Raw genomic sequence first — 56,386 nt, 5'->3', positions numbered from 1 at the left:
TGAAGCAGCTGGTCACGAAACTGCGCCGGCAGGACCGCGTGGCCATCGTCACCTACGCTGGAAGCGCCGGCGTGGCCCTGCCCTCCACCCCGGGCGACCGGCACGCCACGATCGACGCGGCGATCGACCGCCTCGGCGCTGGCGGCTCGACCAACGGTGCCGCCGGCATCGACCTGGCCTACACCGAGGCCGAGCAGGGCTTCATGAAGGACGGCGTGAACCGCGTGATCCTCGCCACCGACGGCGACTTCAACGTCGGCACGGTCAGCGAACAAGCGCTGAAAACGACGATCGAGGACCACCGCCGGAGCGGGGTCGCCCTCACCACGCTGGGCTTCGGCCAGGGCAACTACAACGACGCGATGGCGGTGATGCTGGCCGACGCAGGCAACGGCAGCCACCACTACATCGACAGCCTGGCCGAAGGCCGGCGCGTGCTGGTCGACGAGATGTCCGCCACCTTGCTGACCATCGCGAAGGACGTGAAGGTGCAAGTGGAGTTCAACCCGGCGCAGGTGAAGGAGTACCGCCTCATCGGCTACGAGAAGCGCGTGCTGCGCCGGGAGGACTTCAACAACGACGCGGTGGATTCGGGCGACATCGGTGCCGGCGCCAACGTCACCGCGCTGTACGAGATCACCCCCACCGGTTCGGCTGCCGCCCGTATCGATCCGCTGCACTACGCGAAGCCGGCGGGCGACCGATCGCACCGCGGCGAACTGGCCTTCCTGCGCCTGCGCTACAAACTGCCCGGACACGACCGCAGCACGCTGATCGAACGCCCGATCGCCGCGCAGGCCGCGCACGGGGCGAGTGCACGCCTGCGCTTCGCCGCCGCAGTGGCCGCGTTTGCCGACCGGCTGCGTGGCGGGAGGTACCTGGACGGTTACGATTACGCGCAGATCTCGGCACTGGCCCGCGGCGCGCGTGGCAACGACCCGGACGGCTGCCGCGCCGGCTTCGTGCAGCTGGTGTCACTGGCTGACGGCCTGTCCACCCATGGGCCGGAAGTGGCCGACGACGCCACCGCACAGCGTTGAGGCTGACCGTGCCGTGGCGCCGTCGACGATGGCGATGGCCGGTTCCGCGCCGGCTTTCCTCCCCCGTCGCGACGACGCCACGGACGCGGTCATCTCGGCCCAATGGAGGCGCATGACGACTTATCGTGACAGCATGGATCGCGTACCCTCGCCGCCCATGGATGCGGCGGTCGATCCCGATGCCCAGCTGATGCTGGCCTACGCGCGTGGCGATCTCGCCGCGTTCGAGGCGCTGTATGCGAATCACCGCGGACCGCTGTACCGCTTCCTGCTGCGCAGCGCGCGCGACCGGGCACTGGCCGACGAGCTGTTCCAGGAGACGTGGAGCCGGGTGATCGCCGCGCGCGAACGGTACCGGCCGGAAGCCCGCTTCCAGACCTGGCTGCTGCAGATCGCGCACCACCTGGTCATCGACGGCCATCGCCGCAAGCGACCGATCGCGGTCGGCGAGGAAGCCGAGATCGCGCTGGCCAGCCACCCTACGCCCGAGCGCGAACAACCCGAGCAGGCGCTGTCGGAGTTCGAGCAGCGCCGCCGCCTGCAGCTCGCCATCGAGCAACTGCCCGACGAACAACGCAACGCCATCCTGCTGCGACTGGAAAATGAACTGAGCCTGGAGGAGATCGCCGACGTCACCGGCGTGGGCCGCGAGACCGTGAAGTCCCGCCTGCGCTATGCCATGACCAAACTGCGCGATGTACTGAGTCCATGACCACACCCCTGCCGCCCGATCCCACGCACGACGACGACCTGCCCGGCGAGGCCGAGCTGAGGGCGTTGTATGGCCGGCTGCCACCGTCCGAACCCGCTCCGGCGCTGGACGCCGCGATCCGGCAGGCGGCCGCGCAGGCCGGTCAACCCACGGTGCAGGCGCGACGCCCGCGGCGCTGGCCGATCGCGCTGGGCACCGCCGCCACGGTCGTGCTTGCGACGGGCCTGGCCTGGCGCATGCGGGAGATGCCGGCGCGCGAGACGTCGTCCCCTTCCGCGCCCGCGGCGGCGATGGAAGCCGCCCGCAACGATGCGACTCGCATGCCGCCCGGAGCCGGCCTCGCCAGTCCGCCCCCGCGCGGGACTCCAGCGATGAAGTCCGTCGCCAGCGAACCCGCGATGGCTGCCGGCCGGGCCAGCCCCGCCAACCCGCCGCCCCCGGCACTGGCACGGCGCGCACCGGCACCGGTCGCCGCTCCTCGCATGGCCGAGCGCATGGCACCGGCGTCGACTCCCCCGGCAGCACCGTCGCCGCGCGGGCAGATCCGCGCATCGGAGGCCGACGCGCTCGGGGCCGCCCGCATGGCGGCACCGGCGGCCCCCGCGCCGCCGTCGGCGCCGGCGGCCTTTGCGCCGAGGTTTGCTCCGGCCCCCGGGTCGGCCACGATCGAAACGTCGGTCGCCTCCAGCCCCGAGGTGGAGCTGGATGCGATCCGCGTGCTTTACGCAAAAGGCAAGACCGTCGAGGCCGACAAGCGGCTGCGGACCTTCCACGACAGCCATCCCGACTGGCCGCTGCCTGACGACCTTCGCCGCCACCTGGACAGGACGCCGTGAGCGACGCACTCGCCGCACTTGCGGAACGCTGTCGGCACGAGCAGGACATCAAGAAGAGCCGCTTCCTCGCCCAGGCCGCCCCGGTCGACTCGCCCGAGGAAGCGCTCGCCTTCGTGCAGGAGGTGGGCGATCCGGCGGCCACGCACAACTGCTGGGCCTACCGCATCGGCCAGGCCTACCGCTTCAACGACGACGGCGAACCGGGCGGTACCGCCGGCCGACCGATCCTGCATGCGATCGAGGGCCAGGGCATCGACCGTGCCGTGGTGGTGGTCACCCGCTGGTACGGCGGCATCAAGCTTGGCGCCGGCGGCCTGGCCCGTGCCTACGGCGGCACCGCCGCCGAATGCCTGCGGCTGGCCGAACGGGTACCGATCGTGCCCAGGGCCACCCTGGCCCTGGACTGCGAATTCGCCGACCTCGCCCTGCTCAAGGCGCGGCTGGAGGAGCTGGACGCCAGCGTGACCGACGAGCAGTTCCACGCCAGCGGCGCACGGCTGCGGCTGCAGTTGCCGGAAAGCCGTGTGGCCGAGGCGCAGGCGCGCATCGTCGACCTCACACGAGGGCGCAGCGAGGGCAAGCGGCTGGATTGACGCGCAGTCGCGGACGCTCGCCGGGGCCGACCGGGGCACGCTGCGCTCCGCTCGATGCAGGGACGCGCGCATTGAAACCCCGCCCGGCCACCCCACCTCAAGCAGCTGATGCCCCGCAAGCGACTCCCATGACCGACGACGCCGGCAAGTCCCGCTCCTCCCGTCGCCTGACCTCTCTGCGTTCTCTCTGGCCCTATCTCAGGCCGCACAAGGCCCTGGCGATCGGCTGGCTGGTGTTCCTCGGCCTGTCCTCCGGCGCCTCGCTGGTGCTGCCGATGGCGTTCCGCCACATCATCGACCAGGGCTTCGGCACCTCCAGCCTGGCGGTGATCAACGAGACCTTCCTGGCGCTGTTCGGCGTGGCGCTGGTGCTCGCCGTCGCCACGGCGGGACGCTACTTCTGCATCACCCTGCTGAGCGAACGCTCGCTCGCCTCGCTGCGCGATGCGCTTTACGCCCACGTGATCCGGCTGGACGTGGAGTTCTTCGAGAAGAGCCGCGTGGGCGAACTCACCTCGCGCCTGAGCGCCGATACCGAGGTGGTGCAAGCGCTGGTCGGCTCAGGCGTGTCGGTCGCTCTGCGCAGCGCGGTGATGCTGCTCGGCGCGGCGGTGGCGATGGTTTGGACCGCGCCCTCGCTGGCCGGGCTCACCGCGCTGGTGATTCCCGGCGTGATGCTGCCGATCCTGGTCTTCGGCCGCCGCGTGCAGAAGCTCTCGCGCGCCAGCCAGGATCGCCTTGCCGACGCCGCCGCCATCGCCAACGAAACCCTCAACGCCGCCACCGCCGTGAAGGCCTACGCCCGCGAAGGCATCGAGAGCAGCCGCTACGGCCTGGCCATCCGCCTCGCCCTGGCCACGGCACGCCGTCGCATCGGCATGCGCGCGCTGCTTACCATGTCGGTGATCGTGCTGGTGTTCGGCGCGATCACCCTGGTGCTGTGGGCCGGCGCCCGCCACGTGCTGGCCGGCACGCTGGACGCCGGCGTGCTCGGCCAGTTCGTGCTGTACGCGGTGTTCGCCGCCGGCTCGGTGGCGGGTCTTTCCGAGGTGTGGGGCGACGTGCTGCGCGCGGCCGGCGCGATGGAGCGCATCGGCGAACTGATGGCCGAGACGCCGCAGGTCACCGCCCCGGCGCAGCCCCTGGCCCTGCCCTCGCCCGCCCGCGGCGCGCTGCACTTCGACCACGTGCGTTTCCACTACCCCACCCGCCCGAATACCGCCGCGCTGGAAGACTTCAGCCTGATGGTGAACCCGGGCGAGACGGTCGCCCTGGTCGGCCCCTCCGGCGCCGGCAAAAGCACGGTGTTCGGCCTGCTGCTGCGCTTCTACGACCCGCAGTCGGGCCACATCACCTTCGACGGGGTGGACCTGCGCGCGCTCACCCTGCCGGATCTGCGCGGCGCCATCGCGCTGGTGCCGCAGGAGACGATCATCTTCAGCGGTACCGCGGCGGACAACATCCGCTTCGGCCGGCAGGACGCCAGCGACGCCGAAGTGATCGAAGCAGCCAGGGCCGCTGAGGCGCACGAGTTCATCAGCGCGCTGGACGACGGTTACCGGGCCGAGATGGGCGAGCGCGGCGTGCGCCTGTCCGGCGGCCAGCGCCAGCGCGTGGCGATCGCCCGCGCCATCCTGCGCGACGCCCCGCTGCTGCTGCTCGACGAGGCCACCTCGGCGCTGGACGCACAGTCCGAGGCGGCGATCCAGCAGGCGCTGGAGCGGCTGGAGAAAGGTCGCACCACGCTGGTGATCGCCCATCGGCTGGCCACCGTGCAGCGCGCCGACCGCATCGTGGTGATGGACGGCGGCCGCATCGTGGCGCAGGGCACGCACGAAAGCCTGCTGGCCGAAGGCGGCCTGTACGCGGAGCTGGCGAAGCTGCAGTTCGTCGCCTGATCGCGGCTACTTCATATAGCTGCGCAGCACCGCCAGCACGGGCGCCAGTTCCTCTTCCGGCATGCCACTGTCCTGACCGCCCACGTGCGCGGTCAGGTGGCCCTCCATCATCTGGAAGATCAGACCGTTGACGGCGCCGCGAACGGCGGCCAGCTGCTGCAGCACGGCGCCGCATTCGGCGCCCTCGGCGATGGCGCGTTCCACCGAGCCGAGCTGGCCGCCAATGCGGCGCACCCGCGCCAGCAGCTTCTTCGCATCACCTTGCACATGGGACATGTCCTGCTCCTGACCTATACTACGGGGGAGTATCCAACCGACACCCGCCCATGACCACCATCGACGTTTCCGCCCACCGGCACGACCACCGTTTTACCCACGACACCCGCCATGCGGAGCGTAATACCCGCCGCGTGGTGGTGATCACCCTGGTGATGATGGTGGTGGAGGTGGTGGGTGGCTATGCGCTCAACTCCATGGCCCTGCTCGCCGACGGCTGGCACATGAGTTCGCACGCGCTGGCGATGGGCCTGTCGCTGGGCGCCTATGTACTGGCGCGGCGCTACGCGAACGACCGTCGCTTCGCCTTCGGCACCTGGAAAATCGAGATCCTCGGCGCCTTCAGCAGCGCCCTGCTGCTGGGCGTGGTGGCCGCGCTGATGCTGTGGCAGTCGGTCGAGCGCATGTTCTCGCCGAGCCCGATCCACTACGACGAGGCGATCGCGATCGCCGTGCTGGGTCTGGCGGTGAACCTGCTGTGCGCCTGGCTGCTGCGCGACACGCCGCATGATCACGGTCACGGTCACTCGCACGAGCATCACCACGAGCATGGCCACAACCATCGCGGCCACGGCCACCACGACGTCAACCTGCGCGCGGCCTACATCCACGTGATCGCCGACGCTGCCACCTCGCTGCTGGCGATCGGCGCCCTGCTCGGCGGCCGCTTCTTCGGCGCGTCATGGCTGGATCCGATGATGGGGATCGTCGGCGCGGTGCTGGTGACACGCTGGGCGATCGGGCTGCTGCGCGAGTCCGGCGCCATCCTGCTTGATGCCGAGATGCACCACCCGGTGGTGGAAGAGGTCCGCGACGTGGTGCGCGAGCAACTGCCACGGGCGGCGATCAGTGACCTGCACGTGTGGCGCGTGGGCCGCGGCAGCTACGCCTGCGTGCTGGCCCTGGTGAGCCACGAGCCGGTGACGCCGGCGCAGGTACGCGAGCACCTGTCGGTGCATGAGGAGCTGGTCCACGTCACGGTGGAAGTGATTACCCCGGCCCAGGCCTGACGCGTTGGGCCGGGCGGGCTAAGCTGGGCGGCCGTTTCCGTCCGATCCCGCCATGTCCATCGTCCTCACCCCGTTCGCCCGCGCCCGCCTGTTTCCCCGCGAGTCCCGCCGCAACACGATCCAGGACTGCGGCCCCGAAGCCTTCGAGCAGCGCCTCAACGAGGAGGCCCCGCTGAAGGTGCTGGAGGGCTACGCGCCGTTCTGCCGCCTGCACGTGCACCGCAACTGGACCTCCACGCGCTGCATGGCCGTGCCGATCACCGACGCCAACCGCCACCTGCTGTGCTCGGCCTACGAGGCTCGCACGAAACAGGAACTGCCGGTGCTGGTGCGCTGGTTCGAGGGCGTCGAACCGCCCGTGGCGAACTACCTGCTACCGATCCTCTACAGCCGCGAACAACTGGCCAAGGAAGGCGAACCGATCGAGGCCGACTGGGGCGTGGTCGGCTGCCTCTACACGATGGAACCGGAGGAAATCCCGATGGTGCCGATCACCATGCTGCGCAACGCGCTCGGCGTGGAAGAAGGCGGCTCCGGCGTGCCGCTGGATCGTGAGGCATACCGGCGTGCGGCGGCGTTCTGGGAGGTGCATGCGAACTGGCGCGGCTGACGGCTCACATCACGTCGTCATTCCGGTCCAGCCTCGCCCGTCGCTTGCCGAGGTACATGTCCTGGTCGGCCTGGCCCAACAGCGTGGCCATGTGCCAGCTGTGCTCCGGCGCGGTGGCCAGGCCCAGGCCGATCGTCGGGCGCGTGGTGCTGCCGGCGGCTGCCGAGGCGATGGCACCGGCCATCCGCTCCCCCAGCTCGCGAGCCTGCTCGGGCGAGGTGTCCGGCAGCACGATCAGGAACTCGTCTCCGCCCAGCCGCCCCAGGTGGTCGCCCTCACGCAGCACGGCGCGCATCCGCTCGGCCACCCACACCAGCGCCTCGTCGCCCGCGGCATGGCCGTAGGTGTCGTTGATCGACTTGAAGTTGTTGAGGTCGACCATGAACACGGCCAGCGGGCGCTGCCCGCTCCGATGCACATCCAGTTCGGCCGCCAGCAGCGCGAGGATGCGACGGCGGTTCGGCAGGCCGGTGAGCGCGTCCACCGTGGCCTCGGCCATCGCCTCGCGATGGGTCTGCTCCCAATAGGCCGCCATCGCGTTGAACTGCTCGGCCAGCATGCTCAGCTCATCCCGCCCGCGCACCTTGAGCCGCGCCGACATGTCGCCTGCGGCGAAGCGGCCTGCCGAGCTTCCCAGCTCGTGGATCGGCCGCAGGATGGAGCGCAGCACGATGACGATCATGGCCGCTGCGGCGGCCAACGTGATCGCCCAGCCGAACACCAGCCACCACAGCTGCCGGTGGCGCATCGCCGCCGCCCGCTCGTAGCGTCCCTTGACGGCGGCGGCCAGGTGCTTGCGCGCATCTCGGACGTCGCTGATCGCCTTGCTCAGCTCGCGCCGCGACAGTGCAGCCGTCACGTCGCCGTCGCCGGCCTGGGAACGGGTCACCTGTTCGATCAGCCGCTGCACGGAGGGCCGAGCCTGCACCCAGGCCTGCTGCGCGGCGGTCAGGCGATCCATCGGCACGTCGGCGCCGGCACCACTCGTTTCGACCGTTGCGAACGTGTGGTCGATGTTGTCGGTCAGCGAGGCGAAATCCGGCACCGACTCGTGCGACTGCGCCTCCAGCTCGTCGACCATGGCACGCTGAAGCAGTTGCTCCAGCGTCGACAGCGGCAGCAGTGTATGCAGCGACTCTTCCACCGAATCGCGGAAAGCCATCTCCTGCCGGTTGAGCACGGCCATGCTCACGACGCTGAGCGTCGCCAGCGGAGCGAGCAGCAGCAGAATGATCGCCCCGATCCGCTGGGCGACCGAAAAGCGGCGTAGCACCCGTTCCATCGACATTCCGTTGTTTGCCTTTCATTGCCGGGCCGGCGCGCGACCATGGGGAGATTATCCACCAAGCACGCGCGACAGTTCCGGGAACCGCCAGCCGTCGCCGTGCGTATTCGCCCACAACGACGTCCGTTGCCGGGCTCGACACCATGACCGCACCTGCACGCGACGCGCGACAGACTTCCGAGCGATGCCCGACGACCTGCTCCTGCCCCGCCCCCAAGGCCTGTACTGTCCGGCTGGTGACTTTTTCATCGATCCGATGGAGCCGGTCCGACGGGCCGTGGTCACGCATGCGCACGCCGACCACGCCCGCAGCGGCAGCGGCCACTACGACGTGGCGGCTGCCGGGCTGGGGCTGATGCGCGAGCGGCTGGGCCAGGACGCATCGATCACCGCGCACGGCTATGGCGAGGCCTTCCGCCATGGGCCGGTGACCGTGTCGCTGCATCCGGCCGGGCACGTGCTCGGTTCGGCGCAGGTGCGGATGGAGCTGGACGGCCGCGTGGTGGTGGTCTCAGGCGACTACAAGCGCGACCCGGATCCCACCTGCGAGCCCTTCGAGCCGGTGCGCTGCGACGTGTTCGTTACCGAGTCCACGTTCGGATTGCCAGTATACCGCTGGCCGCCGATGGACGCGGTGATCGACGAGCTCTCGGCCTGGTGGGGCGACTGCGCGCGGCGCGGCGTGCCGGCGGTGCTGTTCTGCTACGCGCTGGGCAAGGCGCAGAGGATTCTCGCCGAACTGGCCGTGCGGACCGAGCGCACCGTGCACCTGCACGGCGCGATGCTGCGGCTGGTGGAGCAGTACCGCGAGGCGGGCGTGCGCATGGTGCCGACCGAGCCGGTGAGCGAGTCGGCGCGCGGGCGCGATTTTGCCGGCGAGCTGATCATGGCGCCGCCCTCGGCCGCGGGCTCGCCGTGGATGAAGCGTTTCGCCAAGGCCTCCACCGGCTTCGCATCGGGCTGGATGCAGATCCGCGGCAGCCGCCGCCGGCGCGGCTACGACCGCGGCTTCGTGGTGTCCGACCACGCCGACTGGCCCGGCCTGCTGCAGAGCGTGCAGCAGAGCGGCGCGAGGCGCATCTACATCACCCACGGCGACGGCGAGACGCTGATCCGCCACCTGCGCGACCTCGGTCACGACGCCCAGCCGCTGCGTCTGCTGCGCGAGCGCGACAGCGAGAGCGGCGGCTGATGCGGCGGTTTGCCAAGCTCTACGCCGAGCTCGACCGCACCGCCTCCACGCTGGCCAAGCGCGAGGCGATGGCCGCCTACCTGCGCGAGGCGCCGCCCGCCGACGCCGCTTGGGCGGTACACGTGCTGGCCGGCGGCAAACTGCGTCGCCTGGCGACCGCCACCGAGCTGCGCCAGGCGCTGGCCGAAGCCACCGGATACGCCGACTGGCTGATCGAGGACAGCTACCAGCACGTGGGCGACCTGGCCGAGACCATCGCCCTGATGCTTCCGCCCGGTGACGGCTCGCTGGGCGAGGTGCCGCTGCACGTGTGGCTGGAGCAGCACCTGCCCGCGCTGGCCAAGCTGGACAGCGCCGAACGCATCGCCACCCTGCAGAGCTGGTGGCTTGCGCTGAAGCCGGAGCAGGTGTTCCTGCTCAACAAGCTGATCACCGGCGCGCTGCGCGTGGGCGTGTCGCAGCGGCTGGTGGTGCAGGCGCTGGCGGCGTGGTCGGGCCAGCCCACCGACCTCATCGCGCATCGCCTGAGCGGCACATGGAAACCCACATCGCGGGCGCTCGCCGCACTGGCCGCACCCGTGGGCGAGGACGAGCACCTGGCCGATCGCCCCTACCCGTTCTTCCTCGCCTCGCCGCTCGAAGGCGAAGTCACCGCGCTGGGCGATCCGCGCGACTGGCTGGCCGAGTGGAAGTGGGACGGCATCCGCGCCCAGCTGATGTGGCGCGAGGGCCGAGCCGGGCTGTGGTCGCGCGGCGAGGAGCGCCTGGACGGCCGCTTCCCGGAAATCGAACAGGCAGCCGCCTCCTTGCCGATGGATGGCGTGCTCGACGGCGAGCTGCTGGCCTGGGACGTGCAGACGGCCAGACCGCTGCCGTTCACCGCGCTGCAGAAGCGCATCGGCAAGCTCAAGCCCGGCCCGAAGCTGCTGGCCGGCACGCCGGTGCGCTTCATGGCCTACGACCTGATCGAATGCGCGGGCGAGGACCTGCGCGAACGCCCGCTGCACGAACGCCGAGCCCGCCTGACCGAACTGCTTGAACCCACGGACACGGCGCTGATGCTGTCACCCGCCCTGGTGGCCGACGCGTGGGACGCACTCACCGCCGAGCGCACGCACGCGCGCGAGCGCCAGACCGAAGGCCTCATGCTCAAGCGCCTCGACTCGCCCTACCGGGTCGGCCGCAAACGCGGCGACTGGTGGAAGTGGAAGGTCGACCCGCACACGCTGGACGCCGTGCTGCTGTACGCCCAGCCCGGCCACGGCCGCCGCGCCGGCCTGTTCACCGACTACAGCTTCGGCGTGTGGGACGGCGACGAGCTGGTCACCGTGGCCAAGGCCTATTCCGGGCTGGACGACGCCGAGATCGCCCGCCTGGACCGCTGGATCCGCGCGCACACCATCGAGCGTTTCGGCCCGGTGCGCGCGGTCGAGCCGCTGCACGTGTTCGAGCTGGCGTTCGAGGCCGTGCAACTCTCTGGCCGCCACAAGTCCGGCGTCGCCGTGCGCTTTCCGCGCATCGCCCGCTGGCGCACCGACAAGCAACCTGCCGATGCCGACCACCTCGACGACCTCCGCCGCCTGGCGACGGGCTGAAGCGCGGCTGCGCGACTGGTTCGTCGCCACGCTCGGCCGCAAGCCGGCGCCGTACCAGCGCGCCGCGTGGCAGGCCTGGACGCAGGGCCAGAGCGGGCTGCTGCATGCTCCCACCGGCACGGGCAAGACGCTGGCGGCCCTGGGCGGCCCGCTGATCGACGGCCTGCTCGCGCCCGGCAGCGGCCTGCAGCTGCTGTGGATCACACCGCTGCGCTCGCTGGCGGCCGACACCACCGTGCACCTCGCCGCCGCGGTCGACGGCCTGGGCCTGCCCTGGCGCGTGCTGCGCCGCACCGGCGACAGCTCGAGCGCCGAGCGCGCCCGCCTGCGCCGCGGCGCCTGCGAGCTGCTGGTCACCACGCCGGAGAGCCTGGCCCTGCTGCTCTCCTATCCGGACGCGGCGACGCGCTTCGCGCAGCTGCGCGGCGTGGTGGTGGACGAGTGGCACGAACTGATCGGCAACAAGCGCGGCACCCTGCTGCAGCTGGGCCTGGCCCGCCTGCGCACGCTGCGTCCGGGGCTGCGCCTATGGGGGCTTTCGGCCACGCTGGGCAATCTGGACGAGGCGCTGCGCGCGCTGGCCGGTGACGGCGTGCTGATCGGCACCCGGGCGCGCAAGCCGCTGCGCATCGACACCGCCCTGCCGGAGCCCGGCGAACGTTTCCCGTGGGCCGGGCACCTGGGCCTGAGCCAGCTCGGCCGCGTGGTGCAGACGGTGCACGAGGCGCGCAGCGCGCTGGTGTTCGCCAACACCCGCGCCCAGGCCGAGCTGTGGCACGAGGCGATCGCCGCCGTGTGGCCGGATGATCCGGCCACGCTGGCGCTGCACCACGGCTCAATCGCCCCGGCACTGCGCCGCGCGGTGGAGGATGGCCTGCGCGAGGGACGGCTGCGCTGCGTGGTGGCGACCTCCAGCCTCGACCTGGGCGTGGACTTCCCGGCGGTGGAACAGGTGGTGCAGATCGGCAGCCCGAAGGGCGTGGCGCGGCTGCTGCAACGCGCCGGCCGGAGCGGCCACGCGCCGGGCGCGCCCTCGCGCGTGCTGTGCGTGCCGACCCACTTGCTGGAGCTGGCCGAGATCGCCGCGGCGCGGCGCGCGCTGGCCGCCGGCCGGCTGGAGCCGCGCCACCCGCCGCGCGGCGGCCTGGACGTGCTGGCCCAGCATCTGCTCACCCTGGCGCTGGGCGGCGGCTTCCATCCCGACGACGCCTATGTCGAGGTGTGCCGCACCCGCGCCTACGCGCAGCTGCCGCGCGCGCAGTTCGATGCCGTGCTGGACTACCTCCAACATGGCGGCAGCGCGCTGGCCGGCTATCCGGAATACCGCAAGCTGGTGCGCGACGCCGACGGCGCGTGCCGGGTGGAGAGCGCCCAGGTAGCGCGCCGCCACCGCTTCTCCATCGGCACCATCACCGCCGACGGCAGCCTGCACGTGCGCTACCTGAAAGGCGCGCGGCTGGGTTCGGTGGAGGAGAGTTTCATTGCCCGGCTGCGGCCGGGCGACCGTTTCCTGTTTGCCGGCCGGCACCTGGAGCTGGTGCGCGTACGCGACATGACCGCCTGGGTGCGCCAGGCCACGGCACGGCGCGGCGGCGTGCCGCGCTGGGCCGGCGGGCGGCTGCCGCTGTCCGGCGAGCTGGCCGACGCCATGCGTGGAGTGCTGGCCGACGGGCACGGCAGCGAGCCCGAGCTGCGCGCGCTGGCGCCGATGCGGGCGATCCAGCGCAGCCAGTCGCACCTGCCCGGCACCGGCGAGCTGCTGATCGAGCGCACCCGCACGCGCGAGGGCGAGCACCTGTTCGTCTACCCGTTCGCCGGACGCCTTGCCCACGAAGGGCTGGCCGCGGTGCTGGCCTATCGACTGTCCGCGCTGGCCCGCGGCGACTACGGCTACGCGGTGAACGATTACGGGCTGGTGCTCACCGCACACGCGCTGCCGCCGCTGGACGAGGCCGCGCTGCGCCGGCTGCTGCATCCGTGGGGGCTGCGCCGCGACATCCGCGCCAGCGTCAACCTCGCCGAGCTGGCCAGGCGCCAGTTCCGCGAGGTGGCGCGGGTGGCCGGACTGGTGTTCAACGGCTATCCCGGGCGCGACAAGAGCCTGCGCCAGCTGCAGGTGTCCAGCGGCCTCCTGTTCGACGTGCTGTCGCGGCACGACCCGGCACACCCGCTGCTGTGGCAGGCCGAGCGCGACGTACTCGACCAGGCGCTGGAATACCGCCGGCTGCGCGAGGCGCTGCTGCACGCGGCGCGCGGTCCGCTGCGTCTGTGCGACACCGAGCGGCTGACCCCGATGGCCTTCCCGCTGTGGGCCGAACGCATCCGCGGCGGCGTGCACGCCGACGACTGGAAAAGCCGCGTCGAGCGCATGGCCGCGCGGCTGGAAAAGGCGGCCGGCCGATGATCGAGCACGCGATCGAGGTTGCCGGCGAGTCGCTGGTCCTGCACGCCGAACGCGCGCTGTGGTGGCCGGCGCGGCGCTGGCTGCTGGTCGCCGATGTGCATTTCGGCAAGGGCGCCGTGCTGCGCCGGGCCGGCGTGGCGGTGCCCACCGGGCAGACCGTCGACGATCTGGCTCGCCTCGACGCGCTGATCGGCCACTACCGCCCTGCACGCCTGCTGGTGCTGGGCGACCTCGTGCACGGTCGCACGCCGGCGGATTCGCCGTGGCAGGCCGCCGTGCGCGACTGGCGTCGGCGGCACAACGAGGTCGAGATGGCGCTGGTGGCCGGCAACCATGACCGGCATGCCGACCTGCATGCGCTGGGCTTCACCGCGCTGGGCGAGCAGCTCGAGGAGGGTCCGTTTGCCTTCTGCCACGAACCGGAGGCGCGGGCCGGCCGTTACGTCGTGGCCGGCCACGTCCACCCGGCGGTGCGGGTGCGCGACGGCTGGCGCAGCCATCGACTGCCGGCCTACCGCTTTGGCGCCGCGGTAGCAACGCTGCCGGCCTTCGGCGCACTGACCGGCCTGCACGACACGCCGATGGCGCATGGCGAACGCGTGGTGGCAGTCACGCCGTCCGGCCTGCTGCCGCTGTCGCCCTCACGTCTGCGCTGAGCGGCGCACACAAAAAACCCCGCGCCAGAGCGCGGGGTTTTCCTTGCGAAACTGCCTGGACCGAGCGATCAGGCCGAGGCGAGCTCGACGCCCGATGCCTGGGCACCCTTGGGGCCCGTGGTGACTTCGAACTTCACGCGCTGGCCTTCCTGCAGGCTGCGAAAGCCCTTGGCGTTGATTGCAGAAAAGTGGACGAAAACGTCCTCCCCACCGTCCTCGGGCGCGATGAAACCGAAACCCTTGGCGTCGTTGAACCACTTGACCGTACCGAAACGCATTGCGGCAACCTCTGAAGCTTAAGGATGGATGCACCAAGGTCTCGCGCTGAACCCCTCAATCCCCTTGGTCCGCCGCCCCTGGCACCTCCGAAGTATCAGCATGTTTATGGGTCGAGCGCAATATCCTGAACAGGTTCCACGGCTAGGCCTTTTTCCGGGGTGCTAGCCGGCGAGCATCGCGCCGAGGATCTTCGGCACTTCGGCGGTCGCCGCCGCCAGGTGGGCGAAGATCTCCTCGATGCTGATCTCCTCCTCGTCGCCGCAGCCGGCGGCGAAATTGGCCACCAGCGCCAGGCAGGCGTATTCCAGCTCCAGCTCGCGGGCCAGCGCCGCCTCGGGCATGCCGGTCATGCCGACCAGGTCGCAGCCGTCGCGCTTCATGCGGGCGATCTCGGCGCGGGTCTCCAGCCGTGGGCCCTGGGTGGCGCCATAGCAGCCGCCGTCGATCGCCGGCACGCCAGCGCGTGCCGCCGCGGCGAGCAGGTCGCGCCGCAGCGACGCGGTGTAGGGCTCGCTGAAGTCGATGTGCTTCACCTCGGCCCCTTCCACGTCGCAGAAGCTGGTGAACCGGCCGTGGGTGTAGTCGATGATCTGGTCCGGCACCACGATCACCCGCGGCCCCATGTCGTCGCGGATGCCGCCGACGGCGTTGACGCCGACCACCCGGCGCGCGCCGAGCTGGTGCAGCGCCCACAGGTTGGCGCGGTAGTTCACCCGGTGCGGCGGCAGGCTGTGGCTCTCGCCATGGCGGGCGAGGAAGGCCAGTCGCTTGCCGGCAAAGTCGCCGGTGACCACGTCACCGGAGGCGGGACCGAACGGCGTATCGACCGACTGCCGCCGGGCATTTTCCAGGCCAGGGAAGTTGTACAGGCCACTGCCGCCGATGACGGCCAGATCGATGCTCACGATGTCGTTTCCGGTTCGATGGATCAGGAAGCGCGCTCAACCCGCGCGATGAAGTTCTGCAGATGGCGGGCCAGTGCCTCGCGCGTCCGCTCGTCGACCAGCTTGCCGTCGGCGATCTTGGTGTGTGCCTGGAACACCAGCACCTCGCCCTGCGGCTCGACGATGCCGCCGGCGCGACGCAGCACCAGCCGCAGCGCGTCCTGGGCGCGCACGGTGCCGGTGATGCCGGGGCTGGCCCCAATGATGCACACGCGCTTGCCGGCCAGCGGCGCCGCATCACGGGCCGTGCCCTTGCGCGACGCCCAGTCGATCGCGTTCTTCAGCACGCCGGTGATGCCGCCGTTGTACTCGGGCGAGGCCAGCAGCAACCCGTCGGCGGCGGCGATGGCGTCCTTCAGGGCGACCACCTCGGACGGATCGCCCTGGTCCTCCACGTCCTGGTCGAACAACGGCAGGCCGTGCAGATCGTGGATCGTCAGCGTGTGGCCGGCCGGCAGCAGCTCGGCCGCCGCTTGCAGCAAGGCGGTATTGAACGAGGCCCGGCGCAGGCTGCCGGAAATGCCGAGGAGCTTCATGGCGCATCCCTCCCGTGTGTGGTGGACCCGATCAGTCCTCGCGCAGGGCGTAGATGCCCGGCAGGTTGCGGCCCTGTTCGTAGTAGTCCATGCCGTAGCCGAACACATAGCGGTCCGGCAATTCGAAGCCGTTGAAATCCGAGGCGATGCCCTCGACCAGCCGGTCGTGCTTCTTGGTGCACAGGCTGGCGATCAGCACGCGGCGCGCGCCACGGCGCAGGCAGTCGTCGCGCACCGCCTTGAGCGTGTGGCCCTCGTCGAGGATGTCGTCGACCAGCAGCAGGGTGCGCCCTTCCATCGCCGCCTGCGGCTCGCGCAGCCAGCGCAGGTCGTGGCCGGTGGTGTCGCCGCGATAGCGGGTGGCGTGCACGTAGTCGAATTCCAGGTCGGTGCGGATCGCCAGCGCGAGGTGGCCGGCGAACATCAGCGCGCCGTTCATCACGGTGAGGAACAGCGCCCGCTCGCCCTCCAGCACCGCGTCGATCTCGCCGCCCATGCGGGCGACTGCGGCGTCGATGGCGGCACGGTCGACCAGCAGGTCGGACTTCTTCAGGGCATCGGCGAGCGGCGGCAGGGTCATGCGGGGGTTCCTTCGGCGTCCAGCGCCGTGATGCGCGCGATGAAGCGGTCGCGCTGCGGGTTGTCGGTGAGCGAGTCCCAGCTGGCGCCGATCGCGCCGCGCAGAGCCGCGAGGCGATGGGTGGGACCCGGCGCGCGGCCGGCCACGGCGGCGATAGCCTCGTCCACCACGTCGGGGAAGCAGGCCAGCACGAGGTCGCAGCCGGCATCGAGGTGCGCGTGCACGCGCGCAGCCACGCCGCCGGCGGCACCGGCCGCGGCCATCGAGATGTCGTCGCTGATCACCGCGCCGTCGAAGCCGAGCCGTCCACGCAGCATGTCGCCGATCCACATCGGCGAGAAACCGGCCGGACGCTCGTCGACGGCCGGATAGATCACGTGCGCCATCATCACCGCCTCGACGCGCGACTCCAGGCACTGCGCGAACGGCACCAGGTCAGCCAGCTCGATGGCGGCCAGCGGGCGCGGGTCGATTGCCTGTGCCTTGTGCGTGTCGGCAGCCACCGAACCGTGTCCCGGGAAATGCTTGAGCACGGCGGCCATCCCGGCCAGGTGCATGCCACGCACATAGGCCTGGCCCAGCTCGCTGGCCGCCGCCGGATCGGCATGGAAGGCGCGCAGGCCGATCGCTGCGTTGCCGCGGGCCAGATCCACCACCGGGGCGAAGCTGAAGTCCACGCCCATGGCGCGCAGTTCGCTGGCCATCACCCAGGCGTGCTCCTCGGCCAGCCGGATGGCGTCGACCGGATCGCGGTCGTACGCCGCTCCCACCTTCGCCAGCGCCGGCAGCCGGGTGAAGCCGTCGCGGAAGCGTTGTACCGGTCCGCCTTCCTGGTCGACCGCGATTAGCATGTCCTCGCCGCCGACCTCCCGGATCGACTCGACCAGCGCGCCCAGTTGCTCGCGCGAGGCGAAGTTGCGGGCGAACAGCAGCACGCCGGACACACCGGGCGCGACCAGCCAGTCGCGTTCGCGCGGCTCCAGGGCGAGCCCGGCCAGACCGATCATCAGCATGCGGGGGGTTCTCCGTCGAGGGCGTCGCGTTCGTCGGGCGTCCAGCGCACGTAAGGGTACGCAATGAGGTTGACGTTGTAGTAGCGCGCCAGCGTGCTGACCTCGCGACCGAGCCAGTCCGGCCGCGGGAACGGTGCATCCACGGCGGGCAGCTCGACCTCGGCCACGACCAGCCCGGCGTTGTCGCCCTCGAACTCGTCGATCTCGAACAGCACCCCGTCGACGGTCACGTAATGGCGCTGCTTGGCCAGCACGCCGTCGCACAGGGTGGCCAGCATGGCCTCGGCGTCGGCCACCGGCACCGGGTATTCGAACTCGGCGCGGGCGATGCCGAGCTGCGCCGACTTGATGTTGAGCCAGGCCCGGTCGCCGGCGATGCGCGCCCGCACCGACGACTTCGCCGTGCCATCACGCAAAGCTTGCGCACCGACCAGATAGCCCTGGGCCATGCGCTCGGTGCGATCAATGCCCGCGCGCCAGCCGTCGCCGGCGAGGAGGAATTTGCGTTCGATCTCCAGTCCCATGGCGGCCGGCCTCAGCGCTCGAACAGCGCGATGGATTCGACGTGCGCGGTGTGCGGGAACATGTCCATCACCCCCGCCGCGGCCAGCCGGAAGCCATGCTTCTCGACCAGGATGCCGGCGTCGCGGGCCAGCGAAGCCGGATGGCAGGACACGTAGACGATACGCTTCGTCGCCTTGTGCGGCAGGTACTCGAGCACCTTGTCCGCACCGGCGCGCGGCGGATCGAGCAGCAGCTTGTCCCACGGCTGGCGGGCCCACGCGGTGCCACGCTGGTCCTCGAACAGGTTGGCCACGTGGAAGCTGGCGTTGGCCAGCCCGTTGCGCCTGGCGTTCTCCGCGGCGCGCTCGACCAGCCCGTGCTCGCCCTCCACGCCGACCACTTCGGCGACCCGGCGGGCGATCGGCAGGGTGAAGTTGCCCAGTCCGCAGAACAGGTCCAGCACGCGGTCGGTCGGCTGGGGGTCGAGCAATTCCAGCGCCCGCGCCATCATTTTCGTGTTCATGCCGGCATTGACCTGCACGAAATCCAGCGGGCGGAACTCCAGCTCCACGTCCTGAACGCCCTCGCCCGCCGCGATGCGGAAGGCCAGCCGGTGATCGGCCGGCCACAGCGGGTGCACGCTGCTGACGCCGCCCGGCTGCAGGTAGATGGCGAAACCGTGCTGCTGGCCGAAGGCCACCAGGGCGGCGCAGTCGCGCTCGCTCAGCGGGTTCATGTGGCGGAACACCAGCGCCATGGTGTCGTCGCCGGCGGCGAACTCCACCTGCGGGATGTCGCGCGCGGCTTCCAGCGAACCGATCAGGTCGGCCAGTACGCCGATCTTCGGCCCCAGCGCCGGATGCACCACTTCGCAGTGACTGATGTCGGCGACGAAGCGCGGGTTGCTCTCCTCACGGAAGCCGACCAGCACGCGCTCCTTCTTCGCGACATAGCGCACCGACAGCCGGCCCTTGCGACGATAGCCCCAGGGGGCATCGGTCAGCGGTTCCAGCCAGCGTTTCGGCTCGACCTTGCCGATGCGCGCGAAGTTGTCGGCGAGCACCTGCTGCTTGGCATGGATCTGCGCCTCGGCGTCCATGTGCTGCAGCGAGCAGCCGCCGCAGGCGCCGAAATGGCGACACTTCGGTTCGACACGGTGCGGCGAGGGCGTGATCACCTCCACCACCTCGGCCTCGTCGAAATGCCGATGGCGCTTGCGGATGCGCAGGCTGACCTGCTCGTCGACCAGCGCGCCGCTGACGAAAGTGGTCTTGCCCTCGATGCGGGCGACGCCGCGGCCGTCGTGGCCCAGCGCGGTGATGGTGGCCAGGATCTCTTGCATGACGCTCCAAAAAGCAGCACGCCCGGGTCGTGGAAGACCCGGGCGCGTCGATCGGGTGGATGTTGGCGGCGCCGACGGCGCGCTTACTTGCGCTTCCAGGCGCCCGAAGCGTCCTGATAATACCAGCCGGCCGGCGCCCGCTCGATCCAGCCCTTGGCGAAGGTCGCCTGGATCTTCGACTGCCACTCGGGGTGCCCGTTGGCGTTCGCCACCTCGCGGTAAAGCGCGGCGCGGTCCCGGTTTTCCTCCGCCACGGTGGCATTGACCTGTGCACGCTGGCTCAGCGGCACCTTGGAGGCGTCGCGCACCGCGACCATGCCGTCGTGAGTAAAGCCCACCGCGCCGCTGGCGAACAGCGGGCCCAGGGTACTGTTGAAGCGCGCCTGCATGCGCTTGCGGATCGCGTCGGTCGTGGCGTTCTCGATGCGGATGTTCGGCACGTCGGCCGCATACGCTGCAGGCACCAGCAGGTCCAGCAGCATGGCTGACGGATGTGCCGCCGGCTTGACCGGGGGCGGCGTGGACGAGGCCGGCGCAGGCGCCGGGGCTGCCTTGTCCAGCACGGTGCCGATGAACTGGTCGGCGGCCTTCTGGGCGGCGGCCTCGGGAAAATACACGTTGATCGTGACGCACCCCACCAGGGCGACCATCATCGTGGCCAGCAATCCAATGAATATCTTCCGCATGATCAGCTCCGTGGATAGGTGAAGGGGTCAGCGAACTTCCGGACCTCCGCCGGCGACGGCCGCCTTGAGGCGACGGACCAGGGTGGGCCAATCGACGTCCGACTCGTGGCCGATGACTTCCAGATGCGGCAAACCGCTGCCCTCGACGATAGTGTAGCCGCCCGAGTTAGGCTCCAGTCCGCTCATGTGGCAGAGCGAGCCCTGCAACTGGCAATTGAGCCCGATCCGTTTGTAGCCGAAGGTCTTGAATAGCTTGAGCACGGCCCCCTGCAGTCCGGCCGCGATGCCACCGCCGCCGACCGAGGTCAGGTTGTTCACCGCACGCTGGCTGATCCGCCCCCCTTGGTCGGCGAGCAGTTGGGCGTCGAATGCCACCGGCTGCCAGTTCACCAGCCGCAACCCATTGACGTGGCCATCGAGGGGGCCGGTGATGCTGCCGAAATCGAACACGCTGGTGATCGCGCCGAGGTCGAGCTGACGCAGTGCGATGTCGCCAGCCAGTACCGGATTGTCCCCGAATGGTTGCTGCAGCGACAGCCCGGTAACGTCCACGAAACCACCGAAGACACTGACCGACAGACCACCATTCAAGGCAATCCGGTCGTCGCTGACCGACAGGCCGGTGATTGCGCCACCGAGCGTTCCGGGGAAGGCAGGCCACCCCACCGCCCGGCTGAAGGCAGACATGTCGAGGCCGGTGACAGCGAGTGATGCGTCCAGTTGTTGCCCTCTCGACGCTGCCGGCGCCCAGGCCAGCTGACTCAGGCGCACCTGGCCACCCAGCAGCCCCATGCTCACCGGCTTCTGCAGGGTGAGCGTGCCGTCGTCGCTCTGCCATCTCGACCGCGCCGGACCGTTGACCAGCTTGTAGACGCTGAGCGACTGCCAGCCGAGGTTGGTGGGCGGGCGGCTGCCGCTGCGGTTCCAGTCGAGCCCGCCTTTCAGGCTCTGCACCGCAAACCGGCCGTCGCCGTCGGCAAGGTCCAGGCCATCGGTGTCGAACTTGAATGCATGGAGGCCGTCCTGGCGCAGATCCAGCGTGGCATCCAGATCGCCACGAATGGTCATGTCGTGCAGCCCCATCGCCGCCAGCCATGCCTTGCCATAGCGGTCATAGGCGGCAGGGAACCCCAACTCGAGGCGGGAAAGGTTGAGTGATTGCAGGTCCCCTTTCGCGTCGAACGCCATGGCGCCGTTCAGTGCCAGCGCATCGGGGTCTCCCACGCGCAGGCGATCGATCGCCAGCTTCCCGGCATTGGTCACGGCATCCATCGACAGCTGCACCGCGTGTGCCGGGAGGTTGGCGTATACCGGACCAAGCAGGAGCTCGCCCCCACGCAGGGTGCTCTCCAGATTGATCTTCGCCGGCCCCTGGGTGGTATCCAGCGAAAAGCGACCGCTGCCCCCCACCCCCTGGGCTGCCAGCTTGCCGCTGGTCGAGTCCACACCCAGCGATGAAACGCTGAACTGGCCGGACGCCTGCAGCCCGGGATCGCGCAGGTCCAGCGCCATCAACGTGTCGATCCGCCCGCCGGTGGCCCTTCCCGCCCAGACCGTGCCCAGCAGCCCCTGCAGCCAGCCGAACGGCAGCTTCTTCAACTGGATCTGTGCGTGGGTCGGCTGGTCCAGCGGCACGGCGACCGTGGCCTGCGCCACGCCCTGTCGTACATCCAGCAACAGGGTATTGGCCGCCACGTCGACCTGCAGGTCCACCGTGGCATCGCTCATCGCGCTGCCGGGCGCACTCTTGAGTTGCAGGGCGCCGGCCAGCAACCAGCGATGCTCGGGATCGCGTTGCAGCACGCCATCGAGATGCAGGGGTACGCGACGCCAGCCCATCGCGGGCAGATCGAGCCGGTCGGCATCGATGCGGACCCGCAGTCCGCCACCCGCGGCCGGCACGATCTCTCCTTGCACCTGCTGGAGCGTCGCGCCGGGCAGTTGCAGGGTTGTCGCCGAAAACACCGCTCCGGCGCGGACCGGTCCGGCCAGCACGCCGAGCAGCACCAGCAGCATGACCCTGTAAATGCGGCTTGATAGGAATTCCATGTCCCGCCATTCTGCCAAACTCTGCTGAACGACAAGGACCCGGTCATGACGCACCCTGCCCCAGCTGCTGCAGCCCCCCTCCCGGACCGGGTGCCGCCGAGCGTGCTGGTCGCCGACGACGACGAGGCCAGCCTCCGCTTCCTGCATGACGCGCTCGAGGCACTTGGAGCCCGCGTAACCGGATGCAGCGACGGGCCGCAGGCGCTGCAAGCCGCGTCGTCCCGGCCGTTCGACCTGCTGCTGCTGGATTGCAGGATGCCGAACTCGGGCGCCCGCGAGGTGCTGTCCGCCCTGCGGGCGGACGCAGCCGCGGCCTCCCGTGACGCCGTCGCCATAGCGACCACCGCGGAACTGGCACCACCGCTTCGCGCCGAGCTGCTGGCCGAGGGCTTCGGCGAGATCCTGGTCAAACCCTGCGTCATCGACGATCTGAGGCGGATCATGGGTCTCGCCCCCGCCTACATGCGCCAGTTGCCCGTTCTCGACGATGCTGCGGCGCTTCTGGCCAGCGGCGACTCGGCCACCATGGCGGCATTGCGACAACTGCTTCAGCAGGAACTGCTGGCCTTGTGCAACGAGTTCGATCGGTTGCGCGTGGATCCGGAGGCACTGCGCGACAGACTGCACCGCCTGCGCTCGTCATGCGGCTTTTGCGGGACCGCGGCACTGTCCGCCCACGTGGTGACACTGCAGCAATCGATGACCGACCGGCCGACGATGGTCGAGACAGACATGGCCCGGTTCCGCCTCGCATTGCTCCAGACCCTGCAGGCGCTGGACTGCCAGTTGCCCGCACCGGTCTGAGCGGCCTCAGCGAGCGGGCACGCTTCCGGCCAGAACATGCCAGGAGCGCAATTCGCCTCCTCCGAGGTGAAACCGTATGACCTCGCGCATCATGCCGCGCAGGGCCTGCTGCCCGGCTGCATCGGGCGGCACCTCTCCGGCCAGTGCCGCCAGCCAGGCACCGAGCAAGGCACCACCGGCCGTGGGTTGGCAACGCTGGGGGCCATGTTCGACGCGATACCGATAGGTCTGCTCCGGCTCCAGCGGCAGACCGGTCTCCGCCTCATGCCCGAGCACCAGTGCATAGCCGAGCGCGGCCAGCAGGTCGCGTTCGAACCGGCGCAAGGTCCACGCCGCCGGCTCGCCAGCGGCCAACCGCGACAGCGCCAGGGCGTAGGTATCGAACACGCCCGCGTGAGGGTCCTGGCGACCGGTCAGGCGAACCAGCAGCTCATTGAGATAGAGGCCGGCAATCCCGGCATCGGCTGCCAGCCGCTGCGACGCGCCTACCGGCTCGGCCGACCGCAGCGTGGCGAGCTCGCCGCGCAGCAGCAGGTCCATCGCCAGCAACTGGAACGGCTCCAGCGAGGCCCGCAGCGCGCGGCCACGCTCGCTGCGCACGCCACGTGCGATCACGCCGATCCGGCCATGGTCGCGGGTCAGGCATTCAAGCAGCAGCGAAGTCTCCCGGTAAGGCCGGGCATGCAGCACGAAGGCCCGCTGCTGGTCGATCCGCACGATCGCCTCAGTCGGTGTAGCCGAGGCGCTTGAGCATGCCCTCGTCGTCCACCCAGCCCTCGCGGACCTTGACCCAAAGCTTGAGGAATACCTTGCGCTCGAACATCTTCTCCATGTGCCGACGCGCGGCACTGCCGATCGCCTTGAGCTGGGCGCCGCCCTGCCCGATCACGATCGCCTTCTGGCCCTCGCGCTCGACCCAGATGACCGCGTGGATCTCCGCCACGCCGTCGGGCCGATCGTCAAACCGCTCGATCTCCACCGTGGTGGCATAGGGAAGCTCCTGGTCCAGCCGCAGCATCAGCTGCTCGCGAACCATCTCGGCGGCCAGGAAGCGTTCGCTGCGGTCGGTGACCTCGTCTTCGCCGTAGACCGGCGGCTGCACCGGCAGGCGTGCGAGCAATGCGCGCTCGAGCTCGGGCAGCCCCTTGCGCTTGAGCGCACTGACGTAGTGGATCTCGTCGAAAGCATGCGTTTCGGCGAGTTTGGCCACGAACGGCAGCAGCACGCCCTTGTCCTTGCTGAGGTCGACCTTGTTGATCACCAGCAGGCGCGGCACGGCCTGCTCGACGAGCGCGGCGTAGACCGCTTCGTCCTCGTCGGTCCACCGCGCCGCCTCGATCACCTGCACCGCGACGTCGACGTCGCTGATGGCCGAGCGCGCGGCACGGTTGAGACTGCGATTCATCGCTCGCTTGGCGCCCCGATGCAGGCCCGGGGTATCGACGTAGAGGATCTGCCCCGCTTCGGTGGTATTGATGCCGAGGATGCGATGGCGCGTGGTCTGCGGACGCGGACTGACAATGGACAGGCGAAAGCCGATCAGCGCGTTGAGCAAGGTGGACTTGCCCACGTTGGGGCGGCCGGCGAGGGCCACCAGGCCGCAACGGTAGTCCTCGTGCGGAAGCTCGCGGGGAGCCTGGTCGAAATCGGGCAGGTCGATGGGGGTGTTCATGGTCTTCGTTCTTTCGGGGAATGGCGCCAGCATCGCGCCGCGGAGGCCTCGGCGCCAGCGGGAGATCAGTCTTTCGACGCTTCCAGCAGGCGGGACAGCACCGACTCGGCAGCCTCCTGCTCGGCGGCACGGCGGCTCGAACCGGTAGCGGCGGCTTCCACCACCAGCGGTTCGCTGACCAGGCAGAGCACGTCGAATTGCTTGGCATGGTCGTCGCCATGGCTGGCGAGCAGCTCGTAACGCGGCAGCGGCAAACCAAGCGCCTGCAGATGCTCCTGCAGCCGGGTCTTGGCATCCTTGGACGAACGTGGCAACGCTGCGACACGATCGGAGAACAGTCGTTGCACGACCGCGCGGCAAGCATCGAACCCGCCGTCCAGGTACACCGCCGCGATCAGTGCCTCAAATGCGTCGGCAAGGATCGACTCGCGACGGAAGCCACCGCTCTTCAACTCGCCGGGACCAAGCCGAAGCCGATCACCCAGCTCGAGCTCCCGCGCGATCACCGCCAATGCCTGGCCGTTCACGAGCTGCGCGCGAAGGCGGGAAAGCTCGCCCTCGCTGGCATTGGGATGCGCCTCGTAGAGCATCTCAGCGACGATGGCCCCAAGAAAGGCATCGCCGAGGAATTCAAGCCTCTCGTTGTTCGGCCTGCCGACGCTGCGATGGGTCAGCGCCAGGTCGACCAGCGACGGATCGCGGAAACGATAATCAAGCGCCAAGAATCACTCGCCCAGGGTGCCGGGAAGCTGCACGCTGTTGTTGAAATGCAGCAGGAAGTCGATGTTGGCGATGAAGGGGATCTGCTTGTCGTAGCTGACGGTCAGCGTGTAGGCGCCGTTGTTGCGCGTGACATTTATGTCGTTTGGACCAACGGTGGCGTCGTCGACGTACTGAAAGTCCAGCTTGCGAAGCAGGTCCTGCCGTACCGCCTCGACCGAATGATCGCCGCCATCGGTTGCGATCTGGGACATCGCCTTCTTGACGCCCATGAACTCGATATACGACGGCACCAGCTTCATCGCCATGTAGCCGAAAAAGGCGGCAATGATCAGGATGAACAGGAACCCGATCATCGTGATGCCCGACTGCTTTGATTTCATAGTCCCCTCGCTATGCCGCAAAGCGGCGACCCTCGGTGATGTGGATGGTGTCCAGCCGCCCGTCGGCACGCGCTCGACCGCGCCGCAGATTCTGCACCCGGGAGCGACGATCGTCACGCGCAGTCCGTCCCGGATTCAGTGGATCAAGGTGCCGATGCGCTTCCAGTCCACAAACCCGGTGTGCAGGCCGCGCCAGCTGAACCAGATCAGGAACGCCTTGCCGGCAAGGTTTTTCTCCGGCAGGCAGCCCCACCAGCGGCTGTCCAGGCTGTTCTCGCGATCGTCACCCATCACCAGGTAGCACCCCTGCGGCACCTTCGACGGCACCAGCTCGTTGGGGATGGCGTTGGTGGACATGCGCGCCGGCATTCGTGCCACCAAATGGTTGACCGTCTTGCCATCGGCCCCCGGCAGGTGCTCGGTCCAGATCGAGGCGCCGTAATAGAGCAGCTCGGCGTCTTCCGCGCGCTGCGGATTGCCCACGTAGGGACCGAGCTCGTCCGACGGTACCGCCTTGCCATTGATCACGATCTGGCTGTCCCGCACCTCGATCGTGTCGCCGGGAAGGCCGATCACCCGCTTGATCCAGTTCTGGCTCTGCACGGGTAGCGCATCGGCCGGACAGCGGTCACCGGGCCCCAGGCGCGGCGGACCGTTCTCGTCACCGCCGACCCGGGTCAGCTTGCCCGAGGCATCGCGGCACAGGTAGCCGGGAAACCGGAACACGACCACGTCGCCGCGCTTGGGCTCGCCGAGGTCGAGGAACTTGGTGTTGAACGCCGGCAGTCGCAGACCGTAGGCGAACTTGTTGACCAGGATGAAATCGCCGACGTCAAGCGTAGGCATCATCGAGCCGGATGGGATGCGGAACGGCTCGGCGACGAACGAGCGCAACAGCAGCACCACGAACACCACCGGAAACAGCGAACGGGCCCAATCCACCGGCACCGGATCGCGGTACTCCGCGCCGGCCGCGTCCAGCCGCGCCTTGCGACGTCGGTACAGCAGCAGGCGATCCAGCCCCCACACCACGCCGAACAGCACGGTCAGCCCGAGCAGGATGGCGGAAAAATCGAAATCCATGTGTCGCTCCGTCAGCGGAAAACGCTCGACCCACTCCGGCGAACATGCCGGCGGGCCACCACCCCCGATCCTTACTTGTCGACCTTCAGCACCGCCAGGAAGGCCTCCTGCGGGATCTCCACCCGGCCGACCTGCTTCATGCGCTTCTTGCCTTCCTTCTGCTTCTCCAGCAGCTTCTTCTTGCGGCTCACGTCGCCGCCGTAGCACTTGGCCAGCACGTTCTTGCGCAGCGCCTTGACGGTGGATCGCGCAATGATCTGCGCGCCGATCGCCGCCTGGATCGCCACGTCGAACTGCTGCCGCGGAATCAGGTCCTTCATGCGCTCGACCAGCTCGCGGCCACGCCGCTCGGCGTGCACCCGGTGCACGATCAGGCTGAGCGCATCGACGCGATCGCCATTGATTAGCACGTCGGTGCGCACGAAAGGGCCGGCCTCGAAGCGGTCGAAGTGGTAGTCCATCGAGGCGTAGCCGCGCGAGACCGACTTGAGGCGGTCGAAGAAATCCAGCACCACCTCGGCCAGCGGGATCTCGTAGGTGATCTGCACCTGGGTGGCCAGGTACTGGATCGAACGCTGCACGCCGCGCTTCTCCTCGCACAGCGTGATGATGTTGCCGATATAGTCCTGCGGCGTGAGGATGCTGGCCACCACAATCGGCTCGCGGATCTCGTCGATCTGCGGCACCGGCGGCAGCTTCGCAGGGTTGTCGAGCGACATCACCGTGCCATCGGTCTTGAGGACCTCATAGACCACGGTGGGCGCGGTGGTGATCAGGTCCAGGTCGTACTCGCGCTCCAGCCGTTCCTGCACGATCTCCATGTGCAGCATGCCGAGGAAGCCGCAGCGGAAGCCGAAGCCCATCGCCTCGGAGGATTCCGGCTCGAAGAACAGCGCGGCATCGTTCAGGCGCAGCTTGTCCAGCGCCTCGCGCAGCGCCGGGTAGTCGTCGGCCGAGACCGGGAACAGGCCGGCGAACACGCGCGGCTGCATGGTCTGGAAGCCAGGCAGCGGCCTGTCGGCGGGCTTGCCGGCCAGGGTCAGCGTGTCGCCGACCGGTGCGCCATGCACGTCCTTGATCGACGCGGTGATCCAGCCCACCTCGCCCGCGCCCAGCTTCGCCAGCTTCTTCCGCTTGGGGGTGAACACGCCCAGCTCGCCGACCTCGTGGGTGCGGCCGGTGGACATCACCAGCAGCTTGTCGCCGGGCTTGATCTCGCCCTGCATCACGCGCACCAGCGAGACCACGCCCAGGTAGTTGTCGAACCAGGAGTCGATGATCAGCGCCTGCAGGCGGTCGGTGTCGCGCGGCTTCGGCGGCGGGATCCGGTGGATGATCGCCTCCAGCACCTCGATCACGTTCTGGCCGGTCTTGGCGCTGACCGGGATCGCGTCCGAGGCGTCCAGTCCGATCACCGCCTCGATCTCGCCCTTGGCTTTCTCGATGTCGGCGGTGGGCAGGTCGATCTTGTTTAGGACCGGGATCACCTCCAGTCCCTGCTCGATCGCGGTATAGCAGTTGGCCACCGACTGCGCCTCGACGCCCTGGGCGGCGTCCACCACCAGCAATGCGCCCTCGCAGGCGGACAGCGACCGGCTGACCTCGTAGCTGAAGTCGACGTGGCCGGGGGTGTCGATGAAGTTGAGCTGGTAGGTCTTGCCGTCACGTGCCGTGTATGGCAACGAGACCGACTGCGCCTTGATGGTGATGCCGCGCTCGCGCTCGATCGGGTTATTGTCGAGTACCTGGGCCTCCATTTCGCGCTCGGTAAGGCCACCGCAGAGCTGGATGATGCGATCGGCCAGCGTGGACTTGCCGTGGTCGATGTGCGCGATGATGGAGAAATTGCGGATCAGTTCCATGGGCTACGCTGTCGGCTTGCACCGCGACGGGGAAGGCCGTGGCGGCGTGCCGCCGGGCTGGCGGCACGAACCCGGCATTATCGCATGGAACACCCCTTTCCCACCGCCCCGGGGCCGATTCGACCCCGGAGCTTTTCCCGGTTACTTGCCCTCGGGCACGGTCACGCCGATGAAGCTGCTCTGGTCGCCACGGCGCACCAGCAGCAGCACCGTGCTGCCGGCCTTGACGTCCTTCGTCGCGGACTTGAAGTCCGCCACGCTGCCGATCGCTTTCTGGTCGACGCGCAGGATCACGTCGCCCGGACGCAGTCCCGCCTGTGCGGCCGCCTCGCCGCTGATGTCGGTGATCTGCACGCCCTCGCCCGGGCGCAGGCCCATCTGCTTGCGGTCATCGGCGCCCAGCGCACCCACGGTCAGCCCCAGCGCCTTGGCCCCGGTCATGCCGACCGATGCGCTGCCGGTCGAGGACACCGCATCCGGATCACGCGGGGCCGAGCCGACCGTCACTTCCAGCGTCTTGTGCCTGCCGTCGCGCAGGATCTCGACCGGAACCTTCGCGCCCGGTTTGGTCAGGCCGACCAGCGGTGGCAAATCGCCGGGCTGGTCGATCTCCTGTCCGTTGTACTTGAGGATGATGTCGCCGGGTTCGATACCGGCCTTTTCCGCCCCGCTATCGGGGCTGACCTGAGTGACCGCAGCGCCCGCGCCGCGGTCGAGCTTGTAGACCTTGACCATGTCGTCGCTGATGCCCTGCACCATCACGCCGAGCTGGCCCCGGGTGACGAAACCCTTGGTCTTGAGCTGCTCTACCGCGTTCATCGCCACGTCAATCGGGATCGAGAACGCCACGCCCTGGTAGCCGCCGGTGTTGGAGTAGATCTGCGAGTTGATACCGACCACTTGGCCCTGCAGGTTGAACAGCGGACCGCCGGAGTTGCCGCGGTTGATCGGCACGTCGGTCTGGATGAACGAGGTATATGGCTGGTCGCCGCTGCCCAGGTTGCGCCCGATCGCGCTGACAATGCCCTGGGTCACGGTGTAGTCGAAGCCGAACGGCGAGCCGATCGCCAGCACCCACTGGCCCGGCTTGAGCGACTGCGACTCGCCGATATGCACGGTCGGCAACTTGCCCGGCACGTCCACCTTGAGCAACGCGATGTCGTATTGCGGATCGGTCCCCACCACCTTGGCCGTCAACGTGCGTCGATCCTGCAGGCGGACCGTGACCTCATCGGCATGATCGACCACGTGGTTGTTGGTCAGAATGTAGCCGTCACTGGAAATGATGAATCCCGAGCCCAGCGAGATGTGCTTCTGATCTTCGGGCGACGGCATCATGGGCATCCCGAAGAAGCGGCGAAGGATTTCCTCCTGATCGTCGCCTCCGGCCCCTTTGCCGGCGATTCGCGGCTGGCTGCGACCGTTGTACTTGGCCTCGACGTGAACCACCGCCGGGGCGTTCTGCTGGACGATACCGGTGAAATCAGGCAATACGGCAGCAGCCGCCGCAGGGGCGGCCACCTGGGCCTGCACGCCACCGGCGGCGGCCAGACCGATAAAGACACTGAAAGCAAGCAGGCGCAGGGTGGGACGACTCATGATCTCCTCCTGTGGGACTAAATCAGGCAAACGGCGGCAGACGATGCGTCACAGACGCATCGGACCGAAGGTCGGGAAAGGGAATACGCGCCGCGGCTCAGCCGCGCGGCCCTTCGTCACTGGGCCGCAGCGGCCTCGCGCGCGGGGCGCCGGGCCGGCTGACGGGCCATACCGGGATCGACCAGCAGCAGATAACTGCCATCGGCAGCCGGGAGCGTGGCCTTTACACGGTAAGGAGAGATGGATTGCTCATAGGGAGAAATCGAGTCGCCTTGCGGGTAGGACGCCATCTGCGTCATGCGCATCGGATTGCTGTTGCTGAGCCAGCGTGGCACGGCCGCGGGCGCGGGCAACGCCGATGGCGCGCGACTCGTCGTCTGCCCCGGCGCGCTCGACTGGGCGACGGAGGCCGGGCCTGGGACATTGCTGGCGACTGGACCGGTCGGACGGGCGGCCATCAGCGCGACCACCGCCACACCCGCGGCGATGGCGCCACCCGCAGACAGCCGGAACCAGTGATGACGCCGCGCACGAGGCATGGCGACCGGGGCCGAATCGCTTTCGATCGCACGCATCACCCGGTCGGTGAACGAGGCCGTGGCCAACGTAAGCAGCTCTCGGCGCAGGCTGGCCGAAGCCAGGTGGAACCGCTCCCAGCGCACCAGCAGGGCCCGATCATGGTCGAGCCCACGAAGCAGGAACCGAAGCTCCTCGCCAGTCAGCTCGCCGTCCATGCCGGCAGAAAGTTGTTCGGGTTGATGATTCATGCCTGATCCTCGCGATCGGACAACAGCGGACGCAACTTGTCATCGATAGACTCCCGCGCACGGAAAATGCGGGAACGCACAGTGCCGATAGGACACTGCATTGCCTCGGCGATCTCTTCGTAGCTCAGACCATCCACCTCTCTCAGCGTGATTGCAGTCCGCAGCTCTTCGGGCAGGGCTTGGACCGCGGCGAACACGGTTTGTTCCACCTGCTGACGCATCATTTCGCGCTCGGGCGTCGCGGTCTCCTGCATGCGGTCGGAGCCCGGCACGAAGACGGCGTCTTCCGCGTCGATGTCATCGGCCGGCGGGCGCCGCCCCTGCGCGACCAAGTGATTCTTGGCCGTGTTGACCGCGATCTTGTACATCCACGTGTAGAAGGCACTGTCCCCACGGAACGAACCGATCGCCCGCCAGGCGCGGACAAACGCGTCCTGGGCGATATCCTCGGCCTCGGCGTGATTGTTCGCGTAGCGGGAAACAAGCCCGATGATCTTGTGCTGGTACCTCCGCACCAGCAGGTCGAACGCCCGCTTGTCCCCTTTCTGGACGCGTTCGACCAGCGCCCGGTCCAGCTCGTTTTCGCCCATCCGGGCCGTCTCCTTGATTACTGTCGCCACGAATACCGGATTCTCGACGGGAGGATGGAGGCCGGTCAGACAAGTCGCGACGCCGCAAGTTCACCCCGCCCCTTCAGGTTGGGATGGACCCGGCCCGGCTCAAGCCGCCACCACCCCACCCGACTCCACCAGGCGCTGGCGTTCCGCCAGAAGCCGCTCGAAGCTGGATTGCGGCAAGGGGCGGCAAAACAGATAGCCCTGCAGCTCGTCGCACTGATTGGCCCGCAAGAACTCGAAGTGCTGCTCGATTTCCACGCCCTCCGCAACAACTCCGCGCTTGAGCCGATGGGCCATCTCTATGGTGGCGCGAACGATGGCCTCGTCGTCCGGATCGATGCCGATGTTGCGCACGAAGCTCTGATCGATCTTGATACGGTCGGCCGGCAATCGCCGCAGGTAGTCCAGCGACGCGGCGCCGGTACCAAAGTCATCGATGGCGATTCGGCACCCGAGTTCGTGCAGACCCTCGAGGTTCTCGACCAGATTCGGCACTTCCTTGATCGAGATGCTCTCGGTGACCTCCAGCTCCAGCAGCTCGGGGTCGAGCCCGGTCTCCCCCAGCACCCCGGCGACCACTTCGAGAAGATTCCGCTCCATCAGCTGTACAGCCGACAGGTTCACCCCGAGCCGCAGGCGCAGACCATAGGCCCGCTCCCAGGCGTGCGCCTGAGCACAGGCCGTGCGCAGGACCCATTCGCCGATCGACACGATCAGGCCCGATTCTTCCGCCAGCGGGATGAAAACGCCGGGACTGATCCCGCCCAGCTCGGGATGCTCCCAGCGCACCAGCGCTTCCATGCCCACGATGTCCTCGGTGCCCGCATCCACCTGCGGCTGGTAGAACACACGCAACTCGCCGTTGCGCTCGGCATGACGCAGCCGGGAGATCAGCGCCACGTCCTGCTGCTGAGCCTGGTCCTGGCTCATCTCGTAGATCTGGAAATTGTTGCGTCCCAGATGCTTGGCCGCGTACATCGCCTCGTCGGCGTGCCTGAGCAACGTGTCGGCATCGGAGGCGTCATCCGGGAAGAAACTCACTCCGATCGAGGCGGTGACCTGCAACTCCTCACCACCGTCGAGGTGCAGCGGGGCTTCCATCACCTGCACGATCTTCTCCGCCACGCGCAGGACATCGTCGCTCTTGATGATGTGCCGGAGCACGACCGTGAACTCGTCGCCCGCATAACGCGCCACCGTGTCGGAAGCGCGAATCGAACTGCACAGGCGCTGGGTCACCACGCGCAGGACCTGATCGCCGGCGGCGTGCCCAAGGGTGTCGTTGATCCCCTTGAAGTTGTCCAGATCGAGGAACAGCACGGCAAAGCACTCACCCGTACGGTGGGCCTCCCGCAGGATGGTTTCCAGGCGATCGTTGAATAGCAACCGGTTGGGTAAGCCGGTGAGCGCGTCGAGCAGGCCCTCCGCCCGCCCCTGCTCGCGCGTGCGCACCAGCTCGATCGACTGGGCGAAGCGCGCAGCCGCACAGTGCAGGACGGGCTCGACGATCTCGGCACGGCCCAGCCCCCGGCGGCGACCGACCAGCAGGGCGCCGATGACACTGCGCCGCTCGTCCAAAAGTGGCAGCCCGGCAAATCCCTCCAGTTGGAGCGACTGCAGCAGCGGATCATACTCGGCCAGTCGGCGGCCATCCTCGACGTGAAACATGCTCTTGCCGCCGAGCACGCGCCGCAGTGAGACCTGCTCCTGTGGCGACGGCCAAGGCAAGTCTTCACCTTCCCAATGCTGCAGCAGCCGCATCGGTGTGGCGCTGTCCTCGGGACGTGCCGACCACAGCGCCAGGTAGTCGAGAGAAAGCTCGTCGACCAGCAATCGCGCGGTGGACGCGTGGGGATCTACCCCCCCGCCGGACTGGACGATGCGCGACAGAAGTGCCAGCGCCGCCTCGCCGCGGGTTTCGGCGCGATCGCTGCGAAAAGCGATGGCGACGGCATCACGTCCGCGATGCCTTACGCGCCGCGCATTCGCCAGTCCGGTATCGGTACCGTGCCGAGTTCTGCGCTGGCACGGATACCAGTGGCGGTCGGCCTCCCCGAGTACCTGCTCGAGCTCGACACCCTCGAACGCCAGGAGCTGGGCGAGCGGCTTGCCGAGCAGATCGGTCACCGCAAGCTGCGAGTGCCGGAGCAGGGCAGCGTTGAGATCAAGCACGCGGTCGCCGGCCGGGTCCACGATCATCCATTCGGCATCGCCATCCTCGTCATCGAAGGCAAAGCGGTAAGCGAGCGTCTCCTCTGGCGCCGGGCGGAGCGGCCCGACGGCGGATGGCCCGCTGGCCGGCTGGCGCGTGAGGACCCGTCTCCAACGGGCCACCAGGTCACGTTCGATGTTGGTGCTGTCCAGCCAGTCGGCCACCGACTCGGGCAGCAGCGCCGGACCGGTCTTGCAGTCCGGCGCGAACACCGCAAGCATCGGCGCGGCGCGGCAGCTTTCCATCGCGCGAAGCTGTTCGCAGCAGGCGCGGGAGGCACGACCATCCCCCTCGAAAGCCAGAACGACCAGCGAGACCGGCCCGCGACCAGCCAGCAGGATCGCCGCATGGGCGGCATCACGAGCGCTCAGGATGCGGTCGTGGTCCTCGCGATCGAGCACGTCGAACAGCCGCCGCCGCAACTCGCGGTGCGATGCGACCACCAGCATGTCTTTTGCTGCGGCCAAATCAGACCACCCAACGACCGTCGCGCAGCCGTGGGCGGACAGGCTGGTCGGCCTCGCCCCCGATCCGCACGATCGCCTCGCCAAGGTGCTCGACCAGCGCCGCTGGCGGATCGAGCAGTACCACCCGCCTCAGATGTCCGCTGGGAGCACGGGCCAGCTGGCGCAGCAAGGTCGCATCCATCGCGGAGAGGGGAAGTTCGATGCCTGATATCAGGTACACGCCGAAATGCATGCTCTGCTGCATGTAGCGCAGCGCATTGCCGAGCCGCTGGCACCCCGGCACCTTCGAGTGTGCCTCACGCAGGCTGCCCAAGCCGACGTCCGGCTGCCACAGGTAGACCGCCTGCCCGGTATGCCGGGCAATCGCCCGGAAGTCCTGCAACAGGGTCGCCATATCCCCGCCCTCGAGCGCAATCAACCCTCCCGGTGCCGAGAGGATGCGCTCGAAGAGCTCGATACCCGCCTTGGGCGGACTGGAGGCCATCATGGTCTGCATACAGCGCAGTACGTTTGCGCACTGCCGGGCAATTGGCAATAGCTGGCGTGACGCGGTTGGCACGGGGCGCCGCCGGCGCTCCCCGGAACGGCTGCGGCAACCTCGCAATCGACCGTCCGGGAGGGTATGGTTTGGCTCCCCTCCCTCGGCACCTCATGCCCATGTTCGAAGGATTGCGATTCATTCACTGGAAAACCAGCGTGGACGACAACGGCGTCGTCACACTCTCGCTGGACAGGGCTGGCAGCAGCGCCAACGCCATCTCGCGGGCGGTGCTTGACGAACTGGAACAGATCGTCGAGCGCCTGGCCATCGAGAAGCCGGCCGGCGTGATCATCCACTCGGCAAAAGCCTCCGGGTTCGCCGTAGGAGCGGACATCCGGGAATTCGTGAACTACGCCGCACAGGGCACGGTGCGGGAAAACATCGAGCACGGTCAGCGCGTGTTCGAGCAGTTGGCGCGCCTGTCCTGTCCGACGGTCGCCGCCATCCATGGAGCCTGCATGGGGGGCGGCACGGAGCTGGTGCTGGCATGTCGCCAGCGTATCGCCGCCGATGACGACTCGACGAGGATCGGCCTGCCCGAGGTGATGCTGGGGATCCACCCCGGCTGGGGCGGCTCGGCAAGGTTGCCCCGCCTGATCGGCGCCACCGACGCCTTACCGGTTATGCTCACCGGCAAGCCGCTGTCCGCCAGGCGTGCGATGGCGCTCGGAGTGGTCGACCGGATCGCACCGGCGAACGAGCTCCTGGCTGAAGCGCGTGCCCTGCTCCGGCGCCCCCAGCAGCATCCGCTTTCGCGACGCGTGAAGGCCTGGGCGACCAACCTGTGGCCGGTACGCCAGGCGTTGGCTCCGATGGTGGTCAAGCAGACCGCCGCCAAGGTGCGCCGCGAGCACTACCCGGCGCCGTTCGCCCTCATCGAGGTCTGGCGTCGTGGCAACGGCTCGATCCAGCAACGGCTGAAGCTCGAGGCGCGCTCGGTGGCGAAGCTGGCCGATACACCAACGGCGCACAACCTGATCCGCATCTTCTTCCTGCAGGAACGCCTCAAGCATCAGGGAGCCGGCATCGAGCACGGCATCGCGCATGTCCACGTGGTGGGCGCGGGCGTCATGGGCGGCGACATCGCCGCCTGGTGCGCGCTGAAGGGCTTCCAGGTGACCCTGCAGGACCGCGAGATGAAATACGTGCAACCTGCACTGGAGCGGGCGCGCAAGCTGTATGAGAAGAAGCTCAAGACGCAGGAAAAGATCGAGTCTGCCGTGCGCCGTCTGCGCGCAGATGTCGAGGGCAAAGGCGTAGCCGAAGCCGATCTGGCGATCGAAGCGATCTTCGAAAACGCGGAGGCCAAACGGGCACTGTATGCGGTGATCGAGCCGCAGTTCCAGGCCAGTGAAATCCTGGCCAGCAACACCTCGAGCATCCCCCTGGACGAGCTGAGCACCTCGCTGGCACATCCCCAGCGCTTCCTGGGTCTGCATTTCTTCAACCCGGTGGCACAGATGCCGCTGGTCGAAGTGGTGCGGCACGAGGGGCTCGACGCGGCCGTGGAGAAGCGCGCACTGGCCTTCTGCAAGGCTCTTGGCAAGCTGCCGGTCGCAGTGAAGGGCACGCCGGGCTTCCTGGTCAACCGTATTCTCATGCCCTACCTGCTTGAGTCCTTGCGTCTTTACAGCGAGGGCGTGCCGGGGCCGGTGCTTGACCGCGAGGCAAAGAAATTCGGCATGCCGATGGGCCCGATCGAGCTGGCCGACACGGTCGGTCTGGATGTGTGCGCCTCGGTAGGCAAGGAGCTGGCCCCGTTCCTTGGCCTCGAGCTGCCTCCGGGAATCGAGGATCGCCTCGAAGCCGGGAAGCGCGGCAAGAAAGACGGGGCCGGCCTCTACATCTGGGAAGACGGCAAACCGAAGAAGCCCGAAGTCGACCCGGACTACACTCCGGCCACCGACCTGCAGGATCGCATGATCCTGCCCATGGTGAACGAAGCGGTCGCCTGTCTTGCCGAGGGTGTGGTCGACGACGCGGATCTGCTCGATGCGGGCGTTATCTTCGGCACGGGTTTCGCACCGTTCCGCGGCGGCCCGATCACCTACGCGCGCGGTGAGGGGGTCGAGGCGATCAGGGGGCGACTGGAAAAACTGGCCAGGGTCCACGGCATCCGCTTTACGCCAAAGGCCGGCTGGGACCTGCCCGAGCTGCGCGAGTCACCCAGGTTCGACGCGGGCTGAGCCGCCCGAACCGGCACCGAGGCGCTGCCGCCGGTGCCCCGCGTTACCAGACCAGGTCGTCTGGCACGCCGTCGTTGGACGAATCCGGTGCGTCCGGGTCGACGACCAGTGCCAAGGCCTCCGGGTCAACCACCTTCACCTGATCGGCCACGGCACGACTGACCAGGAGGTAGCGCCCGGCAAACTGAATCACCCCCAGCTCGCCCGCGTTCAGTGCCAGCAACTGGCCCGCGTCCACGTAGACGCGACGGATCTTGCCACCGTACTCGAAGTGACGGGCCTGATCGGCCTCCGGCTTGTTCAGCGCCTGCCCTTCGAGCAGCTTCTGAACCAGGTTCCGCCGCTCACGCTTGACGCGCGCCCGCTCGGCTGCCTCCTGTTCCGCCTTGCGCCGCTCGGCGGCTTCGGTCTGCGCCCGAATGGCGTACGCCTTGGCCAGATCGATCTCGCTACCGTCGGCACGACGCCCGCCATCGCGCCGACCGGTTTTGGCCGGCTTCGGCCGGGCCCCGGGCGGCGCGGTTCGACGCTCGTCCCTGACCTGTTTGACGATGCCACTCTTCAGCAACTGGTCGCGCAAGGAGTCGCCCATGCTTCGATTCGTCTCCGTGATGATTCAGTAGTGCGGCGGCGGCGGCTCGTCTTGAGCGTCACTGCCAGCCCCCACCCGTACCAAGGCCAATTCGGTTCGCAGGTCGCGCACGATGCGCTCGAGTGCGGCAATCCGCAACGCCTGTTCGGCCTCGGCGGTCCCCAGCGCATGCACCGTGTCGTCGATGAAGGTCAGCCTGACCTCCAGCTCGGTCAACCGTTGCTCGAGATCGGGACGGTCCGGGGCCATGCTGATCAGCCCCTGCTCAAGCTGCGGCCGCGGCCAATGCCGTAATAGGCAAGTCCCGCCTCCTCTACCGCTGCCGGGGCGTAGAGGTTGCGCCCATCAAAGATGACCGGGGTGCCCAGTGCCGCCTTGATACGGTCAAAATCGGGACTGCGGAAGGCTTTCCACTCGGTGACGATCGCCAGCGCGTCGGCTCCCTCGAGCGCCTCGTACGGGTGCTCGCACAGCACCAGGTCGTTGCGATCGCCGTAAATGCGCCGGGTTTCGTCCGCCGCTTCCGGATCGAAGGCGCGCACCCGGGCACCCGCGTCCCAGAGCATCTCCATGAGGCGCCGACTGGATGCCTCGCGCATGTCATCGGTATTGGGCTTGAACGCCAAACCCCACAGTGCCACGGTCTTGCCGGCCAGCTGGCCATCGAAATGACGGCGGATCAGCTCGAACAGCTTTTCCTTCTGGCTCCGGTTGACCTGCTCTACTGCACCCAGCAGCCGGGCCTCGTAGCCGTGGGCCCGGGCGGTGCGCTCCAGTGCCTGGACATCCTTGGGAAAACAGGAACCGCCATAGCCCGCCCCGGGGTAGATGAAGTGATAGCCGATACGCGGATCCGATCCGATACCCTGTCGCACCAACTCCACGTCCGCTCCCACCCGCTCGGCGATATTGGCGATCTCGTTCATGAAGCTGATCTTGGTCGCCAGCATGGCGTTGGCCGCGTACTTGGTCAGCTCGGCGGAGCGGACGTCCATCAGCACGGTGCGGTCGTGGTTGCGATTGAAAGGTGCGTAGAGCTTGCGCATCACCGCGACCGCCTTTTCGCTGTCGCTGCCGAGCACGATGCGATCCGGCCGGAGGCAGTCCTCGACAGCGTCTCCTTCCTTGAGGAACTCGGGGTTGGAGACCACATCGAACGGCACCTGCACGCCGCGCCCGGCGAGCTCTTCGGCGACCGCGGCGCGCACGCGGTCCGCAGTCCCCACCGGCACGGTCGACTTGTTGACGATCACCGTATAGCGCTCGAGCAGACGGCCAATCGTGCGAGCCACTGCCAGCACGTACTGAAGGTCGGCACTGCCGTCTTCGTCGGGAGGCGTACCCACCGCGATGAAGATCACTTCGCCATGCCTGATCGCCGGCGCGGGATCTGTCGTGAAGTCGAGCTGACCTTCCTCGTGATTGCGAAGCACCATCGGCTCCAGTCCGGGCTCGAAGATCGGAATTTCACCGTTCTTCAGGCGCGCCACCTTCGCTTCATCGACGTCCACGCACACCACGTGGTTGCCCATTTCCGCGAGGCACGCGCCCGTGACCAGACCTACGTAACCCGTGCCGAAGATGGTGACTTTCATCGCCTCATGCGTCCCTGAAGATAAATTCCAATTGTAGCAGCCGGCCAGCGGCCGCAGCCGCAAACGAGAGAGGGCGCGAATCGCTTCGCGCCCTCTTCCAGTTCAGCTCGGGAAAAGAACCTGGATCAGTTGCCCGGGCCCTGGGCCTGACCTGCCGGGGTCGGACCGGTCTTCTCGAGCGTGACGTCGAAGATCAGCGTCTCGTTCGGCGGGAAGCCGTTGCCCGGCTGCGCGCCGTAGGCCAGGCTCGACGGGATGAACAGCTTGTAGTGGGCGCCGGTCTGCATGAGCATCAGGCCTTCGCGGAACCCGGGGATCACGCCAGCCAACGGAATCGGCACGGAGGTACCGCCCTTCGGTTCCGGATGATCCGCCGAAGCATCGAACTTTTCGCCATTCACGAACGTGCCGGTGTAGGCGATCTGCACCGTATCGTTCGGGCCGGGGCGCGGGCCGCTACCGGCGGAAATCACCTCGTACTGCAGGCCGGAGGCGGTGGTCTTGACGCCCGGCTTGGTCTTGTTCTTGGCGAGGAACGCCTTGCCCTCGGACTCGTTCTGCGCGGCCACCTTCTCGTACTGGGCCTTCGCCTTGGCCTGCAGGTTGGCGATGAACGCCTGCTTGACCTGCTTGTACTCGTCCTCGCTCATCGTCGGCTTCTGACCGGATAGCGCGGACTGCACGGCGCGCGCCACCGTAGCCGGGTCGACTTCGTCACGCACCAGCGGCGGGAGCGAGCTGGCCAGGTCCCAACCCACCACGTAGCTGGCCTTGGTCTTGTCGACCTTGCCGGCCGCGGAGGACTTGGCTGCCTGCGCATGGGCGCCGGCGGTCATGCCCAGCGCCACGGCCAGAGCGGCCGCCGTGAGCGTGGGACGCAGAAAATGCTTCATTCGAGACTCCCTCATATGGAATATGCCGGCGGCGCCGGACAAGCCTCCGACCCGGAGGCTGGCCGTTCATTGTGCGGCCGCCGCCAGCGCTTGGCAACGACACGAGGCCTGCGACCCTCGCCCCCGGGAAAGGTTCCCTTTCGTCCTCCAGCGGCGGACGTGACCAGGGTCACTGCTTGGCAATCGTGTCCCGCAGGGCCGCCTGCAGCCTCGCGTGCACCTTGACCAGCCCCCGCCACATCACCACCGCCAGAAGTACCCCCGCAGCCGCCAGGGACAGGGCGATACCGCGGGGAGGCAGGATGGTCGAGCCGAGCGCCCCCACCAGAACCGCTAGAGCGAACAATGTGGCCAGGGGAATCAGCCTGGCCAGCACGCTGCGGATGGCACGGGTGTAGGCACCCGCGTGACGCTCCCGGATACCCAGCTCGGCAAGCAGCATGCCGAGCGCCTCGGCCTTGCGATAGACCGCTATCAACAGCGGCAGCGACAGGAACAGCGCAGTCGCCCAGATCACCGCGTGCCTGGCGTCACGCGAAAGACCCAGTTGCGAGAACCAGGCCCAGTTGTGGGCGTTGACGTAGGCCCCCACCACGAACAACGTCACCACGAGCATCACGTTCACCGCGATGTGCACGAGCAGGCGTCGCAGCATCGCGGCCAACGCGGCGTTCTCATCGACCGGCCGCAGGTTTTCGAGCCAGCCGCTATAGCTGGTGGCCAGCAGGCTGAGGGACGATGGCGCGACACGGCGCAGGCCATCGACCAACCCATCGGCCGAGCGGACCAGGTATGGCGACAGCGCCATGCAGATCACCGAAACGGCCACCGCGACCGGGTAGATGAAGTCGCTGACTGCTCCCAGCGACAGGCCCAGCGTCGCGATCACGAAGGAAAATTCGCCGATCTGGGCCATGCTGACCCCCGTGCGCACCGCGGTACGCGGGTCATGGCCAATCACGAACACGCCAAGACTGCAGGCCACTGTCTTGCCCACCATCACCACGGAGGCGATCAGCAGAGCCGGCAGCGCATATTGCGCCAGCATGACCGGATCGATCTTCAAGCCGATCGCCACGAAGAACAGCGCAGCGAACATGTCGCGTAGCGGCTCGATCAGGCGCATTACCTGGCCCGCACTGCGCGCCTCGGCCACCACTGCGCCCATGAGGAATGCGCCGAGTGCCACCGAAAACCCCATCCAGGCAGCAAACAGGCTCGCCCCGAAGCACAAACCAAGGGTGCTGACCAGCAACACTTCGGACCGGCCGAAGCCAGCCACGTAATCGACCAGCCGCGGCACCAGCAGCAGGCCGACGATCATCCCCGCCACGACGAAGAGTCCGAGATGGCCGATCAGCGTGAACGCCGTCGACGCCTCCACTGAACCGCCGATCGCCACGGCGGTGAGCATGGTCAGCAATACGATGGTCAGCATGTCCTCGGCGACCAGCAAACCGACGACTAGGCGCGCAAACGGGCGATCGCCCAGCCCCCCCTCGGCGAGGGTCCGTGTCGCCACCATCGTGGACGACAGCGCCACGATGCCGCCCAGGAACAAGGCATCGGTGCCATGCCAGCCAAATGCCTCGCCCAGACCGTAGCCGATCCAGAGCATCACCCCGACCTCGGCCACGGCGACGAGCAGAATGCCAAGACCCACCTCACGCAGCTTGCGGATGCTGAACTCGAGGCCAAGGGTAAACATCAGCAGCACGACGCCGAGATTGGAGATGTCGTCGATGGTGCGGGGATCGGCCACCAGCACGCCCGGGGTGTGGGGGCCTATCAGCACACCGGCAAGGATGTACCCGAGCAGCACCGGCTGGCGCAGACGGTGGAACACGATGGTCGTGGCACCAGCCACGATCATCACGATCGCCAAGTCGCGGATGAAGCCGATCTCGTGCATGCGCGGTCCCACAAGAGCCTGCCTCCAGCTTAGTTGCTGGAGCCGACAAACGGATGCGATGAATGCTGAAACGCTCCACGCAAGCCGAGTGAAAATTTTTGAAAATTTCGCTTGACGGAATCGCGAACCCTGCCTATTCTTTCGGGCTTCCAGCGGCGGGGCCATAGCTCAGCTGGGAGAGCGCCTGCATGGCATGCAGGAGGTCGGCGGTTCGATCCCGCCTGGCTCCACCAACTTATTTGTCCCCATCGTCTAGAGGCCTAGGACACCACCCTTTCACGGTGGCGACCGGGGTTCGAATCCCCGTGGGGACGCCAAGTTGGAACCCGCCGATTCGCGAAAGCGATGGAAGGTTAGCTGTAGCAAAACGTGGAGCGGTAGTTCAGTCGGTTAGAATGCTGGCCTGTCACGCCGGAGGTCGCGGGTTCGAGTCCCGTCCGCTCCGCCACTTACGAGAAGCCCGCCTTGCGCGGGTTTTTTGTTGCCCGCGATTCGCGCGGCGCGCCCTCGCTCACCCCACCGGGGCCGGCGGCTCCCGCTCGCACTCCAGCGTGCCCAGCGAATGCCCCTGCTCGGCCAGGTATTCCAGCCAGCGGGTCAGGAACCCATTCATCCGCAGCCGGTGCTGCAGCACCGTGCGCGCTGGCGGAAACGGACCGAGCACCTGCCATAGGTGCCGTCCGGGATGACAGTGCAGCGCCTCGGCCACGTGCGCATCCGTGTATACCCGCAGCTGCGCTGACGGCGTGCGCAGCCCGGTCTGCTCGTCGACCAGGTCGTAGGTCAGTTCCAGCTCGAGTGTGTAAGGATGGCGTTCCAGCACCTGCAGGTGCACATCCAGACCATCGTCGATGCTCGACACGTAGCGTCCGGGAGAGAGCTCCTGGGGAGCAAACAGCCGTGCAAGCCGATGATAGTTCTCGGCATACAGCCCCATGAGGAACTCGAAGCGCCCGGGAAGCAGCGCGGTACGTCGATCCAGGACAACGCTCATACAGCCGGAAAGCTCCTCTGGAAACTCAGAACATGGTGCGCTCGATGCCGAAACGCTCGAAGATCTTGCTGGCGATTTCTTCGATCGAAACATGCGTGGTGTTGAGGCTGGGAATGGCCTCGCGACGCATGAGCTTCTCCGCCTGCGCCAACTCCCAGCGGCACTGCTCGATCGTGGCATAACGACTGTTGGCGCGGCGCTGCTCGCGAATCTGCGCCAGACGCTGGGGGTCGATGGTGAGGCCGAACAGGCGGTCCTTGTAGGGACGCAAGCGGACTGGTAGCTCCAGCTTGTCCAGGTCGTCGTCCGTGAGCGGATAGTTGGCGGCACTAACTCCATAATGCAAGGCCATGTAGAGACAGGTCGGCGTCTTGCCCGAGCGGGATACACCCACCAGGATCAGATCGGCCTGGGCATAGTCCACATCGATGCCATCGTCGTGGGTGAGCGCGTAGTTGGTCGCATTGATGCGCGCCTCGTACTTGTCGAAGTCGACCAGGCCGTGCGAGCGGTTCACCGCCCCGGACCGCTTCGCCCCCAATTCCACCTCCAGTGGACCAATGAATGGCGCAAACACATCCAGCATCAGCGCTCCGCTGGTCGCGACGATATCGCACAAGGTGCGGTCTGCCATGGTGTTGACCACGATCGGTCGCTGTCCCGTCTGCGCGTATCGGGTCTTGATGCGCAGCGCGGCCGCCTCGGCCTTTTTCGCGTCGTCCACGAACGGCAGGCGATGCTTGTCGAAGGCCGTCCCCTCGAATTGCGCCAGGATGCTGTTGCCGATTGTCTCGGCAGTAATACCAGTTGAATCGGAAATGAAGAAAACAGTCCGCTGCATGATTCGATCCGAAAGTGGCTGTATAGGGCGGTGGCTCACGTTATCGCATGCGTGAGGCGCTGTGTGTCTTGATCCTTGGCTGACTGGTATGCAGGTGGAGCGGCGACGGATTGCATTGGTCTTCTTGTGCCATGCACCATCCGCAGCGGACAATACCAGTTCTTTGTGACCCGCTCTCGGCTGGTCGCACCGAACTACCCCACTTGAGTTCCGAGGAGATCCACCTTGAACGACCTGGTGCTTTGGCTTGACCAGCTTCGCATGACCGACCTGGGCAAGGTCGGTGGCAAGAATGCCTCGCTGGGCGAGATGATCGGCAACCTCAGCAAACTGGGTGTGTCGGTGCCGGGCGGTTTCGCCACCACGGCGGACGCCTTCCAGCAATACCTGGACAAGAGCGGCGTCGCCTCGCGCATCCGCGCACGCCTGGAAGGTCTGGATGTGGAAGACGTCGAGGCACTCACCCGGGCCGGCAAGGAAATTCGCGAATGGGTCACCGAGACGCCACTGCCGGCGGAGCTCGACCAGGCCATCCGCGACGCCTACGCCAAGCTGTGCGCGGATGCCGGCAGCAACGACATCGCCGTGGCCGTGCGCTCCTCGGCCACCGCCGAGGACCTGCCGGACGCCTCGTTCGCCGGCCAGCAGGAGACCTTCCTCAACGTGGTCGGCATCGAGGACGTGCTGCACAAGGTCAAGGAAGTTTTCGCCTCGCTGTACAACGACCGCGCGATCGCCTACCGCGTGCACCAGGGCTTTGCCCATGAGGACGTTTTCCTGTCCGCCGGCGTGCAGTTGATGGTGCGTTCGGACGTGGGCGCCTCCGGTGTGCTGTTCACCCTGGATACCGAGTCGGGCTTCCGCGACGTGGTCTTCGTCACCGGCTCCTACGGCCTGGGCGAGATGGTCGTGCAGGGTGCGGTGAACCCGGACGAGTTCTACGTCTTCAAACCCACGCTCAAGGCCGGCAAGCCCGCCCTGCTCCGCCGCAGCCTCGGCGCCAAGCAGCAGCGCATGGTGTACTCGGACCAGCCTGGCGAGCGCGTGCGGATCGAGGAAACCCCGGCCGAACTGCGTAACCGCTTCTGCGTGACCGACGCAGACGTGCAGGAACTGGCCAAGCAGGCCCTGGTGATCGAACAGCACTACGGCCGCCCGATGGACATCGAATGGGCGAAGGACGGCCACACCGGCAAGCTCTACATCGTGCAGGCCCGTCCGGAAACGGTGAAGTCGCGCGCCCACGCCACCCAGCTCGAACGCTTCCAGCTGCACGGCAAGGGCAAGGTGCTGGCCGAGGGGCGTGCGATCGGCCAGAAGATCGGCGCCGGCAGGGCCCGAGTGGTGAAGTCGCTGGCGCAGATGAATGAATTCCAGCCGGGCGACGTGCTGGTGGCCGACATGACCGACCCCGACTGGGAGCCGATCATGAAGCGCGCTGCGGCCATCGTCACCAACCGCGGCGGCCGCACCTGCCACGCGGCGATCATTGCCCGCGAACTGGGCGTGCCGGCGGTGGTGGGCACCGGCAACGCGCTGCAGTCGATTCCCGACGGCACCGAGGTCACCGTGTCTTGTGCCGAGGGCGACACCGGCACGATCTACGAGGGCAAGCTGCCGTTCGAGCGCATCACGGCCGATCTGGGCGCGATGCCAGAGGCACCGCTCAAGATCATGATGAATGTGGCCAACCCCGAGCGCGCGTTCGACTTCGGGATGCTGCCGAACGCCGGCATCGGCCTGGCGCGGCTGGAAATGATCATCGCCAGCCACATCGGCGTGCATCCGAAAGCCCTGCTGGAATACAGCAGGCAGGACGCCGACACCAAGGCAAAGATCGACGAACGGATGGCCGGCTACGCCGACCCGGTGTCGTTCTACGTCGACCGACTGGGCGAAGGCATCGCCACCATCGCCGCCTCGGTGTATCCGAAGCCGGTGATCGTGCGGCTGTCCGACTTCAAGTCCAACGAGTACGCCGGCCTGATCGGCGGTTCACGCTACGAACCGCATGAAGAAAACCCGATGATCGGCTTCCGCGGCGCCAGCCGCTACGTCGATCCGAGTTTCGCCGAATCCTTCGGGCTGGAGTGCAAGGCGGTCAAGCACGTGCGCGAGACGATGGGCCTGGACAACGTCTGGGTGATGATCCCGTTCGTACGCACCCTGGGCGAGGGTCGCAAGGTAATCGATGTGCTGGCCGCCAATGGCCTCAAGCAGGGCGAGCACGGCCTGAAGGTCATCATGATGTGCGAAGTGCCCTCCAACGCCCTGCTGGCCGACGAGTTCCTGGACATCTTCGACGGCTTCTCGATCGGCTCCAACGACCTGACCCAGCTCACCCTGGGCCTGGACCGCGATTCGTCCATCGTCGCCAGCCTGTTCGACGAGCGCGACCCGGCGGTGAAGAAGCTGCTCGCCATGGCCATCCAGACGGCCCGTGCCAAGGGCAAGTACATCGGCATCTGCGGCCAGGGCCCGAGCGATCATCCGGACCTGGCCGAATGGCTGATGGAACAGGGCATCGAATCGGTGTCGCTCAATCCCGACACCGTGGTCGACACCTGGTTGCGACTGGCGAAGAAGAAGCAGGGCTGATCCGATCCAGGGCACTGGAAACAGGGCGGGGGCAACCCCGCCCTTTTCCTTTTCCGTCGCGGTCATGACCGCGACGTCGTGCAGTGCAGCTTGCAGCCTGTCAGGCTCGCCCACTAGCGTCATACGCGCGTTTGACGCACGCGCGTCGGGGGCACGATCCATCTGGGCACAGGGGCTCAACATGCGCACTACCGGGGGAAACCAGGCGGCAGAGACCCGGCGGCGACTGCTGGACGCCGCAGAACACCTCTTCATCGATCGGGGCTACGAGGGCCTCTCGATGCGGCAGATCACTGCGCATGCCGGCACCAATCTGGCGGCCGTGAACTACCACTTCGGCAACAAGGACACCATGCTGCGCGAGCTGCTCTCCCAGCGGCTCGACCGGCTCAATGAGGAGCGCCTGCGACTGCTCGACGCCTGCGAGGCTGCCGGGCAGGTACCGGATTGCGAGACCATCCTCGGGGTCCTCTTCGTTCCGGCCATGCAACTGGGGAGGGACCCCGACGCCGGCCCGGCTTTCCTGAGGCTGCTCGGCAGGGTCTACAGCGACGCCTCACCGTTCATCCGCGATCACCTTCAGCAGCACTACCGGCCGATCTTCGGACGCTTTTTCGATGCATTCGCACGCGCCCTGCCCCACGTGCCCCGCAGCGAACTGGGCCTGCGGCTGCATTTCGCGCTCAAATCGCTCTCCGGAGTGCTGGCGACCGATGACATGGACGAGCTCGTCGCCGAGCTGAGCATGGGCCAGCCGATCCCCGACACCGAGCTGCTCGCCCGCCTGGTGGCCCTGGTGTCTCCGGCCCTCACCGCACCACTGGGCACCCCGGCGCAGGTGGGAAAGATCCACCGGCTGCAGCAGCTGAGCCAGGCTCGATCAATCGCGAGCGATCGCAAACACACGCCTCCGGCCGCCCCTGCGGAGGTGTGACGCTTCGATTGAGCCCAAATGAAAAAGCCCCGCATCGCTGCGGGGCCTTTCAATTGGCGGAGAGGGTGGGATTCGAACCCACGGTACGCTTACACGTACGCCTGATTTCGAGTCAGGTACATTCGACCACTCTGCCACCTCTCCGAAAGGGGCACGCGGTGGTTGGCGTGAGCCAGTAATGATACGCAGGCATGAGCGCCGTGACAACTGGGGATGCATCCGGCATGCTGCGCCGGTCAGCCACCACCCGCCCCCATGATCGAATTCGGACACGGAACCCACGTCGGCCTGCGCCGCACGCGCAACGAGGACACCTACTACGCCGATCCCGACCTCGGGCTGTTCCTTGTTGCCGATGGGATGGGTGGGCACCAGCACGGTGAGGTTGCGGCCGCGCTCGCCCGCGATGCGGTGGTCGAGCAGATCCGCCTCGGGCAGCCGCTGCACGACGCGGTCCGGCTCGCGGCGGAACAGCTGGAACAACACGCTTATCGACGTCGCGACACGCTACCCATGGGAACGACGCTGGCTGCCCTCCACCTGCACGATGAAGCCTATGACGTGGCCTGGGTCGGCGACAGCCGCATCTACCAGTCGGCCGGGGCGTTCCGCTTGATCAGTCACGACCACTCGCTGGTGCAGGAACTGGTCAGCACTGGCCGGCTCGATCCGGAGCTTGCAGCGCGACACCCGCAGCGCAACGTGCTGACCCAGGCGCTGGGGATCACCGCCGCCGGGCAATTGCACATAGGAGTCGCCGGCGGTCAGCAGTGCCCTGGCCACGCCTTCCTGCTATGCACCGACGGCCTGACCGATGGCGTCGACACGGCATCCCTGGCCGGTCTGGTTCAACGAAGCGACCTGGCCGCGCAGGAGTGCGTGGATCATCTGCTGTTGGCCGGTCTCGATGCGGGCGGCAACGACAACCTCACCGCGATCCTCATCCGCTTGCGCTGACTGGGTCAGACGGTAGCGGCGGCTTCGCGGCGCCATAGGCTGGTTCCCCCGGCGCTCTTGTCCAGGCCATCCAGCCGTTTTTCGTGCGCAGCCAACTCCTCGGGCCCGGCCCGCAGTATCCGCGGGCGACGCGAAAGCACCACTGGCGCCACGACGACGGTCTGCTGTTCCTCGGACGCTTTCTCGAAGCCGAGATCGAGCGCAACCTGACCCGAGGTCATGGCGATATAGACGTCTGCCAGCAACTGGCAGTCGATCAGGCCGCCATGGAGTTCGCGGGCGGAATTGTCCACACCGAGACGTTTGCACAAGGCATCCAGGCTGTTGCGCTGGCCGGGATAGCGCTCGCGCGCCATCGCCAGGGTGTCGAGCACGGAACATCGATCACCGATCGTCCCCGGATCGCCGGGGAGTCGTGCCAGCTCGGCATTCAGGAAGGCCAGGTCGAACGCGGCGTTGTGGATGATCAGTTCGGCGCCTTCGATGAAGGCCAGGAACTCCCCGACCACGTCGGCGAACCGCGGCTTGTCCAGCAGGAAGTCATCCTCGATGCCGGTGACCTGACGCGCGCCCTCGTCTATCGCGCGATCCGGATTCAGATAGGTCTGGTAACGGCGCCCGGTCAGTCGACGCTCCACCATCTCCAGGCAGGCGATCTCGATCAGCCGGTGTCCTTGACGCACCTCGAGGCCAGTTGTCTCGGTATCCAGCACGACCTGCCTCATGCGCGCCTCCTGTGCTGCTCGGCCTGCTCCCGCGCTGCTTCGTCGACACGCTCGTTCTCTGCATGCCCGTTGTGCCCGCGCACCCAGTGCCAGCGAACCGTATGGCGGGCCGCAGCATCGGACAGACGTACCCAGAGATCCTGGTTCTTGACCGGCTTGCGATCAGCGGTACGCCAACCATTGGCGCGCCACTTCGGCACCCACTGCTCGATGCCCTGCATGACGTAGCGCGAATCGGTGGTCAGGTCGACGATACAGGGCCGGCTCAGAGCCTCCAGCGCGGCGATCGCAGCCATCAGCTCCATCCGGTTGTTGGTGGTGTCCGGCTCGCCGTCGGCAAGCATGCGCTCCTTGCCCTTGGCGCGCAGCAGCGCCGCCCAGCCACCCGGCCCCGGGTTCCCGAGGCAGGCGCCATCGGTGAATGCTTCCACTTGCGTCAAAACGTTTCCTCTTTTTTTTCTCGGGTTGCTCAGGCGATGTTCCGCCGGGCACCGGGAGCCAGTCGCCCATCGACCGGCGCGCGAATCGGCCGCGGCACCAACCGCAATGGCGCGGCTACCCGCCGACGCTTGCGGGCCATCAGGACGTACCCTCCGCCCAAGGCATCGCCGAGGCCGGCCGCGGCATCGGCCAGCGGCCATACAGGCCCCAGTCGCCGCACGCATTCCACCTGCATGTCACGTCGCCGCAACCACTCACCTAGCTGCAACGGCATGTGGAGGCGCAGGGCCTGCCGACGCGTCCGCCAAGCGAGCCAGGGCAGCCACAGGCTGAGGGGATGAAGCCCGCTGACGGCGATCATTCCCCCCGGTGCCAGGACCCGCAGCGACTCGTCCAGCAGGGCCATCGGCGCCGTAGCAGCTTCCAACGCATGCCTGAGGACAACCAGCTCGAACGCATCATCCAGAAAAGGCAACGATTCGTCGCTACGCCCGGCGATATCGCCGCTGTAACGCGTTCCAGCCACGGCGAGCCGGGTCCAGCAGGACAACATCGGCACAGCCGGCAGCTGATCCTGTTCGATGGCCGACACCAACAGGCCGTGATCGCCCCGACAACGTTGCAGGTCGGGAGTCAGTCCGCGCACCTCATCGTCCAGCAGGCGCCGCAACGGCGCGCTGGCATAGATGTCAGGGAAGGCAGCGGACATGCGATACACCTGTGGACTTATCGGTCGCAGTGTAGCGGTTGACCGCCCTGACCGGCAGCTGCACGCGACGAGCAGGAGTTAACGCCCGACTAACGAGCGCCCCTCCGCTCCGAGGCTATAGTCGGCGGCCCGGCCTTGCTGCCATCCGCTTCGGAGAGCACATACGCCCTGCCTGGAGACAGCTTTGCATCTGATGGCGCTACCGGCCCTGGCCGACAACTACATCTGGCTGATGCATGACGACCAGGGACGCGCAGCGGTGGTCGACCCCGGTGACGCCGACGTGGTGGAAAAGGCCCTGGCAGAGCATGGCCTCGCGCTGCGCGCCATCCTGCTGACCCACCACCACCCGGACCATATTGGCGGAGTGGCGCGATTGCAGCAGTCCCATCCGGTGGAGATCCATGCGCCGAACGACCCACGAATCGATCATGTCAACCAGCGAGTCGCCGATGGCGACGTGGTGGAACTGTGCGGGCCGGATCTTCGTCTGGAGGTACTTGCGGTTCCCGGGCACACCCTGAGCCACATCGCCTATGTCGGTGCGGGCTGGCTCTTCTGCGGCGACACGCTTTTCAGCCTCGGTTGTGGGCGGCTGTTCGAGGGCAGTCCGGAGCAGATGCTTGCTTCGCTCGACCGCCTGTCTGCGCTGCCCGGAGTCACCCAGGTCTGCTGTGCGCATGAGTACACGGCATCGAATGGGCGCTTTGCCCTCGAGGTGGACCCGGAGAATCCCGATCTGGCCGAACGACTCGCCGAGGTAGCCAGGCTTCGCGGCCTGTCTCTGCCCACCCTGCCGGTGCCGCTGGCACGAGAGCTGGAGACCAACCCCTTCCTTCGAATCGATCGTCCGGCCCTGGTGCGCTGGGGCGAGCGGAACGGCGCGGCAGCAAGCGACCGCGTCGGGCGCTTCGCCGCCCTGCGACAGGCCAAGGACCATTTCCGGGGATGAGGCCATCATTGGAAAGACGCGTCCGCCGGCTCGTCCCGCTGGCAACTATGCTGCTGGCCTCCTGTGCGGTCATCCCTCCCGCGCCGCCAAAACGTCCAGCCGTGCGGCCACCGGTCCCGAGCGCTGATGCCACGCCGCCCTCTGCCGCGCAGGCACCACCGGAAGACCAGCAGCAACCTGCCGACCTGTGGACAGCTCTCCGGGCCAGCTTCGCCATGGACGACTGCGATGGCGACCCGGCCATCGAACATTGGGCCAGACGCTTCACCGCGAACAGGGCAGGTTTCGAGCATCACCTGCAGTCTTCCCTGCCGCGGCTGCGCTTCATTCAGTCCATTGCCGCCAAGCACGATGTCGCTGGCGAGTTCGTGCTGTTGCCGTGGGTGGAAAGCCGCTATCGCCCAGTGCACGGACACGGCGGACAACCTGGCGGAATGTGGCAGATCGTACCGGCGACGGCGGGCACGCTCGGACTGAGGGTCAGCCGCCATTTCGACGGACGCATGGACGTCGAAGCATCCACCGAAGCCGTCATGACCATGCTGCATCGCTACTACCAACAGTTCGGCGACTGGCGCTTGGTCGATTACGCATTCAACGCCGGGGAGTTCTCGGTGCGGAGGCTCGTGGCCGCCCACGGCATGCCATCACCCAGCCCGGTAATCCCGCAGCTGCCGGTCAGGCGGGTCACCCGGGAGCATCTGATCAAGCTGCTCGCCATCGCCTGCGTGGTCCGGGAGCCTGCGCGATTTGAGGTCAAACTACCGACACTTCCCGAGGACGAGCACCTGGTGGCAGTGCCCGTCGAACACCCGATGACGGTCAGCACAGCCGCCGCGCATGCCGGCATGTCGGTGGACGCATTGCGCCGTTACAACGCCGGATTTCTCGACAACCGCATCGATCCGGCACATGCCAGTTCACTGATGCTGCCGGGCAATCGCGTCGACCAATTCGTCGATGCCATGCGCAAAGCGGGCGCCGCGGCAGATGCCCCTCCTCCGCTGCATCCGATGGAACACACTGTCCGCAGGGGAGAGAGCCTCTGGGAGATCGCACACAAGTACGGCCTATCGGTACGACAGCTGGCGCAGTGGAATGCGCTGCACGGCAACCGGATCCATCCAGGACAGACGCTTCGCCTGGAGCCAACCGGCAACTAGCTTCGAAATCCGTCGCCAAAAAAAAGAAGCGGCCAAGAGGCCGCTTCTGCTTTTCCGGTTCAAGCTCCCCTCAAGGGATTAGAGCCGGTCCTTGAAGATGGTGATTTCAGTTCGGGACCTGAGCTGACCGATGAACTCCTGTGTCGCCTCCGCGCCGTAGGCCTTGACCATCTGGCCGCGCAGCATCTCGCGCTCCTCAGGGCGGATCTTGCTCATGTCCGCCCCCTCCACCTTGTCCAGGGCGAGCAGGGCAAAACTGCCGTCGTCCAGCTCGACTTCGGTGTACTCGGGCTTGCCCGACTGCGGACGCGGTATCAGGAACGCCTTCTTCTCCAGCGCGGGCAACAGGCTCGGCTGGGCCCGCATGACGCCGTCGACCTTCTGGACTTTCGCACCCACTGAGTCCGCCACCGTATCGAGCGACTCCCCCTTCTCGAGACGTGCGAGCAGAGCATCCGCCTGCTTCTTCGCCGCCGCGGACTCGCGCTGCGCGATCACCTTCTGACGAACGGCATCCTCGACTTCGGCCAGCGGCTTGGTGGATGCGGCCACATGCTTGTCGACACGAATCACCACGGCATGCCCGGTACCGAGCTCGATCAGATTGGAGTTGTTGCCCTGGGCCAGGACATCGTCGCTGAAAGCAGCCTTGAGTACCTTCGGATCGGCTGCGATACCCGGCCCCCCTGCCCGCGAGAACAGCGGGGTCGACTGGATCTTCAGGCCCAGCTCCTGCGCCGCCGGTTCCAGCGAGGATGGGCTCTGATAGGTCTTGTCGGTGAGCTTGCCAGCCAGGTCGTTGTAGACGCGATCCTTGGAGCCGGCCTCCGCCTCCTTGAGCAACTCGTCCCGCACTTGCTCGAATGGCTTGGCGACTCCGCTGCGCACATCGCGCAGCCAGATGATGTGGTAGCCCTCGTCAGACAGCACCGGCTGCGAGATCTGGCCCTTCTGCATCTTGAACATGGCTTCGTCAAACGCAGGCGTGGTCACGCCCTTCTCCAGCCAACCGAGATCACCGCCCTGGCGCTTCGAGCCGAGGTCATCCGAATCCTGCTGCGCAAGCTTGGCGAAATCGGCGGGTGTGGCCTCCGCAGCGATCTTCTTTGCCTTGGCCAGAGCCGCCTTCTGCTGGTCCGGCGTGGCATTCTTCGGAACATTGACCAGGATGTGCGAGACCAGCCGCTGCTCGGGCTGCACGAACTTCGCTTTTTCATCCTGGTAGCGCTTGCGCAGGTCGTCGTCCGAAGGCGTGGCCGCTGGCTTCAGATCCGCCTCGTTGACCTCGATGTACTGCAAGGAGACCTGCTCGGGGATGCCGAACTGGTCCTTGTGCTGGTCGTAGTACGCCTGGGCCTGGGCGCTGGTCACCGGCGCGTCGTCGATCTTCGGCTGAGGCAACTGGGCGTAACGGACATCTCGCCGCTGCAGGCGCAGATTGATGAAGCGATCCACGTCGGCCGCAGTGACGATCGTACCGGCCGTGATCGCATCGGGAATCAATGACGGCTCCAGCGATGCCTGCACCTCGCCCTGGAACATCTCCGGGGTTTTGCCCTGCATCGACAGCACGGTGCGATAGGTGGTCGCATCGAATTTTCCATCAAGCTGGAACGCCGGAATCGCCGAGATGAAATCACGCAGCGCCTGGCTTGGAACCACGATGCCGAGATCGCTGTTTGCCTGTTCAAGCAGCTTCTCGTCGATAAGCTGGTTCAGGATCGCCAGCTTGGTTGCCGGCTGCTCGAAGATGCTCCCGTCGAAGTTGTCGCCCTGCTGCTGGCTGGCCGTCTGCCGGGCCTGGTTCAGGCGATTCTGGAACTGCTGCTGGCTGATTTCCTGCTTGCCCACCTTCGCGACAAACGTGTCGTTGCGCGACATGAAGTAGGACTCGATGCCAAAGAACGACATGGCAAAGACAGCGACACCCAGAATGACGATGGACGGCCATCCGTGCATCTTGTTACGCAGAGCCTGCAGCATGGAGATGTTCCCGAGGATCGTGTTCGGCGCGCGAGGCGCGGTGCTCAAATGACAAGGGCGCCACGCGGGCGCCCTTGCTAACTCTGGCGGAGCGGACGGGACTCGAACCCGCGACCTCCGGCGTGACAGGCCAGCATTCTAACCGACTGAACTACCGCTCCGCATGTTTTCTGGTGGGTGCTGTAGGGATCGAACCTACGACCCTCGCCTTGTAAGGGCGACGCTCTACCGCTGAGCTAAGCACCCGAAACCAAGCAGCTAGCCGCTTAGTTTAGGGCATCCTTCAGGGTCTTGCCAGCCTTGAACGCCGGGACCTTCGAAGCCTTGATCTTGATCGTCTCGTTGGTGCGCGGATTGCGACCGGTGCGAGCAGCGCGCTTGCGAACGGTGAAGGTACCGAAGCCAACGACGGAGACGTCGTCACCCTTCTTGAGGGCCTTCTGCACGGTTTCGAAGAAAGCTTCGAGAGCGCGGCCGGCGTCGGCCTTGGTCAGCTCGGCCTTGTCGGCAATCGCATTGATCAGATCGGTTTTGTTCATTGAGACACTCCCTTAAACGGTTTGCGGCCCGCGTGGTCAGTTGGGACTGAGACAACGCCGACATGGATGGTTGGCTCCGCATTGGCGCCGTCCGCTACCCCGCATCACTGCGCGAAAAATGAAGGCGCGAGGATTGCGGTACGCCTTTATACCAGTGGCTCGCGCAACTCCGCAATACAAGTTGCAGCAAGGGTTCCGGGCGATCCGGGAGGTATTCGCCAAGACACTTTGAATGCTTGACAGGAGACCGGAAACATAGCTCCGGAGGGGCACCTTTCTTGCTTCGCAAAACAAAAAAGCGCCCGATCGAACCGGGCGCCTCCTGATTGGAACGATGACGAATTCAGTGCGTCCGCGAGGTGCCTGTCGCTGAGTCGTCGCCCTTCACCTCGACCTTGGCGATCTCGCCGCCGGCGGCAGTCGGCTGCAAGGGGCGCTCCAGCGCGATGTCCAGTACCTGATCGATCCAACGCACCGGGTGGATCTCCAGCGAGCGGGTGATGTTTGCCGGAATATCCGCCAGGTCTTTCTGGTTTTCCTCGGGGATGATCACCGTCGTGATGCCGCCCCGATGGGCCGCCAGCAGCTTTTCCTTGAGACCACCGATCGGTAGCACGCGCCCACGCAGGGTAATCTCGCCCGTCATGGCCACTTCCGAGCGGACCGGCACCTTGGTCAGCGCCGATACCAGGGCAGTACACATCGCGATACCGGCGCTGGGCCCGTCCTTCGGCGTCGCCCCCTCAGGCACATGGATATGCATATCCAGCTTCTGATGGAAATCCGGGTCGATACCCAGCGTCTCGGCCCGAGCCCGCACTACTGACAACGCCGCCTGGATCGATTCCTTCATTACGTCACCGAGCTGCCCAGTGTGCACAAGCTTGCCTTTGCCTGGAACGATCGATGCCTCGATGCTCAGCAGGTCACCGCCCACCTGGGTCCAGGCCAGCCCGGTCACCAAACCGACCTCGTTCTGCTGCTCCTTGCGGCCGAAATCGAACCGGCGCACGCCCAGATAATGTTCGAGGTTCTCACTCGATACGACCACACCAGCGGGCTTGCGCTTGGCCTTGACCTTGGCCGCAGGGGTCGCCTTACCCTTCTTCGCCCCCTTCACCTCGCCGAGCGTGAGCTCCTTCACCACCTTACGGCAGATCTTGGACACCTCGCGTTCGAGATTGCGCACGCCGGACTCGCGCGTGTAGTAGCGAACAGCATCGCGCAACGCCTCTTCCTCGATGGTCAGCTCGCCCTCCTTGAGGCCATTCGCCCTGAGCTGCTTAGGCAGTAGGTAGCGCTGAGCGATCGCCAGCTTCTCATCCTCTGTGTAGCCCGGAATACGGATGACTTCCATGCGGTCCAGCAGCGGACCGGGGATGTTCAACGAGTTGGCGGTGGCAATCCACATGACCTCCGAGAGATCCAGATCGACCTCCAGGTAATGGTCATTGAAAGCGTTGTTCTGTTCCGGGTCCAGCACCTCCAGCAGCGCCGACGAAGGGTCGCCACGGAAATCCATCGACATCTTGTCGATCTCGTCGAGCACAAACAGCGGATTCTTGCTGCCCACCTTGTTGAGGTTCTGCACGATGCGTCCCGGCA

Annotated in this window: 53 protein-coding genes and 6 tRNA genes (2 of these 59 cut by a window edge); 21 read left to right on the top strand and 38 right to left on the bottom strand. The window is 67.3% G+C overall.

All coding sequences use genetic code 11. From position 1 onward, the window contains the following. The 5 genes from NC595_RS13280 to NC595_RS13260 form a co-directional block, all read left to right on the top strand. A protein-coding gene (locus NC595_RS13280; protein WP_253567188.1) for a vWA domain-containing protein crosses the window boundary here: on the top strand, positions 1-1,040 show its 3' portion. Its footprint begins 712 nt before the window's first position; only the last 1,040 of its 1,752 coding nucleotides appear in the window; its start codon lies off the left edge, out of view; its stop codon occupies positions 1,038-1,040. Between the two features lie 157 nt (positions 1,041-1,197). Further along, on the top strand, positions 1,198-1,752 hold the full coding sequence (locus tag NC595_RS13275) for an RNA polymerase sigma factor (RefSeq protein ID WP_253568328.1): 555 nt from the start codon (positions 1,198-1,200) through the stop codon (positions 1,750-1,752). After that, a complete protein-coding gene (locus tag NC595_RS13270) occupies positions 1,749-2,588 on the top strand; it encodes a hypothetical protein (RefSeq protein ID WP_253567186.1) in 840 nt (279 codons plus the stop codon). Before NC595_RS13275 ends, NC595_RS13270 begins: the two co-directional genes overlap by 4 nt. After that, positions 2,585-3,181 carry an IMPACT family protein gene (locus tag NC595_RS13265; protein ID WP_253567185.1) on the top strand — a complete coding sequence of 199 codons (597 nt, stop codon included), beginning with the start codon at positions 2,585-2,587 and terminating at the stop codon, positions 3,179-3,181. Before NC595_RS13270 ends, NC595_RS13265 begins: the two co-directional genes overlap by 4 nt. A gap of 128 nt (positions 3,182-3,309) precedes the next feature. Beyond that, positions 3,310-5,079, top strand: coding sequence for an ABC transporter transmembrane domain-containing protein (locus NC595_RS13260; protein WP_253567183.1), 1,770 nt, complete (start codon positions 3,310-3,312; stop codon positions 5,077-5,079). 6 nt (positions 5,080-5,085) lie between these two features. Here NC595_RS13260 and NC595_RS13255 read toward each other — a convergent pair whose 3' ends face one another. Continuing rightward, positions 5,086-5,355 (bottom strand): metal/formaldehyde-sensitive transcriptional repressor, encoded by a 270-nt coding sequence (locus NC595_RS13255; protein ID WP_253567181.1) that lies wholly within the window; start codon positions 5,353-5,355, stop codon positions 5,086-5,088. Between the two features lie 50 nt (positions 5,356-5,405). On the opposite strand from NC595_RS13255, the gene dmeF reads away from it, so the two are divergent. Together dmeF and NC595_RS13245 are read left to right on the top strand one after the other, a co-directional pair. Further along, a complete protein-coding gene (dmeF, locus tag NC595_RS13250) occupies positions 5,406-6,365 on the top strand; it encodes a CDF family Co(II)/Ni(II) efflux transporter DmeF (protein ID WP_253567179.1) in 960 nt (319 codons plus the stop codon). A gap of 52 nt (positions 6,366-6,417) precedes the next feature. Continuing rightward, positions 6,418-6,975, top strand: coding sequence for a DUF3228 family protein (locus tag NC595_RS13245; RefSeq protein WP_253567177.1), 558 nt, complete (start codon positions 6,418-6,420; stop codon positions 6,973-6,975). Positions 6,976-6,979: 4 nt separating this feature from the next. On the opposite strand, the gene NC595_RS13240 is transcribed toward NC595_RS13245, so the two are convergent. After that, the gene (locus NC595_RS13240; protein WP_253567176.1) at positions 6,980-8,257 is read right to left on the bottom strand and encodes a GGDEF domain-containing protein; all 1,278 of its coding nucleotides are present in this window, start codon (positions 8,255-8,257) and stop codon (positions 6,980-6,982) included. Between the two features lie 187 nt (positions 8,258-8,444). On the opposite strand from NC595_RS13240, the gene NC595_RS13235 reads away from it, so the two are divergent. From NC595_RS13235 to pdeM, 4 genes are read left to right on the top strand one after another with little or no spacing between them, the layout of a single operon-like run. Continuing rightward, positions 8,445-9,452, top strand: coding sequence for a ligase-associated DNA damage response exonuclease (locus tag NC595_RS13235; protein ID WP_253567173.1), 1,008 nt, complete (start codon positions 8,445-8,447; stop codon positions 9,450-9,452). After that, entirely contained in the window at positions 9,452-11,047 is a 1,596-nt protein-coding gene (locus tag NC595_RS13230) for an ATP-dependent DNA ligase (protein WP_253567172.1), read from the top strand. Before NC595_RS13235 ends, NC595_RS13230 begins: the two co-directional genes overlap by 1 nt. After that, positions 11,004-13,451, top strand: a complete 2,448-nt coding sequence (locus tag NC595_RS13225; RefSeq protein ID WP_253567171.1) for a ligase-associated DNA damage response DEXH box helicase — start codon at positions 11,004-11,006, stop codon at positions 13,449-13,451. The genes NC595_RS13230 and NC595_RS13225 overlap by 44 nt, the downstream gene beginning before the upstream one ends. Continuing rightward, positions 13,448-14,107, top strand: a complete 660-nt coding sequence (gene pdeM / locus NC595_RS13220; protein WP_253567170.1) for a ligase-associated DNA damage response endonuclease PdeM — start codon at positions 13,448-13,450, stop codon at positions 14,105-14,107. The genes NC595_RS13225 and pdeM overlap by 4 nt, the downstream gene beginning before the upstream one ends. Before the next feature lie 68 nt (positions 14,108-14,175). Here the strand turns inward: pdeM and NC595_RS13215 are convergent, their stop codons facing one another. The 9 genes from NC595_RS13215 to NC595_RS13175 all read right to left on the bottom strand — a co-directional run bounded on the left by NC595_RS13215 (position 14,176) and on the right by NC595_RS13175 (position 22,040). Then, positions 14,176-14,385, bottom strand: coding sequence for a cold-shock protein (locus NC595_RS13215; protein WP_253567168.1), 210 nt, complete (start codon positions 14,383-14,385; stop codon positions 14,176-14,178). Between the two features lie 162 nt (positions 14,386-14,547). Next, positions 14,548-15,291, bottom strand: coding sequence for an S-methyl-5'-thioinosine phosphorylase (locus NC595_RS13210; RefSeq protein ID WP_253567167.1), 744 nt, complete (start codon positions 15,289-15,291; stop codon positions 14,548-14,550). A gap of 23 nt (positions 15,292-15,314) precedes the next feature. Continuing rightward, positions 15,315-15,866, bottom strand: a complete 552-nt coding sequence (locus NC595_RS13205) for an NADPH-dependent FMN reductase (RefSeq protein WP_253567165.1) — start codon at positions 15,864-15,866, stop codon at positions 15,315-15,317. A 31-nt stretch (positions 15,867-15,897) separates the two neighbouring features. Beyond that, positions 15,898-16,446, bottom strand: coding sequence for a hypoxanthine-guanine phosphoribosyltransferase (locus tag NC595_RS13200; RefSeq protein ID WP_253567164.1), 549 nt, complete (start codon positions 16,444-16,446; stop codon positions 15,898-15,900). Then, positions 16,443-17,459 (bottom strand): beta-N-acetylhexosaminidase, encoded by a 1,017-nt coding sequence (gene nagZ / locus NC595_RS13195; RefSeq protein WP_253567162.1) that lies wholly within the window; start codon positions 17,457-17,459, stop codon positions 16,443-16,445. The genes NC595_RS13200 and nagZ overlap by 4 nt, the downstream gene beginning before the upstream one ends. Beyond that, positions 17,453-17,983 (bottom strand): CYTH domain-containing protein, encoded by a 531-nt coding sequence (locus NC595_RS13190; protein ID WP_253567160.1) that lies wholly within the window; start codon positions 17,981-17,983, stop codon positions 17,453-17,455. The genes nagZ and NC595_RS13190 overlap by 7 nt, the downstream gene beginning before the upstream one ends. Before the next feature lie 11 nt (positions 17,984-17,994). Beyond that, a complete protein-coding gene (rlmD, locus tag NC595_RS13185) occupies positions 17,995-19,305 on the bottom strand; it encodes a 23S rRNA (uracil(1939)-C(5))-methyltransferase RlmD (protein WP_253567158.1) in 1,311 nt (436 codons plus the stop codon). Positions 19,306-19,388: 83 nt separating this feature from the next. Next, the gene (locus NC595_RS13180; RefSeq protein WP_253567156.1) at positions 19,389-19,991 is read right to left on the bottom strand and encodes a YdbL family probable chaperone protein; all 603 of its coding nucleotides are present in this window, start codon (positions 19,989-19,991) and stop codon (positions 19,389-19,391) included. A gap of 27 nt (positions 19,992-20,018) precedes the next feature. Beyond that, a complete protein-coding gene (locus NC595_RS13175; RefSeq protein WP_425493139.1) occupies positions 20,019-22,040 on the bottom strand; it encodes an AsmA family protein in 2,022 nt (673 codons plus the stop codon). A 45-nt stretch (positions 22,041-22,085) separates the two neighbouring features. Here NC595_RS13175 and NC595_RS13170 point away from each other — a divergent pair, with 45 nt between their 5' ends. Further along, positions 22,086-22,844: a response regulator gene (locus NC595_RS13170; RefSeq protein ID WP_253567154.1), complete on the top strand. Its 759-nt coding sequence runs from the start codon at positions 22,086-22,088 to the stop codon at positions 22,842-22,844. A gap of 6 nt (positions 22,845-22,850) precedes the next feature. Here the strand turns inward: NC595_RS13170 and recO are convergent, their stop codons facing one another. From recO to NC595_RS13115, 11 genes are all read right to left on the bottom strand, one after another. Next, positions 22,851-23,561 (bottom strand): DNA repair protein RecO, encoded by a 711-nt coding sequence (recO, locus tag NC595_RS13165; RefSeq protein ID WP_253567152.1) that lies wholly within the window; start codon positions 23,559-23,561, stop codon positions 22,851-22,853. A gap of 7 nt (positions 23,562-23,568) precedes the next feature. After that, on the bottom strand, positions 23,569-24,516 hold the full coding sequence (era, locus tag NC595_RS13160) for a GTPase Era (RefSeq protein ID WP_253567150.1): 948 nt from the start codon (positions 24,514-24,516) through the stop codon (positions 23,569-23,571). Positions 24,517-24,581: 65 nt separating this feature from the next. Further along, positions 24,582-25,238: a ribonuclease III gene (gene rnc, locus NC595_RS13155; RefSeq protein WP_253567148.1), complete on the bottom strand. Its 657-nt coding sequence runs from the start codon at positions 25,236-25,238 to the stop codon at positions 24,582-24,584. 3 nt (positions 25,239-25,241) lie between these two features. Continuing rightward, positions 25,242-25,736 carry a DUF4845 domain-containing protein gene (locus NC595_RS20480; RefSeq protein WP_253567146.1) on the bottom strand — a complete coding sequence of 165 codons (495 nt, stop codon included), beginning with the start codon at positions 25,734-25,736 and terminating at the stop codon, positions 25,242-25,244. Positions 25,737-25,754: 18 nt separating this feature from the next. Beyond that, positions 25,755-26,702, bottom strand: a complete 948-nt coding sequence (gene lepB / locus NC595_RS13145) for a signal peptidase I (protein ID WP_017461133.1) — start codon at positions 26,700-26,702, stop codon at positions 25,755-25,757. 71 nt (positions 26,703-26,773) lie between these two features. Beyond that, the gene (gene lepA / locus NC595_RS13140) at positions 26,774-28,564 is read right to left on the bottom strand and encodes a translation elongation factor 4 (protein WP_253567144.1); all 1,791 of its coding nucleotides are present in this window, start codon (positions 28,562-28,564) and stop codon (positions 26,774-26,776) included. A 141-nt stretch (positions 28,565-28,705) separates the two neighbouring features. Then, entirely contained in the window at positions 28,706-30,163 is a 1,458-nt protein-coding gene (locus NC595_RS13135) for a DegQ family serine endoprotease (RefSeq protein ID WP_253567143.1), read from the bottom strand. A 116-nt stretch (positions 30,164-30,279) separates the two neighbouring features. Beyond that, positions 30,280-30,930: a sigma-E factor negative regulatory protein gene (locus NC595_RS13130; RefSeq protein ID WP_253567141.1), complete on the bottom strand. Its 651-nt coding sequence runs from the start codon at positions 30,928-30,930 to the stop codon at positions 30,280-30,282. Beyond that, the gene (gene rpoE / locus NC595_RS13125; RefSeq protein ID WP_253567139.1) at positions 30,927-31,520 is read right to left on the bottom strand and encodes an RNA polymerase sigma factor RpoE; all 594 of its coding nucleotides are present in this window, start codon (positions 31,518-31,520) and stop codon (positions 30,927-30,929) included. Before rpoE ends, NC595_RS13130 begins: the two co-directional genes overlap by 4 nt. 129 nt (positions 31,521-31,649) lie before the next feature. Further along, positions 31,650-34,208: a putative bifunctional diguanylate cyclase/phosphodiesterase gene (locus NC595_RS13120; protein ID WP_253567137.1), complete on the bottom strand. Its 2,559-nt coding sequence runs from the start codon at positions 34,206-34,208 to the stop codon at positions 31,650-31,652. 19 nt (positions 34,209-34,227) lie between these two features. Continuing rightward, positions 34,228-34,722, bottom strand: a complete 495-nt coding sequence (locus tag NC595_RS13115) for a hypothetical protein (RefSeq protein ID WP_063670690.1) — start codon at positions 34,720-34,722, stop codon at positions 34,228-34,230. 161 nt (positions 34,723-34,883) lie between these two features. On the opposite strand from NC595_RS13115, the gene NC595_RS13110 reads away from it, so the two are divergent. After that, entirely contained in the window at positions 34,884-36,953 is a 2,070-nt protein-coding gene (locus NC595_RS13110; protein ID WP_253568324.1) for a 3-hydroxyacyl-CoA dehydrogenase NAD-binding domain-containing protein, read from the top strand. A gap of 43 nt (positions 36,954-36,996) precedes the next feature. Here NC595_RS13110 and NC595_RS13105 read toward each other — a convergent pair whose 3' ends face one another. The 5 genes from NC595_RS13105 to NC595_RS13085 all read right to left on the bottom strand — a co-directional run bounded on the left by NC595_RS13105 (position 36,997) and on the right by NC595_RS13085 (position 41,945). Next, positions 36,997-37,545: a DUF2058 domain-containing protein gene (locus NC595_RS13105; RefSeq protein ID WP_253567135.1), complete on the bottom strand. Its 549-nt coding sequence runs from the start codon at positions 37,543-37,545 to the stop codon at positions 36,997-36,999. Between the two features lie 24 nt (positions 37,546-37,569). Further along, positions 37,570-37,794, bottom strand: coding sequence for a SlyX family protein (locus tag NC595_RS13100; RefSeq protein WP_253567133.1), 225 nt, complete (start codon positions 37,792-37,794; stop codon positions 37,570-37,572). 5 nt (positions 37,795-37,799) lie between these two features. After that, on the bottom strand, positions 37,800-39,140 hold the full coding sequence (locus NC595_RS13095) for a UDP-glucose dehydrogenase family protein (RefSeq protein WP_253567132.1): 1,341 nt from the start codon (positions 39,138-39,140) through the stop codon (positions 37,800-37,802). Between the two features lie 125 nt (positions 39,141-39,265). Then, positions 39,266-40,033, bottom strand: a complete 768-nt coding sequence (locus NC595_RS13090; protein WP_253567131.1) for an FKBP-type peptidyl-prolyl cis-trans isomerase — start codon at positions 40,031-40,033, stop codon at positions 39,266-39,268. A gap of 169 nt (positions 40,034-40,202) precedes the next feature. Then, the gene (locus tag NC595_RS13085; RefSeq protein WP_253567130.1) at positions 40,203-41,945 is read right to left on the bottom strand and encodes a cation:proton antiporter; all 1,743 of its coding nucleotides are present in this window, start codon (positions 41,943-41,945) and stop codon (positions 40,203-40,205) included. A gap of 157 nt (positions 41,946-42,102) precedes the next feature. Between NC595_RS13085 and NC595_RS13080 the strand changes: the two genes are divergently transcribed. From NC595_RS13080 to NC595_RS13070, 3 genes are all read left to right on the top strand, one after another. After that, positions 42,103-42,178 (top strand) — tRNA-Ala (locus NC595_RS13080). 8 nt (positions 42,179-42,186) lie between these two features. Beyond that, a tRNA-Glu gene (locus NC595_RS13075) sits at positions 42,187-42,262 on the top strand. A gap of 54 nt (positions 42,263-42,316) precedes the next feature. Then, a tRNA-Asp gene (locus tag NC595_RS13070) sits at positions 42,317-42,393 on the top strand. 63 nt (positions 42,394-42,456) lie between these two features. Here NC595_RS13070 and NC595_RS13065 read toward each other — a convergent pair. Both NC595_RS13065 and ppsR read right to left on the bottom strand, forming a co-directional pair. Next, entirely contained in the window at positions 42,457-42,939 is a 483-nt protein-coding gene (locus tag NC595_RS13065) for a DUF1249 domain-containing protein (protein WP_253567129.1), read from the bottom strand. A gap of 25 nt (positions 42,940-42,964) precedes the next feature. After that, complete coding sequence (gene ppsR, locus NC595_RS13060; protein WP_063670678.1) at positions 42,965-43,780, bottom strand: posphoenolpyruvate synthetase regulatory kinase/phosphorylase PpsR; 816 nt, start codon at positions 43,778-43,780, stop codon at positions 42,965-42,967. Positions 43,781-44,005: 225 nt separating this feature from the next. Here ppsR and ppsA point away from each other — a divergent pair, with 225 nt between their 5' ends. Both ppsA and NC595_RS13050 read left to right on the top strand, forming a co-directional pair. Continuing rightward, complete coding sequence (ppsA, locus tag NC595_RS13055) at positions 44,006-46,378, top strand: phosphoenolpyruvate synthase (protein WP_253567128.1); 2,373 nt, start codon at positions 44,006-44,008, stop codon at positions 46,376-46,378. Positions 46,379-46,559: 181 nt separating this feature from the next. Further along, positions 46,560-47,312, top strand: coding sequence for a TetR/AcrR family transcriptional regulator (locus NC595_RS13050; protein WP_253567126.1), 753 nt, complete (start codon positions 46,560-46,562; stop codon positions 47,310-47,312). 54 nt (positions 47,313-47,366) lie between these two features. On the opposite strand, the gene NC595_RS13045 is transcribed toward NC595_RS13050, so the two are convergent. Beyond that, positions 47,367-47,456 (bottom strand) — tRNA-Ser (locus NC595_RS13045). 111 nt (positions 47,457-47,567) lie between these two features. Here NC595_RS13045 and NC595_RS13040 point away from each other — a divergent pair. After that, positions 47,568-48,269: a PP2C family protein-serine/threonine phosphatase gene (locus NC595_RS13040; protein WP_253567125.1), complete on the top strand. Its 702-nt coding sequence runs from the start codon at positions 47,568-47,570 to the stop codon at positions 48,267-48,269. Between the two features lie 5 nt (positions 48,270-48,274). Here the strand turns inward: NC595_RS13040 and dnaQ are convergent, their stop codons facing one another. Genes dnaQ through NC595_RS13025 form a run of 3 tightly spaced genes read right to left on the bottom strand, consistent with a single transcriptional unit; the run spans position 48,275 to position 50,144 of the window. Then, positions 48,275-48,994, bottom strand: coding sequence for a DNA polymerase III subunit epsilon (dnaQ, locus tag NC595_RS13035; protein WP_253567123.1), 720 nt, complete (start codon positions 48,992-48,994; stop codon positions 48,275-48,277). Next, positions 48,991-49,434, bottom strand: coding sequence for a ribonuclease HI (gene rnhA / locus NC595_RS13030; protein WP_253567121.1), 444 nt, complete (start codon positions 49,432-49,434; stop codon positions 48,991-48,993). Before rnhA ends, dnaQ begins: the two co-directional genes overlap by 4 nt. A gap of 29 nt (positions 49,435-49,463) precedes the next feature. Continuing rightward, positions 49,464-50,144, bottom strand: a complete 681-nt coding sequence (locus NC595_RS13025; protein WP_253567119.1) for a methyltransferase domain-containing protein — start codon at positions 50,142-50,144, stop codon at positions 49,464-49,466. A gap of 184 nt (positions 50,145-50,328) precedes the next feature. Here NC595_RS13025 and gloB point away from each other — a divergent pair, with 184 nt between their 5' ends. Continuing rightward, on the top strand, positions 50,329-51,096 hold the full coding sequence (gloB, locus tag NC595_RS13020) for a hydroxyacylglutathione hydrolase (RefSeq protein ID WP_253567118.1): 768 nt from the start codon (positions 50,329-50,331) through the stop codon (positions 51,094-51,096). A 47-nt stretch (positions 51,097-51,143) separates the two neighbouring features. Further along, entirely contained in the window at positions 51,144-52,259 is a 1,116-nt protein-coding gene (locus NC595_RS13015) for a LysM peptidoglycan-binding domain-containing protein (RefSeq protein WP_343214908.1), read from the top strand. A 78-nt stretch (positions 52,260-52,337) separates the two neighbouring features. On the opposite strand, the gene NC595_RS13010 is transcribed toward NC595_RS13015, so the two are convergent. The 5 genes from NC595_RS13010 to lon all read right to left on the bottom strand — a co-directional run. Continuing rightward, positions 52,338-54,242: a SurA N-terminal domain-containing protein gene (locus NC595_RS13010; RefSeq protein WP_253567116.1), complete on the bottom strand. Its 1,905-nt coding sequence runs from the start codon at positions 54,240-54,242 to the stop codon at positions 52,338-52,340. 84 nt (positions 54,243-54,326) lie between these two features. Beyond that, a tRNA-Asp gene (locus tag NC595_RS13005) sits at positions 54,327-54,403 on the bottom strand. 10 nt (positions 54,404-54,413) lie between these two features. Next, positions 54,414-54,488: transfer RNA gene (locus NC595_RS13000), tRNA-Val, on the bottom strand. 20 nt (positions 54,489-54,508) lie between these two features. Continuing rightward, positions 54,509-54,781 (bottom strand): HU family DNA-binding protein, encoded by a 273-nt coding sequence (locus tag NC595_RS12995; RefSeq protein WP_017461157.1) that lies wholly within the window; start codon positions 54,779-54,781, stop codon positions 54,509-54,511. A gap of 343 nt (positions 54,782-55,124) precedes the next feature. Then, positions 55,125-56,386 carry the 3' portion of an endopeptidase La gene (lon, locus tag NC595_RS12990; protein WP_253568320.1) on the bottom strand. It continues 1,237 nt past the right edge of the window, so only the last 1,262 of its 2,499 coding nucleotides appear in the window; its start codon lies off the right edge, out of view — the gene reads right to left on this strand; its stop codon occupies positions 55,125-55,127.

It is taken from the genome of Dyella lutea, from assembly GCF_024158035.1.
Lineage (GTDB): Bacteria > Pseudomonadota > Gammaproteobacteria > Xanthomonadales > Rhodanobacteraceae > Dyella_A > Dyella_A lutea.
This window is presented reverse-complemented; position numbering and strand designations above follow the sequence as displayed.

Bases quoted from the DNA above. Each gene is read 5' to 3' on its own strand.
- NC595_RS13275 (WP_253568328.1), top strand. From the start codon at position 1,198: ATGGATGCGGCGGTCGATCCCGATGCCCAGCTGATGCTGGCCTACGCG.
- NC595_RS13270 (WP_253567186.1), top strand. From the start codon at position 1,749: ATGACCACACCCCTGCCGCCCGATCCCACGCACGACGACGACCTGCCC.
- NC595_RS13260 (WP_253567183.1), top strand. From the start codon at position 3,310: ATGACCGACGACGCCGGCAAGTCCCGCTCCTCCCGTCGCCTGACCTCT.
- NC595_RS13255 (WP_253567181.1), bottom strand. From the start codon at position 5,355: ATGTCCCATGTGCAAGGTGATGCGAAGAAGCTGCTGGCGCGGGTGCGC.
- dmeF (WP_253567179.1), top strand. From the start codon at position 5,406: ATGACCACCATCGACGTTTCCGCCCACCGGCACGACCACCGTTTTACC.
- NC595_RS13245 (WP_253567177.1), top strand. From the start codon at position 6,418: ATGTCCATCGTCCTCACCCCGTTCGCCCGCGCCCGCCTGTTTCCCCGC.
- NC595_RS13240 (WP_253567176.1), bottom strand. From the start codon at position 8,257: ATGGAACGGGTGCTACGCCGCTTTTCGGTCGCCCAGCGGATCGGGGCG.
- NC595_RS13235 (WP_253567173.1), top strand. From the start codon at position 8,445: ATGCCCGACGACCTGCTCCTGCCCCGCCCCCAAGGCCTGTACTGTCCG.
- NC595_RS13230 (WP_253567172.1), top strand. From the start codon at position 9,452: ATGCGGCGGTTTGCCAAGCTCTACGCCGAGCTCGACCGCACCGCCTCC.
- NC595_RS13225 (WP_253567171.1), top strand. From the start codon at position 11,004: ATGCCGACCACCTCGACGACCTCCGCCGCCTGGCGACGGGCTGAAGCG.
- pdeM (WP_253567170.1), top strand. From the start codon at position 13,448: ATGATCGAGCACGCGATCGAGGTTGCCGGCGAGTCGCTGGTCCTGCAC.
- NC595_RS13215 (WP_253567168.1), bottom strand. From the start codon at position 14,385: ATGCGTTTCGGTACGGTCAAGTGGTTCAACGACGCCAAGGGTTTCGGT.
- NC595_RS13205 (WP_253567165.1), bottom strand. From the start codon at position 15,866: ATGAAGCTCCTCGGCATTTCCGGCAGCCTGCGCCGGGCCTCGTTCAAT.
- NC595_RS13200 (WP_253567164.1), bottom strand. From the start codon at position 16,446: ATGACCCTGCCGCCGCTCGCCGATGCCCTGAAGAAGTCCGACCTGCTG.
- nagZ (WP_253567162.1), bottom strand. From the start codon at position 17,459: ATGCTGATGATCGGTCTGGCCGGGCTCGCCCTGGAGCCGCGCGAACGC.
- NC595_RS13190 (WP_253567160.1), bottom strand. From the start codon at position 17,983: ATGGGACTGGAGATCGAACGCAAATTCCTCCTCGCCGGCGACGGCTGG.
- rlmD (WP_253567158.1), bottom strand. From the start codon at position 19,305: ATGCAAGAGATCCTGGCCACCATCACCGCGCTGGGCCACGACGGCCGC.
- NC595_RS13180 (WP_253567156.1), bottom strand. From the start codon at position 19,991: ATGCGGAAGATATTCATTGGATTGCTGGCCACGATGATGGTCGCCCTG.
- NC595_RS13175 (WP_425493139.1), bottom strand. From the start codon at position 22,040: ATGGAATTCCTATCAAGCCGCATTTACAGGGTCATGCTGCTGGTGCTG.
- NC595_RS13170 (WP_253567154.1), top strand. From the start codon at position 22,086: ATGACGCACCCTGCCCCAGCTGCTGCAGCCCCCCTCCCGGACCGGGTG.
- era (WP_253567150.1), bottom strand. From the start codon at position 24,516: ATGAACACCCCCATCGACCTGCCCGATTTCGACCAGGCTCCCCGCGAG.
- lepB (WP_017461133.1), bottom strand. From the start codon at position 26,702: ATGGATTTCGATTTTTCCGCCATCCTGCTCGGGCTGACCGTGCTGTTC.
- lepA (WP_253567144.1), bottom strand. From the start codon at position 28,564: ATGGAACTGATCCGCAATTTCTCCATCATCGCGCACATCGACCACGGC.
- NC595_RS13135 (WP_253567143.1), bottom strand. From the start codon at position 30,163: ATGAGTCGTCCCACCCTGCGCCTGCTTGCTTTCAGTGTCTTTATCGGT.
- NC595_RS13130 (WP_253567141.1), bottom strand. From the start codon at position 30,930: ATGAATCATCAACCCGAACAACTTTCTGCCGGCATGGACGGCGAGCTG.
- rpoE (WP_253567139.1), bottom strand. From the start codon at position 31,520: ATGGGCGAAAACGAGCTGGACCGGGCGCTGGTCGAACGCGTCCAGAAA.
- NC595_RS13120 (WP_253567137.1), bottom strand. From the start codon at position 34,208: ATGCTGGTGGTCGCATCGCACCGCGAGTTGCGGCGGCGGCTGTTCGAC.
- NC595_RS13115 (WP_063670690.1), bottom strand. From the start codon at position 34,722: ATGCAGACCATGATGGCCTCCAGTCCGCCCAAGGCGGGTATCGAGCTC.
- NC595_RS13110 (WP_253568324.1), top strand. From the start codon at position 34,884: ATGTTCGAAGGATTGCGATTCATTCACTGGAAAACCAGCGTGGACGAC.
- NC595_RS13105 (WP_253567135.1), bottom strand. From the start codon at position 37,545: ATGGGCGACTCCTTGCGCGACCAGTTGCTGAAGAGTGGCATCGTCAAA.
- NC595_RS13100 (WP_253567133.1), bottom strand. From the start codon at position 37,794: ATGGCCCCGGACCGTCCCGATCTCGAGCAACGGTTGACCGAGCTGGAG.
- NC595_RS13095 (WP_253567132.1), bottom strand. From the start codon at position 39,140: ATGAAAGTCACCATCTTCGGCACGGGTTACGTAGGTCTGGTCACGGGC.
- NC595_RS13090 (WP_253567131.1), bottom strand. From the start codon at position 40,033: ATGAAGCATTTTCTGCGTCCCACGCTCACGGCGGCCGCTCTGGCCGTG.
- NC595_RS13085 (WP_253567130.1), bottom strand. From the start codon at position 41,945: ATGCACGAGATCGGCTTCATCCGCGACTTGGCGATCGTGATGATCGTG.
- NC595_RS13065 (WP_253567129.1), bottom strand. From the start codon at position 42,939: ATGAGCGTTGTCCTGGATCGACGTACCGCGCTGCTTCCCGGGCGCTTC.
- ppsR (WP_063670678.1), bottom strand. From the start codon at position 43,780: ATGCAGCGGACTGTTTTCTTCATTTCCGATTCAACTGGTATTACTGCC.
- NC595_RS13050 (WP_253567126.1), top strand. From the start codon at position 46,560: ATGCGCACTACCGGGGGAAACCAGGCGGCAGAGACCCGGCGGCGACTG.
- NC595_RS13040 (WP_253567125.1), top strand. From the start codon at position 47,568: ATGATCGAATTCGGACACGGAACCCACGTCGGCCTGCGCCGCACGCGC.
- dnaQ (WP_253567123.1), bottom strand. From the start codon at position 48,994: ATGAGGCAGGTCGTGCTGGATACCGAGACAACTGGCCTCGAGGTGCGT.
- NC595_RS13025 (WP_253567119.1), bottom strand. From the start codon at position 50,144: ATGTCCGCTGCCTTCCCTGACATCTATGCCAGCGCGCCGTTGCGGCGC.
- NC595_RS13015 (WP_343214908.1), top strand. From the start codon at position 51,144: ATGCTGCTGGCCTCCTGTGCGGTCATCCCTCCCGCGCCGCCAAAACGT.
- NC595_RS13010 (WP_253567116.1), bottom strand. From the start codon at position 54,242: ATGCTGCAGGCTCTGCGTAACAAGATGCACGGATGGCCGTCCATCGTC.
- NC595_RS12995 (WP_017461157.1), bottom strand. From the start codon at position 54,781: ATGAACAAAACCGATCTGATCAATGCGATTGCCGACAAGGCCGAGCTG.